Annotated in this window: 47 protein-coding genes (1 of these 47 cut by a window edge); 12 read left to right on the top strand and 35 right to left on the bottom strand. The window is 49.8% G+C overall.

Features of this window, described 5'->3' with window-relative positions:
* The 9 genes from LCH85_18465 to atpB form a co-directional block, all read right to left on the bottom strand.
* On the bottom strand, positions 1-262 hold the 5' end (the start) of the coding sequence (locus tag LCH85_18465; GenBank protein MCA0353985.1) for a rod shape-determining protein. Its footprint begins 740 nt before the window's first position; only the first 262 of its 1,002 coding nucleotides appear in the window; the start codon lies at positions 260-262; the stop codon falls past the left edge of the window.
* Between the two features lie 97 nt (positions 263-359).
* A complete protein-coding gene (locus LCH85_18460; protein MCA0353984.1) occupies positions 360-770 on the bottom strand; it encodes a F0F1 ATP synthase subunit epsilon in 411 nt (136 codons plus the stop codon).
* A gap of 92 nt (positions 771-862) precedes the next feature.
* The gene (gene atpD, locus LCH85_18455; protein MCA0353983.1) at positions 863-2,278 is read right to left on the bottom strand and encodes a F0F1 ATP synthase subunit beta; all 1,416 of its coding nucleotides are present in this window, start codon (positions 2,276-2,278) and stop codon (positions 863-865) included.
* 44 nt (positions 2,279-2,322) lie between these two features.
* A complete protein-coding gene (locus tag LCH85_18450; GenBank protein ID MCA0353982.1) occupies positions 2,323-3,210 on the bottom strand; it encodes a F0F1 ATP synthase subunit gamma in 888 nt (295 codons plus the stop codon).
* A gap of 82 nt (positions 3,211-3,292) precedes the next feature.
* Positions 3,293-4,846 carry a F0F1 ATP synthase subunit alpha gene (gene atpA, locus LCH85_18445; GenBank protein ID MCA0353981.1) on the bottom strand — a complete coding sequence of 518 codons (1,554 nt, stop codon included), beginning with the start codon at positions 4,844-4,846 and terminating at the stop codon, positions 3,293-3,295.
* 59 nt (positions 4,847-4,905) lie between these two features.
* Complete coding sequence (gene atpH / locus LCH85_18440) at positions 4,906-5,262, bottom strand: ATP synthase F1 subunit delta (protein MCA0353980.1); 357 nt, start codon at positions 5,260-5,262, stop codon at positions 4,906-4,908.
* Positions 5,262-5,756 carry a F0F1 ATP synthase subunit B gene (locus tag LCH85_18435; GenBank protein MCA0353979.1) on the bottom strand — a complete coding sequence of 165 codons (495 nt, stop codon included), beginning with the start codon at positions 5,754-5,756 and terminating at the stop codon, positions 5,262-5,264. The genes atpH and LCH85_18435 overlap by 1 nt, the downstream gene beginning before the upstream one ends.
* Before the next feature lie 79 nt (positions 5,757-5,835).
* Positions 5,836-6,069 carry an ATP synthase F0 subunit C gene (gene atpE, locus LCH85_18430; protein ID MCA0353978.1) on the bottom strand — a complete coding sequence of 78 codons (234 nt, stop codon included), beginning with the start codon at positions 6,067-6,069 and terminating at the stop codon, positions 5,836-5,838.
* A 72-nt stretch (positions 6,070-6,141) separates the two neighbouring features.
* Positions 6,142-7,398: a F0F1 ATP synthase subunit A gene (atpB, locus tag LCH85_18425; GenBank protein MCA0353977.1), complete on the bottom strand. Its 1,257-nt coding sequence runs from the start codon at positions 7,396-7,398 to the stop codon at positions 6,142-6,144.
* A 688-nt stretch (positions 7,399-8,086) separates the two neighbouring features.
* Here atpB and LCH85_18420 point away from each other — a divergent pair.
* Complete coding sequence (locus tag LCH85_18420; protein ID MCA0353976.1) at positions 8,087-9,877, top strand: alpha amylase C-terminal domain-containing protein; 1,791 nt, start codon at positions 8,087-8,089, stop codon at positions 9,875-9,877.
* A gap of 139 nt (positions 9,878-10,016) precedes the next feature.
* On the opposite strand, the gene LCH85_18415 is transcribed toward LCH85_18420, so the two are convergent.
* The 8 genes from LCH85_18415 to gltB form a co-directional block, all read right to left on the bottom strand.
* Positions 10,017-10,850 (bottom strand): site-specific DNA-methyltransferase, encoded by an 834-nt coding sequence (locus LCH85_18415; protein MCA0353975.1) that lies wholly within the window; start codon positions 10,848-10,850, stop codon positions 10,017-10,019.
* Entirely contained in the window at positions 10,843-11,049 is a 207-nt protein-coding gene (locus LCH85_18410) for a helix-turn-helix transcriptional regulator (GenBank protein ID MCA0353974.1), read from the bottom strand. Before LCH85_18410 ends, LCH85_18415 begins: the two co-directional genes overlap by 8 nt.
* Complete coding sequence (locus tag LCH85_18405) at positions 11,049-11,585, bottom strand: Uma2 family endonuclease (GenBank protein ID MCA0353973.1); 537 nt, start codon at positions 11,583-11,585, stop codon at positions 11,049-11,051. The genes LCH85_18410 and LCH85_18405 overlap by 1 nt, the downstream gene beginning before the upstream one ends.
* Positions 11,586-11,596: 11 nt before the next feature.
* Complete coding sequence (locus LCH85_18400) at positions 11,597-14,254, bottom strand: GAF domain-containing protein (protein MCA0353972.1); 2,658 nt, start codon at positions 14,252-14,254, stop codon at positions 11,597-11,599.
* A 126-nt stretch (positions 14,255-14,380) separates the two neighbouring features.
* Positions 14,381-15,595 carry an AI-2E family transporter gene (locus tag LCH85_18395; protein MCA0353971.1) on the bottom strand — a complete coding sequence of 405 codons (1,215 nt, stop codon included), beginning with the start codon at positions 15,593-15,595 and terminating at the stop codon, positions 14,381-14,383.
* Positions 15,596-15,604: 9 nt separating this feature from the next.
* Positions 15,605-17,533, bottom strand: coding sequence for a VanW family protein (locus tag LCH85_18390; protein ID MCA0353970.1), 1,929 nt, complete (start codon positions 17,531-17,533; stop codon positions 15,605-15,607).
* Between the two features lie 360 nt (positions 17,534-17,893).
* Positions 17,894-19,639, bottom strand: a complete 1,746-nt coding sequence (locus LCH85_18385) for a PAS domain-containing sensor histidine kinase (protein MCA0353969.1) — start codon at positions 19,637-19,639, stop codon at positions 17,894-17,896.
* Between the two features lie 217 nt (positions 19,640-19,856).
* On the bottom strand, positions 19,857-24,314 hold the full coding sequence (gltB, locus tag LCH85_18380; protein MCA0353968.1) for a glutamate synthase large subunit: 4,458 nt from the start codon (positions 24,312-24,314) through the stop codon (positions 19,857-19,859).
* A gap of 470 nt (positions 24,315-24,784) precedes the next feature.
* Between gltB and LCH85_18375 the strand changes: the two genes are divergently transcribed.
* Entirely contained in the window at positions 24,785-27,022 is a 2,238-nt protein-coding gene (locus LCH85_18375) for a bifunctional (p)ppGpp synthetase/guanosine-3',5'-bis(diphosphate) 3'-pyrophosphohydrolase (GenBank protein MCA0353967.1), read from the top strand.
* A 104-nt stretch (positions 27,023-27,126) separates the two neighbouring features.
* A complete protein-coding gene (locus tag LCH85_18370; GenBank protein MCA0353966.1) occupies positions 27,127-27,936 on the top strand; it encodes an HNH endonuclease in 810 nt (269 codons plus the stop codon).
* 229 nt (positions 27,937-28,165) lie between these two features.
* On the opposite strand, the gene LCH85_18365 is transcribed toward LCH85_18370, so the two are convergent.
* Positions 28,166-29,614 (bottom strand): hypothetical protein, encoded by a 1,449-nt coding sequence (locus LCH85_18365; protein ID MCA0353965.1) that lies wholly within the window; start codon positions 29,612-29,614, stop codon positions 28,166-28,168.
* Between the two features lie 179 nt (positions 29,615-29,793).
* Between LCH85_18365 and LCH85_18360 the strand changes: the two genes are divergently transcribed.
* Entirely contained in the window at positions 29,794-31,050 is a 1,257-nt protein-coding gene (locus tag LCH85_18360) for a carboxypeptidase regulatory-like domain-containing protein (protein ID MCA0353964.1), read from the top strand.
* A gap of 227 nt (positions 31,051-31,277) precedes the next feature.
* On the opposite strand, the gene LCH85_18355 is transcribed toward LCH85_18360, so the two are convergent.
* The 9 genes from LCH85_18355 to LCH85_18315 form a co-directional block, all read right to left on the bottom strand.
* Positions 31,278-32,531 carry a glycosyltransferase family 4 protein gene (locus tag LCH85_18355; GenBank protein MCA0353963.1) on the bottom strand — a complete coding sequence of 418 codons (1,254 nt, stop codon included), beginning with the start codon at positions 32,529-32,531 and terminating at the stop codon, positions 31,278-31,280.
* A gap of 133 nt (positions 32,532-32,664) precedes the next feature.
* Positions 32,665-33,603: a ribose-phosphate pyrophosphokinase gene (locus tag LCH85_18350; protein ID MCA0353962.1), complete on the bottom strand. Its 939-nt coding sequence runs from the start codon at positions 33,601-33,603 to the stop codon at positions 32,665-32,667.
* Positions 33,604-33,648: 45 nt separating this feature from the next.
* Positions 33,649-35,028, bottom strand: a complete 1,380-nt coding sequence (gene glmU / locus LCH85_18345) for a bifunctional UDP-N-acetylglucosamine diphosphorylase/glucosamine-1-phosphate N-acetyltransferase GlmU (protein MCA0353961.1) — start codon at positions 35,026-35,028, stop codon at positions 33,649-33,651.
* 118 nt (positions 35,029-35,146) lie between these two features.
* Complete coding sequence (locus LCH85_18340; protein ID MCA0353960.1) at positions 35,147-35,461, bottom strand: hypothetical protein; 315 nt, start codon at positions 35,459-35,461, stop codon at positions 35,147-35,149.
* 84 nt (positions 35,462-35,545) lie between these two features.
* On the bottom strand, positions 35,546-35,989 hold the full coding sequence (locus tag LCH85_18335) for a hypothetical protein (protein MCA0353959.1): 444 nt from the start codon (positions 35,987-35,989) through the stop codon (positions 35,546-35,548).
* Between the two features lie 57 nt (positions 35,990-36,046).
* Positions 36,047-36,352: a hypothetical protein gene (locus tag LCH85_18330; protein ID MCA0353958.1), complete on the bottom strand. Its 306-nt coding sequence runs from the start codon at positions 36,350-36,352 to the stop codon at positions 36,047-36,049.
* Between the two features lie 10 nt (positions 36,353-36,362).
* A complete protein-coding gene (locus LCH85_18325) occupies positions 36,363-36,920 on the bottom strand; it encodes a hypothetical protein (protein MCA0353957.1) in 558 nt (185 codons plus the stop codon).
* 305 nt (positions 36,921-37,225) lie between these two features.
* On the bottom strand, positions 37,226-38,167 hold the full coding sequence (locus tag LCH85_18320; GenBank protein ID MCA0353956.1) for a HEAT repeat domain-containing protein: 942 nt from the start codon (positions 38,165-38,167) through the stop codon (positions 37,226-37,228).
* A 103-nt stretch (positions 38,168-38,270) separates the two neighbouring features.
* Positions 38,271-38,972, bottom strand: a complete 702-nt coding sequence (locus LCH85_18315; GenBank protein ID MCA0353955.1) for a hypothetical protein — start codon at positions 38,970-38,972, stop codon at positions 38,271-38,273.
* Positions 38,973-39,573: 601 nt separating this feature from the next.
* On the opposite strand from LCH85_18315, the gene LCH85_18310 reads away from it, so the two are divergent.
* From LCH85_18310 to LCH85_18300, 3 genes are all read left to right on the top strand, one after another.
* A complete protein-coding gene (locus LCH85_18310) occupies positions 39,574-40,590 on the top strand; it encodes a GTP-binding protein (protein MCA0353954.1) in 1,017 nt (338 codons plus the stop codon).
* 85 nt (positions 40,591-40,675) lie between these two features.
* Entirely contained in the window at positions 40,676-41,038 is a 363-nt protein-coding gene (locus LCH85_18305; GenBank protein MCA0353953.1) for a DUF4260 domain-containing protein, read from the top strand.
* 10 nt (positions 41,039-41,048) lie between these two features.
* Positions 41,049-41,624 (top strand): WHG domain-containing protein, encoded by a 576-nt coding sequence (locus LCH85_18300; protein MCA0353952.1) that lies wholly within the window; start codon positions 41,049-41,051, stop codon positions 41,622-41,624.
* Here the strand turns inward: LCH85_18300 and LCH85_18295 are convergent.
* Complete coding sequence (locus LCH85_18295) at positions 41,621-42,058, bottom strand: hypothetical protein (protein MCA0353951.1); 438 nt, start codon at positions 42,056-42,058, stop codon at positions 41,621-41,623. The genes LCH85_18300 and LCH85_18295 overlap by 4 nt on opposite strands.
* A 137-nt stretch (positions 42,059-42,195) precedes the next feature.
* Between LCH85_18295 and asd the strand changes: the two genes are divergently transcribed.
* Positions 42,196-43,251 carry an aspartate-semialdehyde dehydrogenase gene (gene asd / locus LCH85_18290; protein ID MCA0353950.1) on the top strand — a complete coding sequence of 352 codons (1,056 nt, stop codon included), beginning with the start codon at positions 42,196-42,198 and terminating at the stop codon, positions 43,249-43,251.
* A gap of 50 nt (positions 43,252-43,301) precedes the next feature.
* On the opposite strand, the gene LCH85_18285 is transcribed toward asd, so the two are convergent.
* Together LCH85_18285 and LCH85_18280 are read right to left on the bottom strand one after the other, a co-directional pair.
* Entirely contained in the window at positions 43,302-43,502 is a 201-nt protein-coding gene (locus LCH85_18285; protein ID MCA0353949.1) for a hypothetical protein, read from the bottom strand.
* Positions 43,503-43,815: 313 nt separating this feature from the next.
* Positions 43,816-44,598 carry a hypothetical protein gene (locus tag LCH85_18280; GenBank protein MCA0353948.1) on the bottom strand — a complete coding sequence of 261 codons (783 nt, stop codon included), beginning with the start codon at positions 44,596-44,598 and terminating at the stop codon, positions 43,816-43,818.
* Between the two features lie 312 nt (positions 44,599-44,910).
* On the opposite strand from LCH85_18280, the gene recA reads away from it, so the two are divergent.
* A complete protein-coding gene (gene recA, locus LCH85_18275; protein MCA0353947.1) occupies positions 44,911-45,987 on the top strand; it encodes a recombinase RecA in 1,077 nt (358 codons plus the stop codon).
* 69 nt (positions 45,988-46,056) lie between these two features.
* Positions 46,057-46,743 (top strand): RecX family transcriptional regulator, encoded by a 687-nt coding sequence (locus LCH85_18270; protein MCA0353946.1) that lies wholly within the window; start codon positions 46,057-46,059, stop codon positions 46,741-46,743.
* On the opposite strand, the gene LCH85_18265 is transcribed toward LCH85_18270, so the two are convergent.
* The 4 genes from LCH85_18265 to LCH85_18250 all read right to left on the bottom strand — a co-directional run bounded on the left by LCH85_18265 (position 46,740) and on the right by LCH85_18250 (position 53,678).
* On the bottom strand, positions 46,740-47,882 hold the full coding sequence (locus LCH85_18265; protein MCA0353945.1) for an STAS domain-containing protein: 1,143 nt from the start codon (positions 47,880-47,882) through the stop codon (positions 46,740-46,742). The genes LCH85_18270 and LCH85_18265 overlap by 4 nt on opposite strands.
* Positions 47,883-47,901: 19 nt before the next feature.
* Positions 47,902-49,020, bottom strand: coding sequence for an STAS domain-containing protein (locus LCH85_18260; GenBank protein MCA0353944.1), 1,119 nt, complete (start codon positions 49,018-49,020; stop codon positions 47,902-47,904).
* A 107-nt stretch (positions 49,021-49,127) separates the two neighbouring features.
* Positions 49,128-49,925, bottom strand: coding sequence for a caspase family protein (locus tag LCH85_18255; protein ID MCA0353943.1), 798 nt, complete (start codon positions 49,923-49,925; stop codon positions 49,128-49,130).
* Positions 49,926-49,937: 12 nt separating this feature from the next.
* On the bottom strand, positions 49,938-53,678 hold the full coding sequence (locus LCH85_18250) for a CHAT domain-containing protein (protein MCA0353942.1): 3,741 nt from the start codon (positions 53,676-53,678) through the stop codon (positions 49,938-49,940).
* Positions 53,679-53,794: 116 nt separating this feature from the next.
* On the opposite strand from LCH85_18250, the gene LCH85_18245 reads away from it, so the two are divergent.
* Together LCH85_18245 and LCH85_18240 are read left to right on the top strand one after the other, a co-directional pair.
* On the top strand, positions 53,795-54,631 hold the full coding sequence (locus LCH85_18245) for a hypothetical protein (protein MCA0353941.1): 837 nt from the start codon (positions 53,795-53,797) through the stop codon (positions 54,629-54,631).
* A gap of 42 nt (positions 54,632-54,673) precedes the next feature.
* Entirely contained in the window at positions 54,674-54,940 is a 267-nt protein-coding gene (locus LCH85_18240; GenBank protein ID MCA0353940.1) for a hypothetical protein, read from the top strand.
* Positions 54,941-54,945: 5 nt separating this feature from the next.
* Here the strand turns inward: LCH85_18240 and LCH85_18235 are convergent, their stop codons facing one another.
* Entirely contained in the window at positions 54,946-57,432 is a 2,487-nt protein-coding gene (locus tag LCH85_18235) for a VWA domain-containing protein (GenBank protein ID MCA0353939.1), read from the bottom strand.
* Between the last annotated feature and the right edge of the window lie 239 nt (positions 57,433-57,671).

Here is a 57,671-nt window from a genome sequence, read left to right as displayed (position 1 = left end):
CACGGGTTTTATCAATAAAATGCTCCAACATCGCCTTGGTGGTTTCATAATCGGCGATCACCCCGTTGAGCATTGGGCGAATCACCTCAACGCTTTCGGGTTCACGGCCAAGCATCGCCAGGGCATCAGTGCCAACTGCGCGAATCTTATTGGTTTTGCGCGAGAGCGCCACCACCGACGGCTCGGACAAGACAATTCCTTTGCCCTTGATGTAGACAAGCACATTCGCCGTGCCTAGGTCAATCCCAATTTTTCGTGCCATACCTTAGTTATTCCAAACGTACAAAGAACACCAACCGATCATCACAGGTTTAAAGGCCATGGATAATAGCTGATGTTCTTTATACTCATGCTACCTACTATTGACGGTTGCGGCGCAATTTCGCAACTTGCAAACGAACCGTAGCGCGGCGCAAGGCAATCTCGGCCCGAGCAAGATCCTCGGTGCTTTGACGATCGCGCATGGCTTGTTCGGCTTGCAAGCGAGCTTGTTCGGCGCGGGTTTCATCGATTTCATCAGCGCGTTCAGCGGTATCAGCCAAAATCGTCACGCGATTTGGCAAGACTTCCATGAAGCCACCGCTGATAGCGTAGGGCATGCTAACACCATTTTTCACATAGTGCAATTCGCCTGGTTGCAACACCGTCAGCAATGGCTCGTGGCGAGGCAAAATCCCCACCCGACCCTCGACTGAAGGCGCACTGACCATATCGACTTCTTCGGAAAGAACCACGCGCTCAGCGGTGACGATTTCCAATTGGATTGGCATATACATCCTCACAGCGATTATAGACAATGCGCCGGAATGGGGCGGGTTTATGCCCGTTCCAGCCGGCGCAGGGTCAGATAATCATTGATCGATTATTGCTTTGATGCATCGTAAGCGGCTACCACATCGTCGATGCCACCCTTCATAAAGAAGAAGCTTTCGGGAATGTGGTCGAACTCGCCTGCTAAGACGCGGGCAAAGCTCTTGACGGTATCGCCAACCGCGACATACTTGCCTGGAATGTTGGTAAACACTTCAGCCACGCCGAATGGTTGTGAGAAGAAGCGTTCGAGCTTGCGGGCGCGTGAAACTGTCAATTTGTCGTCGTCTGACAATTCTTCGACACCCAAGATTGCAATAATATCTTGCAAGTCTTTGTAGCGTTGCAACATCCGTTGAACTTCGGTCGCGACGCGGTAGTGTTCTTCGCCCACAATGTTGGGGTCGAGAATCCGGCTAGTTGAAGCCAGTGGGTCCACCGCAGGATAGATACCTTTTTCTGAGATCGAGCGTTCCAGCGAAATCGTTGCATCCAAGTGAGCAAAGGTTGTTGCTGGGGCTGGGTCGGTGTAGTCGTCAGCAGGCACGTAGACGGCTTGCAACGAGGTAATCGAGCCAGTCTTGGTTGAGGTGATGCGTTCTTGCAATTCACCCATCTCGGTACCCAAGGTTGGTTGGTAACCCACCTGTGAAGGCATCCGGCCCAAGAGCGCCGACACTTCCGAACCTGCTTGGGTAAAGCGGAAGATGTTATCGACGAACAAGAGTACGTCGCGGCCTTCTTCGCGGAAGTATTCAGCCATGGTCAAAGCTGAAAGCGCCACCCGCAAGCGTGCTCCTGGTGGTTCGTTCATCTGACCGAACACCATCACCGTTTTATCGAACACGGTTTGGTCGGTGCCAGGAATCTTTGAATCCTTCATTTCGTGGATCAAGTCATTACCTTCGCGTGAGCGCTCGCCTACGCCTGCGAACACCGAATAACCGGATTGTTCTTTAGCGATATTCGAGATCAACTCTTGGATAATAACGGTCTTGCCCACACCAGCGCCACCGAATACCCCAGTTTTACCACCCTTGGTAAAGGGCGCGATCAAGTCGATAACCTTGATGCCGGTTTCGAACAACTCGGCGCGGTTTGACTGTTCTTCAAAGGTTGGGGCTGGGCGGTGAATTGGCATGGTTTTGGTAGTACCAACCGCGCCTTCACCGTCGATTGGCCGACCTTGAACGTCGAACACCCGACCCAAGGTTTCGGGGCCGACTGGCACGCTGATTGGTGCGCCAGTGTCGATTACATCCATCCCACGGACAAGGCCGTCGGTGGTGGACATAGCGACCGCGCGAACCACGCTATCACCCAACTGCTGTTGGACTTCGCAGATCAGCGATGAGCGGCCTTCGCCCAAGGGAATTTCCAACGCGTTATAAATTTGTGGCAGGCCATCGGCAGGAAATTCTGCGTCGATAACCACGCCAGTAATTTGTAAAATTTTTCCAGTTGCCATGGAATTCTCCAAATGGTCAACAATCACTAGCAAATACTAGCTGATTATTGGTTGAGCGCTGTTGCACCAGCGGCGATTTCGCTAATCTCAGTGGTGATAGCTGCTTGACGGGCCTTGTTATAGGTCAAGGTCAGGTCGCGCACCAACTCTTTGGCATTGTCATTGGCATTGCGCATAGCCATCATCCGAGCCGAATGTTCACTTGCAATGGATTCAAGGATGGCTTGGTAAAGCTGCACTTCAATAAAGCGTGGCAATAATTGGTCAAGCACATCTTCTTGGCTTGGTTCGTATGAGTAATCGACTTTGGTTGCGCCAGCGTTGCCTGGGGCTTCAACTGGCAAGAAACGGCGCAATTTTGGCCGTTGCACCAAAGTGTTTACGAACTCGGCGCAAAGCAAGTAGACTTCATCGTAGTTGTAGTTGCCGCTTGCATCGGGGCTATAGCCATTGATGGCGGTCGTGGCTGCGGGCAAAACATCCACCAGTGGTGGCGCATCGCCCAAGCCAATAATTTCAGAATCGAGTTTTTGACCAACCCGCAAAATGAAATCGCGACCTTTTTTGCCGATAGCAATGACTGAAACACTACGACCTTGGCTTTTTTGATCTGTGATAAAGCGAGCCGCTGCACGCGTCAAGTTTGAATTAAGCGCACCGCACAGCCCACGGTCGGGCGTGATCAAAATCAACGCAACACGAGTTACTGTGGGATGCGGCTGCAACAACGGGTGTTTCGTGCCGCCACCCATCGACCGCAATGTCAACTCGCCCATTACATCGTAAAGGCGGTCGGCATAGGGACGGGTTGCAAGCACGTTTCGTTGAGCGCGACGCATCTTCGAGGCCGACACTAGCTCCATCGCTTTGGTGATTTTGCCAGTGTTCTTAACACTCTTGATCCGCCGCCGAATTTCTCGTGCTGAAGCCATAAAATCCTCGTAAAGAAAGAGATTGAGGCAAGGGTGGGATCAAGGTTTAACTGACCCCTGACCCCCGGCCCCCAACCTCTATCTATTTATAACTCGCCGTTTGCTTGAATTCGGTCACGGCCTTGCGCAAGCTGGCGATGGTTGCTTCGCTCAAAACTTTATCGCTAGCGATCGTGCGGCCAACCTCAGCATAGCTGCTGTGGATAAACTGCCAGAAATCGCGCTTGAAGTCGTTGATGCGGGCAACTGGAACATCATCCAAGAAGCCGTTCCCAGCAACCCACAGAATAATCACTTGGTCTTCCAAAGCGATTGGTTGGTATTGGGGTTGCTTGAGCAATTCTGAAAGGCGTTGACCGCGTTCGATTTGGGCCTTGGTGCCTGCATCCAAATCGGAAGCAAACATCGCAAAGGCTGCCAATTCGCGGAACTGTGCCAATTCGAGCTTCATCTTACCAGCAACGGTCTTCATGGCTTTGGTTTGGGCCGATGAACCTACGCGGCTCACCGAGATACCCACGTTCAAAGCTGGGCGTTGGCCAGCATAGAACAAGTCCGATTCCAAGAAGATTTGACCGTCGGTGATCGAAATCACGTTGGTAGGAATGTAGGCCGAAACGTCGTTAGCTTGGGTTTCGATGATTGGCAAAGCCGTGATCGAACCGCCGCCATTGGCTTCGCTCAAACGGGCAGCGCGTTCCAACAAGCGTGAGTGCAAGTAGAACACGTCGCCAGGGTAGGCTTCGCGGCCTGGAGGGCGGCGCAGCAACAACGACACTTGGCGATAAGCCACAGCGTGTTTCGACAAATCGTCATAGATGATCAAGGCATCTTTGACCAAGTTGCCATCGACGGTTACGCCAGCTTCCATCACTTCTTCAGCGATGGCACAGCCTGAGTACGGTGCGATATATTGCAATGCTGCTGATTCTGACGCTGAAGCATTGACCACGATGGTGTAATCCATCGCGCCATTTTGCTCAAGCGTGGTAATGGTTTGAGCCACTTTCGAGCGCTTTTGGCCGATTGCGACATATACACAAACCATACCTTGACCGCGTTGGTTGATGATCGTATCGATCGCGATAGCGGTCTTACCAGTTTGGCGGTCGCCGATGATCAACTCACGTTGACCACGCCCGATTGGAATCAACGCGTCGATCGCCAAGATCCCAGTTTGGACTGGTTGGCTCACCGATTTACGCTCAATCACGCCCGGGGCGATCCGTTCGACTTCGCGGGTTTTGCTGGCGCTGATTGGGCCTTTACCATCGAGTGGGCGGCCCAGTGGGTCAACGACACGGCCAAGCAACTCTTGACCAACTGGCACTGAAATAATCTTGCCAGTTGAGCGTACTAAGTCGCCTTCTTCAATTTCGAGATAATCGCCCAAAATAACGGCAGCGACGTTATCTTTTTCCAAGTTCAGCGCGATGCCCATGACGGTTTCGCCTGACTTCGTTTGCTTGAATTCAAGCAACTCCGAAGCCATAACATCGCGCAGACCTTCGATCCGCGCCACGCCGTCGCCAACACTGGCAACCGTCCCGACGTTGACCGCAGTTGGGTCACCGCCGACAGGTTGCTGGATGCTGGCTTTAAGACGACTAAGAATATCTTCTGCTGTTACAGCCATTGTTTGCCTCTATGATCGAAGTATGAAGGATGAAGCGGCTGCTTCATCACTCCTCACAGTTATCCGGCCATCATATTGCGTTGGACTGCGTTGAGGCGTTGGCGGAGAGTTGAATCAAGCACCTTATCGCCGACACGCACCAACAAGCCGCCCAGAATTTCTGGATCGACTTTGTAGGCGATATCAAGCAATGCGCCATAACGAGCCTTGAGATCTTTTTCGATCTTAGTTCGTTGTTCAGCGCTAAGTTCAACGGCGCTTGTAACTTCTGCCGCGGTTGGGCCGCCCGAACGCGCCAACTGCACCAACTCATCCAGCACGGCGGCCAAGAGATCTTCTTGACCTTCGGCTTTGAGCGCTGTGACTAATGATTCATAGACAGCGCGGGCATAGCTTGCGGGTTCGAGGCTGCTCATTAGTTCAGCCTCCCAAGTTGGTCAATTGATTTATTGATCAACTCGTCATGACCTTTGGTTTGCAGTTCGCGGCCAAGCACATTGCTGGCGGTTTCGGTCACCAAAGAAGCCAATTGGCCTTGCAAGCCGCGCAACACTTGTTGGCGTTCTTGCTCGACTTTACCACGAGCTTCTTCTTCGATCTTGGCAGCGTTATTGCGAGCAACAACCAACAGCTCGGCTTCTTGGGTGCGAGCGCGTTCTTGGGCTTGGCTGATGATGGTTTGACCTTCGCGGCGAGCTTCTTGCAGCTTCGCTTCGTAGTCGGCATCAACCCGTGCCAATTGTTGCTTGACTTTTTCGGCGTTATCTAAGCTCTCGCGAATCCGCTCTGAGCGGGCTTGCAAGGCATTCAAAACTGGTTTGTAAAGAAATGTATTGAGCAAGAATGCCAACAAGCAGAAGTTGACAATTTGCGAGATAAGGAGCGGGAGATCAACCCCAAGCTTATCCATGTAAGTCCCCCTTGGGAGATGGCGCTGCGCAGCGGCGAAACGCCATCAACGAATGTCAGCGGTAGCGTTTGTGTGGTGCTTAGAGCACGCCGAACCCGATTAGCAGCGAGATAACCAAACCGAAGATTGCCAAACCTTCAGTCAAGGCGATACCAACGAACATGTTGGTACGAATCGAGCCTTCAGTTTCTGGGTTGCGGGCAATTGCTTGCAATGCACCAGCAACCAACAAACCTACGCCGATACCAGGGCCAATTGCTGCTAAACCGATTGCGAGAGCCGCAGCCAACAAACGTGCACCTGTATCCGTCATGAGCGTTATCCTCCAAAAGAACTTAATCTGTATCAAAGAACGTTTTTATGCGATCAAATGGCGATCAAGTGATTAGTGGGCGTGTTCTTCGTGGCCATGATCGCCGTGCGATTCAGCAGCCATATCGATAAACGCCATGGTCAGCATTGCAAACACGAAGGCTTGAACCAAGCCCACGAACAATTCCAAGCCATAGAATGGCAATGAAAGCAAGGCTGGGAACAGGAAGGCCATCACCAAGAGCACCACTTCGCCGGCAAAGATGTTGCCGAAAAGCCGGAAGGTAAACGAGATGATGCGAGCGAATTCTGAAACGAGTTCGATAATCCCCACGAAGAACTGAATTGGTCCTTGGTTGAAGATAAAGAACTTGCCCAAGTAGCCAAAGCCTTGCTTGCGGAAGCCCCAGAATTCGGTGACGACGAATGAGATCAAGGCCAAAGCCAAGGTCATATTCAAGTCAGCGCTACCTGGGCGCAAGAAGGGGTGGAACAAAGGCGTGATTTTGCCAGCGTGGTCGAGTTCGGCTGAGACTGCCTTGTATTGGGCAATTTGCTCAGGCGTTTCCAAGGTTGCTGGCAAGACGATGCCTTGAGCTGAAGCTTCAGCCCGCACCAAGGTATCAGCAGTTCCAGCACACTTGTTGGTGTAATCTGACCAAACTTTTTGAGCACCGATGACTTTTTCGCTTGGGCCAGCACCAGCTACTGGAGTATGGCCATGCATCACTTCTAATTCTGATTCAGCAAAACAAACCCCAAGTGAACCAACACCGGGGACCAAGCCGAACCAGTTTGAAGGCAAGACCAAGAAGAAGATGGTTGCAACCACGACAAAGAAGCGGGCTACATACTTCGGGCTAACCCCTTGCATGGTGTTGTATAGAACTTCAACACCATATTCCAAGGCATTTTGCAAGCCCTTGGGGTGCTTCAAGGCTTCGTCATTGCCGCTGCGCAATTTTGCAGTAGCCGCCAACGAGAGCACAACAAGCAAAATCATCACAACCCATGTTAACAACAAGGAGTTTGTGACGTTGTATGATCCTATGTGGAAAACTTCTTCAGCGCGAACCGACACCAGTGGCTTCCCCACAGGCAGGAATATGCGCAGTAGAATCCCCACAACGAGGACAATACCGACAGGAATCCATATGTTTCGTTTAGTGGACAAGGCGATCCCTCCGCGTTTATAGCCCAACCATGCGGCATTCTGTCGGTCATGCACAACGGTGGGCAACGAAATCTTTAGACGACTGTGGGATTTTGTGCTTTTTTGCACATTCTCAAGTATAAAGGATGCATATGCTCTTGTCAAACTTGTTAACATTAGTCAAGAATGGCCTGAATCCCTTTGCAACGGGCAGAAATCATTGCAATGCCATGGCTCCAAGCATGAATTTTTGATCAATTTGCCATGAATTTGGCTGGCTTTGTGCTGATTGTCACAAAAAGCTCTCAACAATCTTGCTGGGGGTTGGCAAGGATGGATTAGCACATTGATCCACGAAGAGCACGAAGAGCACGAAGGATGCGTGGCTATAGGCTATAGGCTTTGGGAAGCACGATCATGCAAATTCTAAAATATTCCGATAGCCAATAGCCATCCTGCTCTCTACGCCTCTACATTAACCCTGGCCCCTGAATCCTGACCCCTCATTCTTGCTATTTGTTACAAAGTATTAAAAAGCTAAAATTTCCTAAAGATTTTTGCTTGACAAGCCTAAACCGCTTGTGTATACTTCGTCCAACAAACGAACGAACCAAAAGTACCAGCCCAAATCGGGACAATTGCCTAACCGTACTTACAACGCTACCCAACATCACAACTCAGTACGACGGTATTTTTCTAGGGCTAAAACTTTGTTCGATCTATAAACAAATTGATAGTGGCTCGATGAATCATCGTTGATTCATTCCCCGTAGGTGCTGTGTCGTTTCAACAATCCTAGGCCTGAAGTTGGCACGGCAGATTTAACATATCGATCAACCGTTCACGCCCCAAAGGAGGGACGTTTATGTCACGGACCACTCGCGCAATGGCGCGGCTGACACTGTTCGTCTTGGTTGTGATCATCTTCTCGGTTGGCTTTTTTGGAACCGCTCCACGGGCAACGCAAGCCCAAACGACTCCACGCACGGTGTTTGTCCATCTGTTCGAATGGAAATGGACTGACATCGCCAAAGAATGCGAAAATTGGCTCGGACCCAAGGGTTTCTCGGCTGTCCAAGTCTCACCACCGCAAGAGCATATCCAAGGCTCGCAATGGTGGACGCGCTATCAACCAGTCAGCTATCAGATTCAGAGCCGCTCGGGCACTCGCGCCGAGTTTGCCAACATGGTTTCGCGCTGTAAAGCTGTTGGGGTCGATATTTATGTCGATGCCGTGATCAACCACATGACCGGCGTGGGCAGTGGCACGGGCGTAGCTGGCTCAAGCTACACTAGCTACAACTACCCTGGCAACTATCAAACCCAAGATTTCCACCACTGTGGCCGCAATGGCAACGACGATATCAGCAACTACCAAGATCGCTGGGAAGTTCAAAATTGTGAGTTGGTCAACCTCGCCGATCTTAAAACTGAATCAGATTATGTTCGGGGCAAATTAGCTGCCTATTTGAATGATCTGCGCAGTTTGGGCGTAGCTGGTTTCCGCATTGATGCAGCCAAGCATATGCCCGCCGCTGATATTGCCAACATCATGAGCCGCGCCAGCAATCCTTACATCTATCAAGAAGTGATTGACCAAGGCGGCGAGCCAATTACCTCGGGCGAATACACGGGCAACGGCGATGTGACTGAGTTCAAATACAGCACCAACATTGGCCGCATGTTCAAAACCGACAAGCTTGCCAACATGAGCAACTTCGGCACGCCATGGGGCTTTATCGCCAGCGATAGTGCGGTGGTTTTCACCGATAACCACGACAACCAACGCGGCCATGGCGGCGCTGGCAATGTCGTTACCTTCAAAGATGGTAAACTCTACGAACTTGCCAACGTCTTTGCCTTGGCATGGCCGTATGGTTATCCTCAAGTTATGTCGAGCTACAACTTCAGCAACGGCGACCAAGGCCCACCCAGCAGCAATGTCTACAATGGCAACACCGCCGATTGCGGTGGCAGCAACTGGGTTTGTGAACATCGCTGGCGCGGCATCGCCAATATGGTTGGCTTCCGCAACTACACTAGCACGGCCTTCAGCACCAGCAACTGGTGGTCGAATGGCAATAATCAAATTTCGTTCAGCCGTGGCAGCTTGGGCTTCGTAGCAATCAACCGCGAAGGCAGCAGTTTGAGCCGCACCTTTGCTACGGGCTTACCCGCCGGAACCTACTGCGATGTAATTCACGGCGATTTCAGCAATGGCTCGTGCTCTGGCCCAACCATCAGCGTCAATAGCAGTGGTCAAGCAACGATCACCGTTGCCGCAATGGATTCAGTGGCAATTCACGGTGGCGCAAAAATCAATGGCACCAACCCAACTCCAGTGCCAACCACCCCACCAAGCGGCAGCATCGCAGTAACCTTCAACGAAAATGCCACCACGGTTTGGGGCCAAAATATCTATGTGATTGGCAACGTCTCAGCACTTGGTAGCTGGAATACCGCCAATGCTGTGTTGCTCTCATCAGCAAGCTACCCAGTTTGGAGCAAGACGATCAACTTGCCAGCCAGCACGGCGATCGAATACAAATACATCAAGAAAGATGGTTCAGGCAATGTGACTTGGGAAAGCGGTAGTAACCGTACATTTACCACGCCAAGCAGCGGCACGGTCACCCGCAACGATACCTGGAAATAGCTGTTGAGTTCTTAACCACGAAGGACACGAAGAGCACGAATGTTAGGCTTGTTGGAAACCTGAGTTTTGTACAAGACATCAGAGAACCAATAACCCAAACCTTAGTGAAACTTCGTGTCCTTCGTGGTTAAATCGTACCCTAGGGTAGTTCGTAAAATTCTGGCTCGGCGAAGGCCAAACGTTGGCGCATCACCTCAATTGCTTGGGGATTTTGGTCGATCAAGGTGAAGTTGCGGCCATTCCGTGCAGCAGCCTCACCAAACGAGCCACTGCCAGCAAAAAAATCGAGTAGTTGATCGTTGGGGTTGGAGTGCACCCGCACAATCCGGTTAAGAATTGCTAGTGGTTTTTGGGTCGGATAGCCAGTTTTTTCCTTGCCGTTAGGGCTAACAATCGTGTTCCACCAAACATCAGTCGGCGTTTTGCCTCGGGCAGCCTTTTCGGGGCCAACTAAGCCAGGAGCCATATAGGGAATGCGATCAATATCATCATAATTAAAGGTGTAGTTTTCGGGATCTTTGGCATACCACAGGATGGTATCGTGCTTGGTTGACCATTTTTTGCGCGACCGAGCGCCATAATCGTAGGCCCAAATAATTTCGTTGATAAACGAATCGCGGCCAAAAATTTGGTCGAGCAGCACCTTGCAATAATGGACTTCGCGATAATCAATATGAAAAAAGAAGCTGCCTTGGGGCTTCAGCAAACGGTAAGCTTCAAGCAAACGCGGCTCAATAAATGCCAGAAAATCATCAAAGCTATCGCCATACGCTCGCTCGCCAATTTTAACGCTGCTATAACGATGACCACCAAAGCCAACCCGATCGCCCTGCTCGGAGCGAATCGTGCGCAATTGGGTGCGGCTTTGAATTTTGCCAGTATTGAAGGGCGGGTCAATATAAATTAAATCATAGCTGGCCGCTGGCAGGGTTGCCAAAACAGCCAAATTATCGCCAAAATAAAGTTTATTCATGGTGTGATGTTAATGCTTCCTCAATCGCTAAGCGTTCGGCTTCACTCAATGAACGCTTGCCTTCCAACCAAGCCCGTAAAATTGTCAGATCGCAGCCGCTTGCTGCTGCTAATTGAGCTAATGTCCAGCCACGTTGGGCCAACCATAATAACACCTCGCGGCGCTGGTCATTCAAAGGTTGTGGTTTGCGCCGCCGCACTAGCTTAACAACTCCCGAATCGGCACAATAAACTGCGGCAAGATTCGCGCATGCTCCAAACAATCGTTGATGCCTAAAATTCGTCGCGGCTGGGTTGGTTCAATCTGATGCACACTGCCCAAACGCGGGTAAATAATCCACATTAATTGCAGATTGGCAGCCAAATAATCATTAATTTTTTCTTCAACATCAATCGCCCGCTCATTGGGCGAGATAACTTCGACCGCCAAACTTGGTGCACCTTGCCAATATCCATCGCCGCCTTGCTGTTGTCCTAGCTGATTTGAATTAATAAAAAATACATCGGCAGCACGCAAGGTATTGGGGCCAAGAATAAAGCCTAATTCTGTGCCAACCAACCCCGGTTGAGGCTGGGTTTGATTCCATAAGCTGAGGCTAACCAGCAATTTGGTAACAATCAGGCTATGTTGTAGTTGAACTGGGCTCACAGGCTGCACAACTCCCTGAACTAACTCAGCATGCTGAAAATCGGCTTGCAAAAAATGTTCGAGATCAATCAACTGTTGGGTTGGCATTGCAAGCTCCTTTACACTCCTTCAAGCCATGAAGCGGGAGTCCAGTCGGAATCGCCGCCGACCGGCAGTTGTACATTAAAGGTTGTGCCGCGACCTTCTTCGCTATCAAACCAGATTTTGCCACCATGTAACTCAACCAGCGATTTGGTGATGTTCAAGCCCAAGCCCGTACCACCAGCCTGCTCCTTGAGCGGGTTTTCCGAACGGAAGAAGCGGGTAAAAATATGTTTTTGATCATCAGCAGCGATGCCCACGCCACTATCTTTGACCGCTAGGGTGACTGAATCGCCGCCATTACTGACCACAACATCAATTCTGCCGCCGTCGCGGGTATATTTGTAGGCATTCGAGATCAAATTGGTGACGATTTGGCGCATGCGTTCGGGGTCGGCAATCACTGGCGGCAAATCGTCGGGCACATCGAGCGCCAAGGAAATTTGCTTGCCACTCCATTGCTGATGAATCGCCATAACCGTCGATTGAATGACTTCATCGAGATTAATTGGCTTGCGTTGTAAGCGAACTTTGCCCGATTCGATGCGCGAAACATCGAGCAAATCATTGAGAATTGCATTCAAGCGTTCGATGTTGTTCTTGACCACGCTCAAAAATTGGCGTTGTTGCTCGGTCAAGGGGCCAAGCGTGTTTAACATCAGCAAATCAATGTAGCCGCTAATCGAGGTTAATGGGGTGCGCAATTCGTGCGAGGCCGTCGCCACAAACTCTGTTTTCATGCGATCGGCCAATTCTGCCGCTGTAATATCGTGATAGACCACCACACTGCCTAGCCATTCGCTTTGCGAAGTAAAGACTGGTGTACTTGAAGCGCGAATCATGCGCCCGCTTAGCTCAAATTGCTGATAGGTTTGCTTTTCGGTCAGGCGTGGCTCACTCTCCGGCGCACCAGGCAGACTCATCAAGGGCTTGCCCAACCATTCAGCAGCCTCGATATTCAGCAATTGCTCGGCAGCCGGATTAATCAAGCGAATGCGGCCAACCCGATCTCCCACCACCACGCCATCGCCAATCGAACGCACAATTGCCAAACTACGGCTAACTTCTTCTTCACGTTGCTCAAGGGCTTGGCTCAAACGGCGAGCTTGCTCGGTCGTGGCGCGATAGAGCTGCACATTGCTCAGCATCGTCATCACTTGATCGCCAATGACCTGCACAAATTGAATATGCTCTTGGGTAAAGTGATTGATGCGGCTGTTGATCAGCACAATCACCCCAGCGACTCGCCCATCTTGCTCCATCGGCACGGCCAGCGCTGAACGACCTTTTTTGTCGTAATCGGTGCGCACCATCCAACGGCTATCTTCGGCAGTATTGGGAATAATTACAGGCGCACGATGTTCAACGACCCAGCCTGCCAAGCCTTGACCACGCTCCAAGGAAATCGCCTCGGTGCGCGTGATATTGCGATCAAGGTTGGTACTGAAAGCCAAACGCCCATTTTTATGATCGATCAGCATAATCCCGCCGCGCTCGGCTTGGGTGGCTTGGGCAATCAACAACAGGGCTTGATCAAGCAATGGTTGTGGTTCGAGTGTGCCGCTGAGTGCCCGCACAATCTGATACATGCTTTCGGCGCGAGTGCGTGCCCGCATTGCATCTTCGGCGGTGCGACCCATTTCGGCGGTCGTGGCTTCGATTCGTTGGGCAAGCGTGTTTTGGAGCGCCGCGTTTTCAAGCACAGCGGCGGCTTGCGAAGCCAATAATTCGAGCAATGGCGCAGTTTCAGTCAAGCGTTTGCGGGCTTTGGGGTCATCATCGCCAACCGTCAGCAAACCACAAATCTCGCCAGTCGCAGTGCGGACTGGCACCAGCATATAGTGTTCGCCCGCAATATCACGGAAGGGCAGCGAATCGGCGAGATAGGCATTATCGCCAATGCGCCGATCATCGCGCAGCAGCACCGTAATTTCATCCCAAGGAATTGAGAGCATTTCGGTTGCTCCAAGCGTGCGGCCACTGCCACCAATCGCCACGGCCATACGCAGCACTCGCGCCCGCCAATCGACGGTCGAGGCGCTGGCAAAAATAAACGGGCCACAAGCTTTGGCAGCGCTGGCTAATTCTTCGAGAGTTTCTTCAGGGCTAAGCGAGCCACGCAAGCGCTCAGCAGCCCGAGTTGCCCGACGAATCGGCGCTTCGGGCAGCATGGCGGGATAATCAAAACGTGGTCGAGCCGCCAACCACACCGCAATTGCCACCAGCACAAAGCCCAAACTCCGTAAACCAACTTCAATCGCCACAGTTTCGACCGCGACAGCTGGAACCAAGACATTGCTGACCGCCCAGGCAATCACCATCAAGGCAATGGCACTGAAAGCCCAACGCGGCGGCAACATTTGTGGAATCGCAATCGCCGGAATCAAGAGCACCGACCAGAGCGCCGTATTATAGCCCTCGCTGAGAATCGCCACGCTCAAGGGCAAGGCCAAAATTCCCAGCGTGCGCAACTCGCGCCAATCGCCCTCAGGATTAAACAACCATGGCAAGGCCAGCGCCGCTACCCCCAAAATACTCGCAATCACCGTCAGGCGATCAGTCGGAATCGTGGTGGTAAAGGTGTAGCCGAAGAGCATGAGCGCAAAGCAAGCTAAGGCCCAAGCAAGAGGACGAATACGAGTTAGCCAAATGCGAAAAGACGAGTTGCGGCCCATGGATCGGTCTCCCCAAGTCCAAGATGGCGCTATTATACTACGATGAGTGGTGTTATGCAGTGGCCTTCGGCGATCAGTTTAAGCAACTGCCCCTTGGCGTTTGTACAAACCAAGGGGCAGCAACAATTAAGCTTTATTTTGCAACGCCAACATTGGTGGCATCGGCGTTTCAGGTTCTTCTTTATGTTCCCACGGCAACTCGCCAGCTCGCAAATAGCGAGGATCGTTGGGTTGGCGCAGCCGACCAGTGATATATTGGTAGCTATCGCGGGCCACCGCTGCCATTGGGGCGAAAATAATCACCCCAAGCAAGCCCGAAACCGTGCCAGCAATCACCAACAGCAGCATCAATACGGCTTCATGAATTTCCACAATTGCCCCGATAATCCGTGGCACAAGGAAATTATTTTCAATTTGCTGAATCACGATGTATAAACCAGCAATCACCAAGCCCATTGGCAACGAGGTGGTTAAGCCAACAATTACCGCCGGAATCGCCCCAATAATCGGCCCAATCACCGGAATTAATTCGGTGAAGCCAGCAACCAAGGCTAGCAGCAATTTGTAGGGGATCTCGCCAGGCATCACCAAATCAACAATCCACAAACCAATGTACGACATAATTGCGATAATCAAACCAAGCGTTAATTGGCCGCGAATATAAGCCGAAAACACCCGATCAAAAATCGAAAGCACGGTTAATACATCAGTTCGCACCGCTTTGGGAATCATGCGAATCACGGCTGCCTTGCCTTTACGTTCATCAAGCAGCACATAAAACAGCCAAAATGGAATAATCAAAAAGCCTGCGAGGAAGATAATTGTTTGAAAAATTACCCCTAAGCCATTTAAAATGCCATTTACGCCTGTTTCGACATAATTAGTAGCATTTTCTTTGATTGTAGTGATGCCTTTACTCACTTGCTTATCAATATCTTCTTGAATCTCGGCGGGCACTTCGCTCCGATACCAGGTTAGGCCTTCGTTAATTTTGGGTTCGAGGGTATTTTCATAAAAGCCCGGCAATGATTTACCAAACCCATACACTTGGTCGATTGCAGGCGGCACAATATACAGAACCGAGCCAGTCATAATCCCCAAACCAACCAAATAGACTACTAAAATCGCTGCCCAGCGCGGAATCCAGCGCTCTAACTTGTTAACCAGAGGCAAGAGCAAATAGGCAAACGCCAAGCCAACCACAAACGGCAAAAGTTGATTTCCCGTGCGCCAAAGCAACCACGCCACCAGCCAAATCGCAAATGCGGTGATTGTCCAACGGGCTAAATCGCGCCAAGATGGGATTGTTTTGATGATTGGTTCTGGTGCTTTTGGCTCCACAAAGCCTCCCTACTGCGTATAATAGCTATCCCAACGATCGCTGCGGCTTGTGCCATCGCGCTCGGTAATAGTACGAAAAATTTGGAAGAAATTCCAGCCATTGCCGCTTGCTTCCATCGTTACCGTGCGGCCTGTGTCGCTGCCATACAAGGTAAAAGTTTGGTTTTTCTTAACTAGATCGGTTTCGACATCAATCAAAATATAGCCATTGGTATCGTTACGAAATTTGAGATCTGGCCCGCCCAAGGCGATCGTCGCATCCATACCTGCGGGCGCATCAACTTCGTACCAAGCCAACCGCCAGCTATGGTTGTGGCGCTCCTCAATTGGTAAGCCCGCCCAAAATGCCGCGCGAAATAGCGTCGTTGAAACTTGGCAAATCCCGCCGCCAATGCTTGGCACAGCCACACCATTTTCAATCATCTCGCCAATTTGGTAGCCTTTTTCCAGCGAAATATCGCCGACCGTGCCACCAAACGATACTACTTCACCAGGAGCAATCAATAGACCATCAAATTCCTTGCCGCCAACTTCAACATTGCGATCACGATTGTAATCGGGGTAGGAGCTAAAATCCGATGCGCCAACCCCAATCACTTGATAAATCCCCAAGGCTTCAAGCTCACCAGCAGGTGGCGCAGTTTCATGCAACGAGAAATCCAAGGCTGCATTATTGGCATTGTTGAGGGCTTGACCAATTTGAGTTTGCAGTTGCGCCTGATCAAGCGTGTAGCCAATTTGGCCAAATTGCCATTCAGTTGCCCGATTGCCGTTGCGTACTAGCCGTGAGGCTTGGGCTGGCTGATCATAGTTTTGAGCCAATTCCTGCACAATTGCCTTGATTGCTGCATCATTATTGCCAAAATGTTGGCCTGCTTGGGGCAATGTATGCAAATCCAGCAAGCTCGTGCGATCAAAACGATGCTCGTTGCCCTTGATTGTGATGATCAATGGGGCGGCAGTTTGTTGATTGAGGGTTGGCAACATCGCGTTAAGTTCAGTGGCTTTTTGCTGGGGTTGCAACGCTTGCTGCACAACCACAACCTCATAATCACGCGGTGCAGCGGCCCAATCAATCTGATCCCAGGCTGCTTGGAAAGCGGCTTTAGTTTGATCACGATCAAGTTTGAGGCCAATCACATCGTTGCTGACCGCCCAAGCACCATCGGCATTGTACTGAAATTGCGCATCGACGGCAGGCCGATCGCTAGCTTCAGCCAAGGTTTGGATGGCCTGATCAAGTGAAGCTTGATTGAGCAATAAACCATCGGCCTTGATTGTCCCGACAATTCCCAAACTTTGATTGCTCAAACGCTGCGACCACGAATCTTCGCGGCCAATTTGCAACGCCCGTTCAGCAATCACACGTGGATCAAAGCTCGTCAAGGCATTAAATGGCACAATCGCGGTTTGATCGCCCAATTGCACTTTAAAATGGTGGTTGTTCCAGGCTTGCAAGGTTGGCAAAATCGCTTGGGCGGCTTCGTTGCTGGTCAAGCCACTCAGCGATTGACCAAAAGCCTGAATGCCAGGATAAACCCGATTAGCGTAGGCCGCTTGAAAACCACCAAACCCAAGCAAGGCAGCGAGGGCAGCGGCGCTCGACCAACGGGCAACTTTGCGCCAATAGCCTCGGCGTTGCGGTTTGGCTTTGCTGCGAACTGGCGCTGCAGGTTGCGCGACGACGCTCGGCAAGCGCGGAATGGTGGCACTCGGCAATGATCGTTGTGCCCAACGCAAACAATAGGCTTGACGTTGCCCGCTATGCAGTGCGCCCAACCAACGCCAAGCCTCGCCCAACATTGGGTCAAGCTTAACTGCGCGAGTCAATAAAGCAGCACTATCACGATACCGCCCATATTTGATTGCCAACAAACCAGCCCTAGCCCAAGCCAGCGCTTGAGGGTTCGGCGCAACTGCGGCCATACTACTCATCATAACTGCCCCCATTATGTTTAGATGCTCTTATCATAGGGCGTGGCAGATTCTAGCGTCAATCAAACCTTGCTCGTTAGCTGCTGATAAATTACTGATACGGCATATTTCAACCCATGCAGCCACCAAAGGTACTATTGAACCGCTGTTGCTCGTTGAATAAACGGATTGTGGTATGGGCATACCGAAAGCACAAACCTGAACCACATGGTTTAACCCAAACGGCTCTTAGGCTATTGTTGCTTAATCGACACCATAGAGGATGCTATGCTCACAGACGACAGTATCATCCGCTTGGTTTGGATTGTCAAGGAGCGGTTTACTACTGTCAAAAAATTCGCTAGCTTTTGGGCGTGTTGATGGTTACACGTTGGCATGTGACATTTGAGGTGAAGGCAAATTGGGTTTGGTGGGATGTTCGGGCATATGCAAGGTAAACGTTGAGCCAATCCCTAGGCGGCTATCAAGCTCGATCGTGCCGCCCAAAGCACGAGCCAGCCGCATGCTCACTGCCAAGCCCAAGCCAGTGCCTTCATATTGGCGGGTGGCCGAGGAATCGGCTTGGACAAATGGCTCAAAAATACGTTCAAATTGCTCATGGGCGATGCCAATGCCTGTATCGCGAATTGCAATTTCGAGCCAGCCGCCAGCAGCGTGTTGCAAGCGTTGCACCGAGATGCTAATTAAGCCTGCGTGGGTAAATTTAATTGCATTATCGAGCAGATGGTAAATAATCATGCGCAATTTATGATCATCGCTGATAATCGAACCCCAGTTTTGGCTGCCCAACAATTGCACAGTATTTTTGTTATCTTGGGCTTTGGCTTGCAATTGGTCGCTGATGCTGCCAATCGCGAGCGCCAAATCGATCGTTTCATACTCCAAACGCACAACTTCAGCATCGAGATCGGTAATCGTCAGAACGCCATCGATCAGGCTCAGCAAGCGGTCGCTAGCGCTACGGATGCGGGTCATATCCATGGCCAACTCAGGCATGCTGCGATCGATCAAATCTTCGTAGATCATCTCGCTATAGCCAACGATCGCGTTGAGTGGCGTGCGTAATTCGTGGCTGACAGTTGAGAGGAAGGTGCTTTTGGCGCGGTTGGCGGCCTCAGCATCATCTTTGGCCGTCAGCAATAAATTTTCAAAATGGCGCTGCTCAGTAATATCGCGCACCGCCGCGACCCGTACCACCCGATTGCTATAGGGCAAATTGGTGCCCAACACCAAGGCGATAAACGTGCTGCCATCTTTGCGTAGCGCGGTAACTTCATAGGGCGCACCATCTTTATATTTTTGCATTGCCCGTTGCAGCGACTGTGGCTCGACAAATTCACGTAACGAGTGGCCGAGAATTTCATCCCGATGATAGCCAAACATCTCGCCAAAGCGTTCGTTGGCATCCATCACCACGCCTTCATCCTGCAAGACCACCCCTTCGGATGTTGCTTCGGCCAAGGCTCGAAAACGCTCCTCGCTCATTTTAATTTGAATTAAGGCCTCTTGTAGCTCTTGTTTGTAGGTGCTTTCTTGCAAGCGCAATTTGATCAAGCCCTTGACCGTGCGCAAACGAATCCCTTGAATTGTGGCCGCCGCAATCGTGGCACTGACCACCATAAAAATAAAATGCATGGTCAGTGGCGAAGTTGGCAACGAAATGATCGCCGCAATCCACGCCAGCAAAATCGCCCCACTCGCTACGATGAACCAATTCCAAGAAAGCAGCAAACAGCCAGTGCCAATTAAAATAAAGGCAATATTTGTGCTTTGGTGAGTTTCGCCGCTAAGCCAAATATGCAAAATGCTATTGAAGCCGCCAACCACGATAAAGAGCGTGGCGAGCGGATGGGTCAGTTCGGGGGATGGTTGCCAGCTTTGCAAGCGCCACCACCAAAATCCAAAAAAAATGACACTACTGAGCGCTACGATGACCATTGGTAGTTTAATCGGGGCAGGCAAAACCAATGCATGGGCAATACTAAATAACAAATATAAAAAACCCAATCCTGTTACGGTTGGGCGAAGACCAAACGCCACCTCAGCATTGAGGGCTGTCTGAAGATTGGTTGATGCGGCTGAATCTGACGCTGCGGGTTGGTCGCTCATAGCTATTCTCTAAAATTGCTGAATGGGTGTTTAATCTGAATTGCCCATTAACAAGCAGCCTAAAGCTTGAACCTTACGAGCATCCTTACGCTTCACGGTATTCTTTATTAAATTTTTACTTCTTGGCTTAATCTACTACGCTAGAGCTTAATACGTTAAACAAGTAGCAGCGATCATCCTTGATCGCTGCTACTTGCTGTGTGTGGAGTGACTAGCGTTAAGCGGCGACTTTAGCCAGTTCTGGTTGGTTATTTTGAGCAGCCGCAGCATGGGCCGCCTTGGAAATAATGTGCCAGAAGGCTCCTTGTTGATCTTCCCAGTTGGCGAGAATATCGTTGGCCTGGACACTTCCCGTTAGTGCCGCGTGGCGTTCGATCAGTTCGCGCAAGTGGTCGGCAACCAGTGGTGATTCAACCCGTTCGGCGATCACCATATCGTCGTTGAGGCGGCCAAGGAAGGTTTCGTTGGGGTCGTAGACAAAGGCTTGACCACCACTCATACCTGCACCAAAGTTGTTGCCAGTGCTACCAAGCACCACAACCGTGCCACCTGTCATATATTCGCAACCATGCTCGCCGATGCCTTCAATGACAGCAACCGCGCCGCTATTGCGCACAGCAAAGCGTTCGCCAGCGCGGCCAGCAGCATACAAGCTACCACTGGTTGCGCCGTACAAGGCGGTGTTGCCAATAATCGTGGCTTCGTGGGCAAGGAACTGGGCGGTTGGCCGTGGTCTGACGACAATTTCGCCACCAGCCAAGCCTTTGCCAACATAATCGTTAGCATCGCCAACCAAGTTGAGTTGCATGCCGCGCGTCGCGAAGGCAGCAAAACTTTGGCCAGCACTGCCAGCAAAATTCATGCTGACGTGACCAGTATTTTTGAGCAGCGCCAATTCGCCTGCCAAGGTGATGCCAGTTGAGCGATCTTCGTTAGTGATTTCGGCGTTGATAATCACTTCTTGAGCAGCTTTGGCACTTGGTAAGGCGCTATCGACCAAAAATTGATTGAGCCGATCGATACCAACCAATTGCGGCATACCATTGAAGCGCCGTGGGCCAGCATTGGCCAAGCCCAACAATGGGCTAAGATCGAGCGCATCGTGGTCGGGGTTGTTGGTTTGGCGTTGGCGCAATAATTCGACGCGGCCAATAATTTCGTTCAAACTGCGAGCGCCAAGTTGGGCCAGCAATTCACGTACTTCTTGGGCGATAAACTGCATAAAGGCCATCACATGCTCAGGTTTGCCAGGGAATTTGGCGCGTAAATCGGCGCGTTGAGTAGCAATCCCAACTGGGCAGGTGTTATTGTGGCAGGCACGAGCCATCACACAGCCTTCGGCAATCAGCGCTGAGGTGCCAAAGGAATATTCATCTGCGCCAAGTAAAGCGGCCATTACTACGTCGCGGCCAGTGCGCAAGCCACCGTCGGCCCGCACGCGCACCCGATCGCGCAGTTGGTTGATCATCAGAGTTTGTTGAGTTTCAGCCAAGCCAATTTCCCACGGAATGCCGACGTTTTTGATTGATGACAAGGGTGAAGCGCCAGTACCGCCCGAATTACCACTAATCAACACCACATCAGCGCCACCTTTGACCACACCTGCGGCAATCGTGCCAACCCCCATTTCCGAGACAAGCTTGACCGAAACCGCAGCGGTGGGGTTGATCGTGCGCATGTCGTAAATCAACTGAGCTAAATCCTCAATTGAATAAATATCGTGGTGGGGTGGTGGCGAAATCAAGGTTACGCCTGGCGTGGTGTGGCGGGTGCGGGCAATGTCTTCGGTAACTTTATTACCTGGAATTTGGCCGCCTTCACCTGGCTTGGAGCCTTGGGCCATTTTGATTTGCAATTCGCGGGCATTCATCAGGTAGCTGGGCGTAACCCCGAAGCGGCCTGAGGCAATTTGCTTAATTGCGCTGACTTTTTCAGTGCCAAAGCGCTCTGGGTCTTCGCCACCTTCACCGCTATTGCTCATGCCGCCGAGCCGATTCATGGCGATTGCCAAGGTTTCGTGAGCTTCGGCGCTCAACGAGCCATAGGAAATTGCCGCTGTCGAGAAGCGTTTGACAATCGTTTCAATTGACTCAACCTCGTCGATTGCAATTGGCTCAGTTGCGACAAAATCCAGCAAATCGCGTGGGTCGGATGGTTGGCGTTGGTTCAGCAAATCGCTATATTCGCGATAGGTTGCATAGCCCGCTTCGAAATCTGCGCCATTATCGACTGCTGCCCGCACTGCTTTTTGCAAAGCGTGCACCACTGCTGGTTGGAAGGCGTGATATTCGCCATCTTTGCGGAATTTGTACAAGCCTGGGTGGCTGAGGGCTGGCTTTTCCAAACCAAACGCTTGGCCATGGCGTTGGTAGCTTTCGCGACTCAAACGTTGCCAATCGGCTCCGCCAAAGCGTGATGGCGTACCAGTCAGACAACGGGCAATCACGGCATCGCTTAAGCCAATCGCCTCGAAGATTTGTGCTCCACAGTAGCTATCGACGGTCGAAATCCCCATCTTCGACATCACTTTGAGTAAGCCTTTTTCCAACGAATGCACGTAGTTATCTTCGGCTTGGTCGGCAGTGATTGGGGTGCGTGAGCGTTCTTTGGCAATTTCGCGAATCGTGGCGATGGCAACGTAGGGGTTGACGGCTTCAGCGCCGTAGCCAACCAAAACAGCTACATGATGGACTTCGTGAGCTTCGCCCGTTTCGACAATCAACGAGCAAGTTGAACGGCGACCAGTGCGAATTAGATGATGGTGAACTGCGCCGAGCGCCAAGACAGTTGGGATGGCAATTCGTTGAGGCGCAACGTCGCGATCACTCAACACAAGAATGGTTGCCCCAGTATCCAAGGCGCGATCGGCGCTGCTACACAAGTCATCAAGCGCATGCTCGATCCATTGAACATCGTCGGTGACAGGGAAAGTGGTATCCAAGGTGGCGGTGCCAAAACTGCGATCAGTACAAGCTCGCAACGCTGCTAGCTCGATATTGCGCAAAATTGGGCTGGCCAAGGCAATTTGGTGCGCTTGATCAGGGCGTTCAAGCAAAATATTGTGGCGTGGCCCTAAGCGAATCGACAACGACATGACCAATTGTTCGCGCAAGGGATCAATTGGTGGGTTGGTAACTTCAGCAAAGCGTTGCTTGAGGTAGCCATACACTGGGCGAGCCAAGTTCGAGAATACCGCCATTGGGGTGTCATCGCCCATCGAGCCAATTGGTTCAGCGCCTTCGCGACCCATTGGCTTGAGCACCATCGCCAAGTTTTCGTCGGTATAGCCAAACGCTGCTTGCAAGCGCAATAAATCGTCGGGGTTGAGTTCGACGGCGGCTTCGTTGTAGGCATCAACCAACTCGGCCAAATCGACGCTCTTGTTTTGCAGCCATTGGCCGTAGGGTTGGCGGGCAGCAAACATGGCTTTGACAGCGGTATTATCCAACAATTGGCCTTTGATGAGATCAACAGCGATCATCTGGCCTGGGCCAAGCCGGCCCTTGCGAATAATGCGATCTTCATCGACTGGAGTTGCGCCGACCTCGCTGCCCACAACCACTAAACCATCATCGGTGACGATATAGCGGGCAGGGCGCAAGCCATTGCGATCCAAGGCTGAGCCAACAATTTTGCCATCGCAGAAGGTCATGGCGGCGGGGCCGTCCCATGCTTCCATCAAATTAGCGTGCCACTGGTAGAAATCGCGCACATCTTGGGGCAAATCAGCGATATGTTCCCACGCTTCGGGCATCATCATTAATAAGGAATGGCGCACATCGCGGCCAGCACGTACCAACAATTCCAGCACATTATCGAATTGGGCTGAATCGCTGCCCCGTTCGTCAACGATTGGCGCAAGTTCGCGCACATTGCCGAGCAGTGGGCTGGAGAGATGGGCTTCGCGTGCTCGCATCCAGTTCACATTGCCAGCCAAGGTGTTGATTTCGCCGTTGTGGCTGACCACGCGGAAGGGTTGGGCGCGGCTCCAAGTTGGCATCGTGTTGGTGGAATAACGTTGGTGGTAAACCGCAGCGCTGGCAATATAATCGCTATCGGCCAAATCGGGGTAGAACAGCGAGAGCCGACTTGGCAGCATCAAGCCTTTATAAACAATCGTGCGACAAGAGAGTGAAGGAATGTAGAGGTCGATGTTCTCGGCGAGGGCGGTACGTTCGGCGCGGCGGCGGGCGCGGTAGAGTTCGCGTTCAAAGCTATCGTCGTCCATCGTGGCGGGGCGATCAACCCAAACTTGCTCAATCTGTGGGCAAATATCACGGGCAATCGGGCCAAGTTGCTCACGATCAAGCGGTACTTCACGCCAACCAAGCGGTCGTAAGCCTCGCCAGACGAGGGCATCGTCGATCAATTCGCGGGCACGTTCGGTATTGTTAGTTGGCAAAAAGATCATGCCAACTGCGATGCGTTGCGGGTTAGCCAAAATGCGGCGAGCAGCTAATTCACGAGCCATAAATGCGCGTGGAATGGTGGTTAAGAGGCCAGCGCCATCACCTGTCAGACCGTCGGCGGCAATCCCACCGCGATGGGTCAGACTACCAAGCGCCGCGAGAGCCAAGCTCACTGTTGCATGGGTTGGTTTTCCATCAATTCGAGCGACAAAGCCAATGCCACATGCATCGTGTTCAAAGCGTGGGTCATACAACAGGCGGTTCATGCGAGGTCTCCTTTCGCGCAGGGAGTTGGCAAATACGCGACGGCGTTAGCAACGCTGCCCTATACCATGGCGCATTTTCAGGTAGCACAAAGAAACGTTGGGTAAACCACCAGCGTCATCGCTGCGGGAGAGCCTTCATTGGTGCATTCTGCATCATCGCAGGAGGGGAAACCTAGTTCGTCTGGTTGACGAGTTGAGTTTGTTTAGTTGGGCAAAAGTTGGCGAACGTGTATGTGTTAGACCAAGAGGTGTGTTAAATCAGAGTTAAAGCTATTCTATGTTAATTTGTGCAATGTGTCAATTGGCGTTTGGGTAATCTGCATAACACAGCGCGTCATTGTGGCATACGATTTGCTTGACATGTGTATAGCGGCGTGTTAATCTGTTCGCTACAATCAGCAGAAAATGGATCGCGACACAACAGCGCAATGACGCTAGAAACGAGGGTCATTATGGACCTCGCACCCCATATGCCTAGTTCTTATAATGATGATGCTACCCATAGCGAGAGCCCAAAACACACCGTGCCAACTCCCGCTAGTCCACCGCCAGTTCATGAAAGCGAAGCGCTGATCAGCCGCATGCGTACCTACTGGCCGCTTGATGAATTTCAATTAATCGAGCGAGCCTGGGATGTAGCCAAGGTCGCCCATGCTCCCCAAATTCGTAAATCGGGGGAGCCTTATTTTCTGCATCCGGTGCAAGTGGCCCATATTTTGGTCGATATGAAGCTCGACCCCGAATCGGTCGCCGCCGCACTGTTGCACGATGTAGTTGAAGATACGCCGATTACTTTGGAGCAAATTCGCGCCGATTTTGGCCGCGAAGTCGCCCATATCGTCGATGGCGTGACCAAACTGAGCAAGCTGGAAGCCAAAAGCATCGAAGAAGCCCAAGCGATCACCTATCGCAAGATGTTTATTGCGATGGCCGATGACCCGCGCGTGGTGCTGATCAAGCTGGCCGACCGCTTGCACAATATGCGCACGCTTGGCGCAATGCGCCCCGATAAACAACAACGCATCGCCCGCGAAACCCTCGAAGTTTATGCACCACTCGCCCATCGCCTTGGGATTTGGCAGTTCAAGTGGGAGCTAGAAGACCTTTCGTTTCGCTATATCAACCCCGACAAGTATAGCGAAATTGGCCGTCAGCTCAACTTGCGCCGCGAAACCCGTGAGCGGATCGTGCAACGGGTCATTGCCCGCCTCAAGCAGATTCTCGACCGCGATAATATTAAAGCTGAAGTAACAGGCCGCCCGAAACACATCTATTCAATTGCCCGCAAAATGGAGCGCAAGAGCGTAAGCCTTGATCAAATTTATGATCAATTGGCAGTGCGGGTTATGGTCAATAGCGTTGATGAATGTTATCGTGTGTTGGGTTTAGTGCACTCAACTTGGATTCCAATTATGAGCGAATTCGACGATTATATTGCTGTTCCCAAGGAGAGCATGTATCGTTCGCTGCATACAACTGTGGTGATTCCAGGTGAGCAGCCATGTGAAGTGCAAATTCGCACCTACGAGATGCACGAAGTTTCTGAATATGGGATTGCCGCCCATTGGCGCTATAAAGAAGGCTTTGGCAACAAACACGATCAATCGTTTGAAACCAAATTAGCTTGGCTGCGCTCAGCAATCAACGGCCAGCGCGACCTTGATCCGACCGAGTTTTTCGAGACGGTCAAGGAAGATGTGCTGCGCGATCAGGTATTTGTGCTCACTCCCAAGGGCAAAATCATCGATCTGCCCAAAGGCTCGACCCCGATCGATTTTGCCTATCGGATTCACTCCGAGGTTGGCAATCGCTGTATTGGGGCGCGGGTCAACAACAAACCAGTGCCGCTGTATTATCAACTGCAACATGGCGAAATTGTTGATGTTGTGACCAGCAAAGTGCCGCGCGGCCCCTCGCGCGACTGGCTGGAATATGTTAAATCGAATGGTGCACGCACCCATATCAAGCGCTGGTTCCGTCGCCAAGAAAACGATGTCAATATTTCGGCGGGCCGCGAATTAATTGATAAAGAACTCAAACGTTTGGGTGTACGCCCAACCATGGAAGAGTTGATTCGCGCCAATGCCATGAAAAATAGCGAGGATTTTCTGGCAGCGATTGGCAATGGCGATCTTTCGCCACGCCAAGCAATTCAGCGTGTCATCAGCGATAAAGGTGCTGAGGAAGAGCCATTGGCGGCAATTCCCACAATCGCACCGCCTTCCAAGCCAGTCAAACCAGGCACAATTATCGTGCGCGGCGAAACCGATGTTTATACTCGCATCGCCCACTGCTGCAATCCGGTTTATCCTGAGGCCGTGATTGGCTATACCACTCGTGGCCATGGCATCACTGTTCACCGCATGGATTGCCATAACGTTTTACATGAACGCAACCGCGAACGTTTGATCGATGTTGATTGGGGTGGGACAACCGAAAAACAATCCTATCCTGTACCAATTCGCATCGAAGCATGGGATCGGGTCGGGCTTTGGCGTGATGTGACCAATGCAATCGCTGATGGCAATATCAACATTCAAGCCGTACAGCAATTGGATAATAAACATCATGGCCGCGCCACCTTGCTTGCCACCATCCGCATTGAGAGCATCGATCAACTTAGTCGCATTTTGGATAAACTCAATCGCGTCAAGGATGTCATCGAGGCTCGCCGCGAAAATACGGTCGCTGGCACAATGATTGGCTAGCCGAAGAGCATAGAGCATAGAACATAGAGCATAGATTATGCTTGGTTCTATGCTCTATTTAGTTTAAGTAATATCCTCAGTCCTGATTGTAGGAGTTGTTTTATATGACTATTCCTCAAAGAGTTGATCAAGCAACTATTTATGTTTATCCCAAAGATGACCTAGCACTTAGGAATGATGGATATCAGAAAATATTAGTTAATTATGTTTACACTAAAGAAATAAATAATTATATTCGAATCATATTTAAAGAAAAAGGGTATAAAAAAGAAAGATATCTATTTAAGGATGATACAATAGTGATTGTACAAGGATGGAATACCCCAGATTTGCCAGATAATAGAAAAATTGTGCAAAATGATGAAATTATGATTGTATCTACAATGCGACATGAGGTGTATTCTCACCAATGGATTGAAGAATTTAATTCGATTATTGACCCTTGGATACAATCAAATCCTGAACGCCTTATCCTAGATCTACGAAAACAACCTATACAAAATGTATCTACTGTCGAAGAAGATTGGTCAACTGCAATCCAAGGAAATTTGTTTGACTTACCAGCAACACAAGCTCATCAACCAATAGCAAGTCCAGAGATTTTCATTGAGGGGGCAGAATATCAATCATTAGTAACTCGTTATGAGCGAAATCCCGAAGCCCGTCAACGTTGTATTGAGCACTATGGGTCAACTTGTGTTATTTGCAATTTTGATTTTGCCAAAGCCTATGGCGAATTAGCAAAAGGTTTTATCCATATCCATCATCTTAAGCCGCTGGCTAGTATTGGCGAAAACTACGAAATTGATCCCATTGATGATTTGCGCCCTGTATGCCCGAATTGTCATGCTGTTATTCATATGCGCAAAGAGCCATATACGATGGATGAAGTTCGTAACATGCTTCAACATTAATCTGAATATTAGTCATAGCCCAATATCATGATTGAATAGTAGAGATTTTTGTATTCTCAATAATTAAGCATATTATTGCTTGATCTATTACACGTCTATAATCCTCAAATTGAACTTTAGGGGGTGCAGGGGGATGAAAACACCCTGCGTTTCCCTCCAGCGGAGGGACGGAAGGGAGGAGAAACACGATAAAATCGAAAATCCATACCCCCTCATTCAATCACAATCCTTACCCAACTATTGCTTGCAATAATTTCAACTGTTGCTCCCACAATTGAGCCGCGATCAAATCTGAGGCGCGGCGTTGCCACTTATAAAAGGTATCTTCATCAATATCAGCCAACCAACTTAACACACTCGCATCAATTAATGGATCACTAAGGCCGCGCCGCAGCCAATCGATCGCAGTTTTGCGGTTGATTTCGCGCACATAGGGTAGATACAGCACATTGTACCAACGCCAAGCATCGCCACTGCCCAAGGCTTGGCTGGCATCAGGTCGCAGTTGCTCGATTGCTTGCAACAGCAGTTCGCGGGCAATCGCACTGCGATTCAGCCGATTATCTTCTAGGGCTTTACTTTGCACAATATTGCTGACTAAAGCGCTACTCAGTAAGGGATTTTGGGCTAATTGAACTGGATTTTTCAAGCCACTGATCGCCCGTCGCACTGCATCGTTCCAAGCTTTATCGGGCTTCGCATCAACAATTACTGGAGCTGGGGTTGGGGTTGGAGTTGAGGCCAAGGCAAGCGCAAATTCGCGCGATTGGCTACGCGCCTCTTGTTCAGCTCGCGAAAAGAACAAGCGATCAAGCCAGCGTCGCCCACGATCTAACCCAGTGTGGCTGATAATCACACACGCCAAAAGCAAGGCCAATTGGCTGGGTCGCAGCAGATCTAAAATATTTACGCTAATTAAGTAGATTAAGGCGAGGATGCTAATTTCGCAAAAGCTATAAATCAAATCGCGCAGCACATTCTGGCCTTGCAGCAATAAGCCAAATCGCACCAACCCAAAACCTGTAATCAACAAGCCAGCAAAAATCGGCATATACCCATAGAAAAGTGGCCATGTGCCCGTGCTGATCAAGCGGGCCAACAAACTGCTTGTGCCAATTAAGAACCCTAAAGCTCCCAATACCAAACTGGCCAAACTGCGCCGTGCCATGGCGGTTTCGGCGATGCGCCAACTTGCCACCAAATGCCAGATCGCCACGCTGACACAGCCCATCACATAGGCACTATAGATTGGGTAGGCTGGGCCTGTACCAATAATTTGGCTACCACTGGCAAGCAGCACTGGATCGGCATAATTCAACAACCAATTGCTGAAACTACCCAAGCCAATTAAGATTAATCCAATAACGCCGACCAACCAACGTTCAGGTTTGGTGATCGTGGCAATACTCGGTTGCAAGGTTTGGTGAATCAGGCTACATACGATCAGCCAAGCAGTAATTGGCAGTACCGAACTCCACCAAAACCCGCGTTCTAAACTGACCAGTTGCTCAAGATTCAGCCCTTCGCCGCCCAGCACACCTGAGCCAAAAAAGCCCATCAAGCCGAATAGGCTGATAATGCTGGCCCAAAATAGCCATGAGCGTTGGGGCGTGCGGGTGGCGATAAACAACGCTAACCAGAGTGCTCCGCCAAACCCAAATAAATGTGCCTCGACCATCGACTTTTCTCCCTTGGCCTAGCTAGATTTCTTGCGCCGAATAGTGCTATTATGCGTTACTTTTGGCGCTTGCCAAGCCGCATGCAGCACTTAACAGCCTAGTTGTACAGTAATTGCCAGCATCCAAACTGGTTGAGCCAGCAAAATTAAGCCATACTCAATTGCAAAAGGAGCACGTTATGCAATGGTTCAAGCGTTCTTGGCGCAAAATTCTAGGAATTATGGTTGGCCTTTTGGCAATTGGTTTGGTGTGGTTGCTCACCACTGATAACGTAACAATCTGGCCAATTCGCAATACCCTACGTTATCAATTCGATCAATGGCGAGCCGACGGCCAAATGTCCAGTCAGCCAACCGCCGATCGCAGCCTTGTTGGGTGCATTACCAATGCGCAGCAGCAACCAATCGTTGGGGCAATTGTGGCTGTCAGCGAGCGTAACGGCAGCTTACATCGGGCGAGCAGCGATCGTCAAGGCTGTTATCGGCTTGGCAATTTGCCAGCTAACCAATATCGCTTATTGGTGACTGCGCCGAGTTATCGCGATTATCTGATTGATGTTGATGTGCAGCAGGCCCAAACTGAGCAGCATGCACAACTTTTGCCGGCAATTGCCCCAAGTTATGCCCCGGTCGAAAAACTCGTGATTGGACAAACCAGCGTGGTTAGCCGAACTACGCCCTACCCTACCCAAGCCTTGCGCCAACAGGTGCAAGTTTGGAGCAATAACGGCGAGCAGCAATTAACCCTGCTCTATCGACCAATTACGGCAACTCAGCCGTTGCCGTTGATGTTGGCGGTCTACCCTGGCCCTGCCGACGAATGGGAGAGTGTGAGCATTCCCTTGGCCGAGCGCGGCTATAGCGTGTTAGCGGTTGGCCCAGCCTACAGCCTCGACCTCGAAACTGATATTGCCGATCTCAAGCGCTTGCTGGTATTGGCTCGTGGTGGCTCGTTCGTGGGAGTTGATGGCAGCCGGATTGCGATTATGGCAGGCAGTTATAGCAGCCTCCACGTTTTGCGCCTGCTGCAAGACGATGTTGGTTTTACTGGCGTAGTGTTGTTGGGGCCAATTAGCGATTTGTTTGCCATGCGCGAGAGCTTTGTGGCCGGAACATTTATGCCGCCGTTTGGGCTTGATCAAGCCTTGATCGCCTTGGGTTATCCCGACGAGGAGATTCAGCGCTATGCCAGCTATTCGGCTCAACTACACCCTCGCGCCGATTTGCCGCCGATTTTGTTGATGCACAGTCGGAATGATGAAGTTGTGCCCGCCAGTCAATCAGAATTTTTGGCTGAGCAATGGCGGGGCTTGGGCATTGAGGTTGAAAGTTATTTTTTCGATGGCATGTCACATTATCTGCGGGCGGTCGAGCCTTCGCCAGAGCTTGATGAGCTGTATCGCATAACCTTAGATTTTTTGGCACGGGTTAATTAGTTTGAAGGATGAGGGATGAGGGATGAGGGATGAAGAACTTAGGGCATGGAGATCGGTTGTTAGGGATTGGGGATCGGAAATTTAACGCAGAGGCGCAGAGAGATTAGGGCTATAGGCGTTGGGCTATAGGAAAATAATCTGGGTCAATCTGTGCCAATCTGTGGCTAAAAACCCTAACCTTCGTGCGCTTCGCGTTCTTCGTGGATCAATTATAGTTGTAGGATATGTTATGAGCCTTGTTCGCGTTGCAAGCTCGTCGGAAATTCAGGTAGCGGATTGCCTGCCCGTTTAGCCAATACTCGCTCATAAATTGCTTCGATCTGGCGGGCAGCTAGCTCCCAAGAGTGTTCGTTGACCGCACGAGTGCGTACAGTTTGCGCCAAATTATGCCGTCGCTCGGGGTTATCGATCAAACCTAGAATTTCGTCGGCTAGCGATTGGGCATCGCCAAACTTGGCATAAACCCCAGCGTCGCCCAAAATTTCATGGCTGACTGGCGTATCAAACGTGATCACAGGCAAACCAACCGCCATATAATTGGGAATTTTGCCAGCGCCTTCAGTTGCCGACATTTTGGGAGCAACCGCCACATCGCCTAAGGCCAAGTAGGCATGGGCATCTTTGTATAAAATGCGACCTGGCATGGTCACGATATCAGCAACGCCCAGCGATTCGGCCAATGCCAAATACGAGCGCACATCAGGATAGCCCATAATCAAGAAATGCACGTCATCGCGCTGCTGGCGAATAATCTGGGCGGCTTCGAGCAACACGTTTGTGCCCTGATAGGCTGCCAACAAACCCAAATAGGCCACAATTTTGCGGCCTGACGGAATTCCCAACTCGCTGCGAATGCGTTCACGCTCAGCATGCCATTCAGCCGAGCCATCGAAGGGTCTGAAGCGATCGGTGTTAACGCTATCTGGCACAGTGTAAAGCCGTTCCGCTGGAAACTTCCAATCATCGCGGAGCATATTGGCGGCGTTGAAGGAGCTGGTTAAAACAGCATCGGCGGTGCGATTAATTTTATTTTCGAGCCAATGGAATGGTTTATAAAACATGCCATCGCGTTTAAGAAAGCCGTGATCAAGCATCTCGGCAGTGAGGCTGCCTTGATAATCGAACACCAGCGGAACCTTGAACATGCGCGAAAGCACACTACCAATCAAAGCCGATTCGTGAATATGAGCATGGATCAAATCGGGCTTGATTTCCATGGCAACCCGTAAAGCTCGCCACGAAAGTGCCACATCCAAATACATTTTATGATGCGAAGCCCCGACCATCGTGCGCTTAACCCATGGAACGTCCCATGAGCGGCGAATTTCAAAGCCTGGCATATTATCGCCATTATGATAGGTTGCAATAACAATGCGATGACCCAATTTTTGCAGGGCGCGAGTTTCTTCCCAAATCCGCACGTGTGCGCCGTAATCTGCAAAAAACGAGGTTGAGGCAATGCTCAGGATGGTGTAAGCCATTCACGAAACTCCTTTAAGGTCAGGGCTATTCTAACGCATCTCATCAGGAGGGCAAGTTTTGCTCCGCCAAACAAAAAAGCGCTGCTAGAAACAAAGCTAGCAGCGCTTGATTTAAGTTATCTGTAAGTTGAGTTTAGCTGAATAATGCGCTCAAGGAAAGATCTTTGTGAATCCGAATAATGGCTTCGGCAAACAACGATGCTACCGAAATTTGGGCAATCCGCGCGGCGCTGGCTTCGGCAGGCAAGGGAATCGTGTCGGTAACCAGCACTTCTTCCATCACCGAATCGCCCAGCAATTCGACCGCATTGCCAGCAAAAATGCCGTGAGTAGCACAGGCCACCACGCTAATTGCGCCGCGTTCTTTGAGGGTTTTGGCAGCTTCGGCCAAGGTTCCCCCAGTTGAAATCATGTCGTCGAAGATTACCGCGTGCTTGCCAGCAACGTCGCCGACCATTTCGACCACTTCAGAAACATCGGGTGCTGGGCGTTGCTTGGCGATAATTGCCAAACTTGCGCCGATGCGTTCGCGGAATTTATTAGCGCGACCCACACCGCCAGCATCGGGCGAAACCACCACCACATTTTTCATGTTGCGGCTACGAAAGTGGTCGGCGATCAATGGCCCAGCTTGCAAGTGATCAACGGGAATATCGAAAAAGCCCTCGATTGCTGGCGCATGCAAATCCATGGTCAGCACCCGATCAGCTCCGGCGGTCGCGATCAAGTTGGCGACCAATTTAGCTGAGATCGGCTCACGCCCAGTAGTTTTCTTCTCTTGCTTGGCATAGCCATAGTAAGGAATCACCGCTGTTACCCGTTGAGCCGAAGCTCGGCGTAGGGCATCGATCATCAACAACAACTCCATGAGATGATGATCAACTGGCGTAGTTAAGGATTGCACGATAAATACATCGGAGCCACGCACGTTTTCTTCAAGCTGCACGCGAGTTTCGCCATTCTTGAAAACGCCGACAATAGCCCGACCTAAATTCAAATTCAGATGCGATGCGATACTGCGAGCTAACGGGATGTTGGCATTACCCGTAAAAATCTGCAATCGCCCGTCCATTCGATGCCCCCCAAGTTAGTAATTGGTCAATGAAAAATCCGTTGCCTACTCGTTCTCACTCTGCTCAAGCTTGCGGTGGCGAATGACGCGGGCTGGCATACCCACGGCCACGCCGCCATCAGGTATATCTTTGGTCACAACTGAACCGGCTCCGGTAATTGCGTTTTCGCCAATTTTAACTGGCGCACGCAACAGCGAATCGGAGCCAATAAAGGCATTCGCGCCAATCTCGGTGCGATGCTTTTTGCCGTCAGCAGTAAAATTGCAGGTAATCGTGCCAGCACCAATATTAACATTCTCGCCGATTGTGGCATCGCCAACATAGGAAAAATGGCCCATTTTTGTGCCAGCGCCTAGGGTTGCGTTTTTCACCTCACCGAAGTTGCCCATATGCACATGTTCCATCAGGTGTGCACCGCGACGCAGATGCCCATATGGCCCGATGTTGGCTCCCAAATCCATTTGGGCTTGCTCAACGACTGAATAGCTAATTTTGCAATGGTCACCAATCTGCGAAGCTTCAATTAAGCTGTTGGGGCCGATCAAACAATTTGTCCCAATGGTGGTGCGGCCTTTGATAATTGTGCCAGGCAATAGGGTCGTATCCATACCAACTTGCACATCGTGATCAACAAAGGTCGTAGCAGGATCAACCACGGTCACTCCGGCCAACATCAAGGCACGAATTTTCCGCGCATTCAAAATTGCCCCAACTTGGGCCAACTGAATTCGATCATTCACCCCCAAGGCTTCATCGGGGTCGCGTAACTGAATAGCAGCTACTGCGCCAAGGCCATGCTCGTGCAGCGCAATCTCAACCAAATCAGTCAAATAATATTCGCCATTCAAGCTATTGGGCTGTACCTGCTCGAGGGCATTCCAGAGCCAAGCGCCATCGTAGAGCGCCACACCTTGATTCACTTCAGTAATTCGGCGTTGTTCGGGAGTGGCGTTGCGTTCTTCAACAATCGCTTGGACTGCGCCTGTTGCGTCGCGCACAATCCGACCATAGCCAGTTGGCGGATCGGCTTGAAAGCTGACGATCGCGGCTTTGGCATTGGTGGTGCGGCGCACTGCCAATAATTCGAGCAGCGATTCATGGCGCATCAATGGATCAGCGCCATACAACACCAGCACTTCATCGACCTTGCCTTCGAGTTCGGCGCGAGCTTGCGCCACCGCATGGCCCGTGCCAAGTCGCTCGTGTTGCACCACATAACGATAGCGATGGCCAAACGCGGCACTAATTGGGGCTAAAGTATCTTCGCTTACGACCAATACAATCTGCTGTGCGCCAACCGCATCGGCCAGACGGGTCACATGCTCAACTAATGGCAATCCGGCAACAGGATGTAAAACTTTCGGTAAGCTCGAACGCATGCGCGTCCCTTGACCAGCAGCCAACACAACCACACCGAGTGTCATAGTTCAACGCTCCCCATTGCAAGCTAAATATCGTAAATCTATCCAAGGGCTATCTTAGCAGAAAATTGCGGCGACGCGGGCGCTCCTGCGAGGGAACTTTCGGGGGATGGGTTGAGCTTTAATAGCGATTAAACAACATACTCGCCAACACTCCTGCGGCGAGCCAATGCAAAACATACAACGTTACCGTGACCGAATGAAGGCCTAGAGCAACAATTAGCCCAACCAAGCCGAGACTTATGGTATAGCTCAGCCACACCATCCATGGCTGCCAAACAATCGCCGTAAACCAGCGAATCAGGCCAACCACCAACCAAAAGCCCAACAATAACCCCAGCCAAAACGAATCAAGCAGAGCGTACAACAAGAGGGGCACTAGCCCATACAATAGGCCGCTAGCGATGTATTCGTGTTTGAGCCGAAACTGCCGCATGCTCAACCTTTCGATAAGTGTTCAGCAACAGTTCGTCATTGATCGCTTTATGGATGAAGCTGATTTTGCCAAAACTACGCATAATTATGCATCCTGTCGAATTAAAAAGATGCTATCAGCATCGTGGCTGATAATCAGCAAATCACGTTTGTGTTGAATAATTTCTTCAGGAAACATCATATCGTGCTGCCAAATTATTTGATTAGCCCGATTATCGTGAATAATGCTCGTGCTAAGCTTGCGATATTGCTGCGCCAACGGTGTAAATAACGTTTCGGCATCGTTGGCAAGCATAATCACCAAATCATAATCAACAAACATCTCAAACCAAATGCCATCAGCTTGGGCAAAGGCTTGATTATGGTAGCAAAACACGATTAAATGCTGCTCTTTGACCATTTGATCAAGCAATTCAGCGGTATCGCGAACTGAAAGCCAATTTGTTGCTGATTCAGCTAACTCGCCATCAAGCTGATATTCGGTAACCTGCCAATTGAGCCTTTGCAACCGCCACGGTTCAACTGGCATATTTCGCCCTAGAATCCAATCGAAGAATTTCATAAACATCCATTGTTCCTTTCCTAACTATACATTAGGTATAATTTTGATACCTGCTGCGCTAAAAGCATCGAGCCAAGCTTGGAATTGTTTGGAAACAAAGAAGAAACCAAGTAGCGCGTCATTGGGATGCTGGCGATAATTAATTTCAAAGCCTTGTTTGCCAAACCAAATAAAGCGTTTGCGTAACTTAATATAGCTAATTTGTTCCAATGGTAGCTCAAGCATCACGATTGGTGCTAAAAAATTGCGATGTTTAACCAGTAAACGCTGCTGATTAAAATCGATCGATAATCCGCTATACATCAGATTGAATCGTTGATATTCTTGCATGATATTCACCTCATTCTTTCGATTCATCTTCTAGCTTGACTTGTAAGCTCATTAATCGAAATGCATCACTGCTTTGAAGATATTGTGATTTTTCGCTGATGCTAAATGATACTAATTTATCATTTACAGCTATTGCACCGCTTCTCGAAAATGATTCTGTATCCATTTTATTATGGCTACGAATATGCAATAGTAATTCAGCAACATTATTTATTTGATTTAATATTGCTGATTCATTTTTATTATTAACTTTATCGATAAGCATAAAGATATCGCCATTTTCAAGATTTACCGCCAGAAATTCGATTTTAAGCGGATCGTTGGCAATTTTCCCCAAGCTTTCGAGCGTACCGCTATAGGTATTGGTAAAATTAGCATTGGCGCTAGGGATCGTAGGATCAAGCACCATAAATTCTGGCGGCAGCACAACCGTTAATTTGCCTTGTTTAAATGTTTGCCAACCTGCTGGTGGGGTTACTGGAGCAACAGGCTGAATTGACCAAACATACACCCCAATCAATGCCATTATGCAAAGTAATCCAACGATAATCCAACGTGTAGTACGCATCTCCCACTCTCTTCCTCAATTAAATAAGAAACCTAATGTAATTAATGATGAAACAGATAAGCGCAATAGAAATAATAATAATATTGACTATTGGATTAAATTTCTTTTGAAAAAGTAAAAATAACCCTGTTAATAAAAAACCTATGGTACCAAAAATTTCAATCCAGCGTGTATCGCCCGTAAGCATCTTATAGCTTTGCATAATTCCTACAGAGATCGACGACAATCCAGCGACGAGATTGAGTATATTGACATATTTCTGGTTCATAACCACTCCATTCAATTCAATTTGAAACTCGTTTATGCTACGCTAAAGTGCTGGCAGGGTTGCCAACCAACAAGCTTTGTAGGCGGTTAAGCGCTTTGCGGGCGGCGGTTGCCACCAAGGCACGGGTGTGCGTTTGCGCCTGATCATTTAATAATGCAACCAATGCCGGAATCGCCCGTGGATCGTGGAACATGCCGAGCGCTAAGGCGGCCCAATAGCGCAGATTGGGATCGGGATCATTTAAAAAAGCTAAGGTTGGCTCAAATGTTTGGTCGCCAAATAAGGCCAGTGCATGGACAACTTGGCTGGGCTTGATCGCAGTTTCACGGCGAATGTAGGCCCAAAGTGACTCGAAGGCACTAAAATCGCCCAACTGACAGAGCGCTAAACCAGCCTTTTCGCGCACTTCGGCTGTTGAATCTTGCAGCGCTGAGATCAAAGTTTGGTTGGTAGTAGAGTCGAATATGAGTTGGCTCAGTGCTTCAATACAGGTTGTGCGGACAATCGGCGCTTCGCCCTGATCGGCTAGAATTTGCAAGAGCCACGGGCGAGCTTGTTCGGCTTTGAGCATACCCAAGGCTGTTGCCGCGCATAGCCGTGAACGAGGCTGATTGATCAACTGGCTTAAACACCAGTCGATTGCCTGCGGATCGCCAATTTCGCCAAGGCTGATTAAACCGTGGTCAAGTAGCATCTGGTCGGGCGATTGTTGAACTAGCGCTAATAGAGCTTGAGTTGCTGGTTGCAGTAGGCTGGGCGAGTTGCGCCGTGCACCCCACAAGCCAATCGAACGAATCGCGTTAATTTGCACCACTTGATCCGCATCATTTAATAAGTCAATCAAGATCGCCAGTGCTAAGGGCTTGTTGGAGCAACGCAAATCGTAAGCGATGGTTTGGCGTTGCTCAGCCTCAGGATGCTGTGCCAGTGCCTGCATTTCGGCGAAACTGTAGGTTTCAGTAGGTTCAATTGGCTGCATATTTGTAAATCTCTCAGCGGTAAAATAGGTGATCTAAGCCTAGCAAAAAGCCTCGGCTGCTGGCTCCTACCAGAGCCCGAGGCTAACCAAGTGGTGATCTAAATTAGTTGTTGTTAATGGTAGCAAGATTTGGCATATGAAGTTTGGTATTTATTAATGAAGGTTCATAGGCAATCAAGCAAAATGGGTAAACTTGCGGCGCTGGCGTATCATCATTGATCCCATTGTAGATCGAGATCTGTGGAATCAAATATTCGGCGGCGGCAAGGCTTTTGAGTAACCCAAATTGATTTGGCCGACAATCCACAGGCGCGTCACTTCGAATCAATTGTTGATGCTCTGATTCGCAGACCCATGAGTGAATATTGTTATAATCGAACCAGCCTAGCTCAACCCCAAGCCACAGACCTTGTTGAATTGGCAGTTGCTTGGGTTGCTGAAGCATGGTTAAAAATCCTTCTGGTTGCTCACTTGGCCGTTTTGCAGTTTGTTCAGCCATAAATTGCTCGTGATACGCTGCTGCCAAGCCAATTCTAACAATCTGCAATTCTGTGCGCGGGTTTGGTAATTTGTAGGCAAATTCTTGGGCTAATTCGAGCGTAGTAAATAGATTGGGCAGCAATAATCCAGCTTGGTTTTTTGTATACCAATCAGCTAAATCTTTCGCCAGCAAATCACTCGGCTCAGCGCTGAAATAACGCCACCAGTGCTCAGGCAGTGCGTTGAAACTACAGTCGCGTAATGCATACATCGTTTCTGGGAAAAGTTGCGGATCAAGGTCTGATGGACGCTGAATCCGGGTCATAAGCAGATAACCACAATCGTACCAAATCATGTTGTAAACCTTCCTCAATCTATGAACCCTAGTTTGAAGCATCGGCATGAAGCGTTGCAGGAATTTCATTTGGTTTGGATCAAAAATAATGCTCCCCAGACGCTAGCTACCGAGAAATTATCGGATATAAACACGGTTTTACACTACAACCAAGGCCTGAATTAACCATGGAACCAAAGAACCAAGCAATCACTATTGATGTGTTAGACATAGAAAATGTGCCCAGCAAACAAAACCACCATGAGATCTGCTGACACTCATGGTGGTTCCTAGAAATTTGCAAACTGGGCATCGGTCAATTCATGGCGAGCCATACCCACATCCTATCGGAGCGTCTACCATAGAATTATCAGACAGAGCCTAGTATTTTATGAAGAAGCGAGGAAGAAGTATATCATAGCATCTGGTTCACCTCACCAGACTTCTTTTATTGATTGGATTAGCAGTTGTGCAAAATAACTGGTCGTTAAAAGGTGGTATATCAATAATTACTCAATTGGAAACCATTACTTGATCTGCATTGCAGTTTTCAACCCTGCTAAAATTCGATTAGGCCAATAAGGAGTGTGTGATGAGTGACGCAACTGCTATTCCAATGACGATTTTGACCGGATTTTTGGGCGCAGGCAAAACTACCCTGCTCAATCGGCTGCTTAGTGCCCAGCATGGCCTCAAAATCGCGGTGCTGGTTAACGATTTTGGCGAGATTAATATTGACTCGCAATTGGTAGTTGGGGTTGAAAACGACGCTGTAATTAATTTGGCGAATGGCTGTATTTGCTGCACCATTCGCGAGGATTTGCTCACTACCACCCTCGAATTGCTTGAGCGCGATGATCGACCTGAATATATCATTGTCGAAGCTAGCGGCGTTTCCGACCCGGTTTCGGTGGCATTAACCTTCCGTTTGCCAGCCCTCCGCTCGTTGATCAACCTCGATTCGATTGTGGCGGTCGTTGATGCTGAGCATATTCACCAACAACGCGAGCAATTGATCCAAGTCGTCGATCAAATTGCTGCTGCTGATATTGTGGTTATCAATAAAATCGATTTGGTTGATGCTGAGCAACAGCAACGGGTGATTGCCTGGATTCAAACGATTGTGCCACGGGCGCGAATTTTGAGCGCTGAATATGGCGAGGTTCCGGTTGATTTGCTGTTGGGAGTCGGCCAATATCGCATCGATGTGCAGGCTGAAGCGCATCCCACCCAGCATCAACACAACGAAGAATGGCAAACCTGGAATTACCAAACTGATCAGCCTTTTACCATGAGTAGCCTGCAACACGCCTTCCAACAATTGCCAACTACGATTTTTCGTGCCAAAGGGATTATGTATCTAGCCGAAGCGCCTGAACGGCGGGCAATTGTTCAATTGGCGGGCAAACGTGCTAGTTTGCGGCTTAGTGAGCCATGGGGCGCAACCACTCCGTACAGCCAAATTGTGGTGATTGGCCGCAGCAATAGCTTTGATCCAGCTGAATTGACCCAACATTTTAATGCTTGTTTGGCAGATGCCACGCAAGAACCACGCGAAGAAATTCTGACTGTGGCTGAATGGCGGCGTAAATATCAAGCCCAATCATAAAACTAATAGATTTAGTCTTGACAAATACCTCGAAAACTAATAGCATTATCTTTATAAACTAATTGAATTAGTCTTGAGGTGAATCATGGCAAATAGTAGCTTGGTTAAACGCTTATTACATGCCGAAGGCTTGGGTTTATTGCTGATTGCAGTGCTGGGTTATGCTTGGCAAGGATTTAGTTGGTGGCAATTTGCCTTGGCCTTATTTGCGCCGGATCTGGTGATGCTTGGCTATTTGTGGGGGCCAAAAGTCGGCAGCATTTGCTATAATTTTGGCCATATTACGCTTTGGCCGCTGAGCTTTTTGGCGCTGGGAGTGTTGAACAATTGGCAGTTAGGCCTGCAAGTTGGCCTGATTTGGTTAGCGCATATTGGGCTTGATCGTATGCTTGGCTATGGGCTAAAATACCCAACTCAATTCAAAGATACCCATTTGGGGCGAGTCTAGAGGAGCAGCAATGGCCTACCCAGCCCAAACCGATTATCCAACAATTATTCGCACGGCCCAACGTTTGATTGAACGCGATGGAGTTGAGCAATTGGCCTTAGCCAGCCTTGCCAACGAACTGGGCATCAAAGCTCCGTCGTTATATCGCTATGTAGCCAATAAAAATGCCTTGCTCAAAGGCGTGGTAACAGTCACAATTCAACAATTGTTTGCGGCGTATGATCAAGCTTTGGCTAACAGCCCGAACGATGCGCAAAGCCAGTTGTTGGCAATTAGCCATGGGCATCGCCAATTTGCCCATGCACAGCCCAAAAATTATGCTTTAGCCCTGACCGCTGCTAGCCCCGAACAACGGGCTGATCCTGCGCTGTTGGTCGAAATGGTATTGCCAATCCAGGCAATCATGGCCCAAATTAGCGGTCAAGAGCATTCACTGGCAGCTTTGCGCGGCTTGTTGGGTCTGATTCATGGCTTTGTGCTGCTCGAACTCAATCAACAACTCCAGCGTGGCGGCGATTTAAGCAGCGCCTTCGATTTGGCAGTGCGCAGCTATTTGGCTGGCCTAACCACCTTGGCAGCGGCTTAAAGCATCGTCAATAAAAGTACCAGCAGCATAATCAAGCCAAACAAAATAATAAATATATGGGCATTACTATAAAAAGCATTGGCTGTCGCAGATCCAGCGAGCTTGCTATGATCCGACAGATTCCTCCGAGTGCGATTGCGCTCCAGATCCTGCTCAGTTAGTTGAATGTCACTGGCGGTTACACGGCGGCGCTTCAAATACGCCCCGATTTCATCCATTGAAACCTGCTCTGAAAGCTGTTGAGCAACATCGGCCAAGGCTTCTGGCTCACGTTCTGGAGCCAAATTGCGCTCAGGCGTTGGCTGGTGGCGCATTTTGTTTTGAGGAATACCTCCTTGGCACACTTCATTTCTGAGCGAACGCAGCTCACTGCGTAAGGCCTGAACTTCTTTTTCTAAGCTGGTAATTCGATTATGAAAATACAAATCAGACATTTTAAAACCCCCTAATCTATTAACATCAAACCTAGGTACGTTGCAGGGTCGTGTGGAGTTGCTATAATGCCCGCAGCAACGACGCTGATGAGCAATGGTGCTAATTCACATACATTCCCACTGCGGAGGCTTTTGGTATGAAGAAGATTCCTGTTGGTGTGCTAGGCGCAACAGGGATGGTTGGACAACGCTTTTTGAGTTTGTTGATCGATCACCCCTATTTTGAAGTAACGGTAGTTGCCGCTTCGGAGCGTTCGGCTGGTAAGACCTTGGCCGAAGCTGGCCGCTGGATGATCGGCGGCGAAATGCCTAGCCAATTTGCCAAGATGACCGTCCAGCCAGTTGATCAGGTTGGCGATGTTGGCTTAGTATTCAGTGCCTTGCCCAGTGATGCTGCTGGCCCGACCGAAATTGCTTGGGCCAAATCAGGCGCGTTGGTTTTTTCGAATGCTGGCGCACATCGCCGCGATCCACTTGTGCCGCTGTTAGTGCCCGAAGTCAACCCTGACCATGTTAATTTGTTGGAATTGCAACGCCAACAGTATGGCTGGAGTGGCGGCATTTTGACCAACCCCAACTGCACAACCACCCATGCAGTTTTGCCAATGCGAGCTTTGCACGATGCTTTTGGCATTACCAAAGTATTGCTGGTCAGTATGCAAGCCCTCTCTGGCGCAGGCTATCCAGGTGTGCCAAGCCTCGATATTATTGATAATGTTGTGCCGTTGATCAAAGGTGAAGAAGAAAAAGTTGAGTGGGAGCCACGCAAGCTTTTGGGCACGCTTGGCGCTCAGGGCGTGGAAGAAGCTCAAATCACGATTAGCGCTCATTGTAATCGGGTGGCGGTTATCGATGGGCATACCGAATGTTTATCATTGGCATTCGAGCGCCCGCCCGTCGATGAAGCTGAATTGATCGCGGTCTTGCGTGAGTTTAAGGCTGAGCCGCAAGCGCTCAATTTGCCCAGTGCGCCAACCCACCCAATTTTGGTAACTGAATTGGCCGATGGCCCGCAGCCACGCCGTGATCGCGATGCCGAACGTGGCATGGCTACGACCGTTGGGCGCGTTCGCCGTTGCCCAATTCTTGATTACAAATTAGTGTTGTTGGGGCACAACACCTTGCGCGGAGCCGCTGGGGGTTCGTTGCTCAACGCCGAATTAATGGTTGCCAAAGGCTTGATCAAGGCCTAAAAAGCGCTGCGCACAGAACCAATGGTGAGGAATTCTGTGCGCAGTTATTGTTAAATAGTATTGATCACCACGATGATCAGCCCAATAACCATAAATACTCCACCGACTGAACGAAACGTTTGGTGTAACCGTTGGGTAAACACCGCATCTGTGCCACGGCGGGTATCGCTATAAAACCATTGCTCGCGAAATTGGCGCGAAACCAATAAAATGCCACCAAAGAGAATTAATAACACTGCAAAGAGAACCATCAACACACCCCTCATAAAACTGGATATCTAGCTGTATCGTATCACATCAAGCTTAATTAATCATTGACTGATTTAGGCTATAAATCTAAGAATTTGATTAATATTCTATAGCTCATTAGTCATCAAGCTGATAGTACCACATCCTCACACAAGCCTCGATACTAGTAATACTGCAAACTAGCACTATTTGTTCCAATGGCTTAAAACAAAAAAAGCCCCCCGTAGGCGAGCTTTGGTATTGAATCTGATCATTGTGAGCAACACTAAAACGAAGCTTTATGAGCTTGGCGTTCTTCGTGATTGAATAATAGGGCTAGCGTCGTCGCCACCAACGTTGCTTTTGCGGCTGGATGAAATACGGTTCAGCCAGCGGAATTTGGGCATCAGACAGCAATAAATGGGGCAATTCTTCGACCATCCGCCGCGCACGCTGTTCGCCAATCAGTTGGCTTGCAACTTGAAAGGCCTCGCGCATCGCGGGCGCACGCGCACCAGTAGGCGCATGAGCATCGCTAGCAATAATTTGAGCCAAATTATGATAGACCATTTGAGTTGTAATATCTTGCAAGCGCTGGCCGTGCCAACCAACCAAGCTGGCGGCAGTAATTTGCACAACTACGCCACGCTCAATTAATGGAATCAACAGATTAGGATTATCTTGGAAGACACGGGTACGTTCGGGGTGAGCCAGAATGACCCGATGACCTGCTAGTTGTAAATCAAAAATCGAACGCTGCAAATGTTCAATCACAATATGCGCGGGAGTTTCTAATAAAACGGCGCGACTCGTGCCATAGCCCAAGAGATCACCTTGACGCAACCGCTCGGTCAAATCGCTGGCAACCACCATTTCAGTGCCTAAAACGACTTGCAAGCCTAATTTGGCACGCTGCAAATATTCGCGCAGTTGCACCACCAAATCGCGCAAGCGTGATGGCAGATAGATCCGCGATTGCGAGGAACCAGGCCCGTGTGGAGTAGCGGCAACACAGGTCACACCTTCGGCGACTAAGGCACGGGCAATTGCTAACGAACCACTCCAATCGGCAGGGCCATCATCAATACCAGGCAGAATATGACAGTGTAAATCGTACATAGGGTGCGCCTTGTTTTAGTTTCAAACAGACCAAGCAAGTATACCACTATGCCATCGCCCCATAGGAGTGATTTAGGGGGGACGATACGGAGTAGTAATTAACAAAATTAAGTTAATCTCTATAGGTGATGGATTATACCGCTATAGGCTTAAAAGTCAAAGGATTATGTTTGGTTAAAGCAAAAGTACTAGCCAAACTAGGAAAAAAAGCCTTGTACTTGACGAACAAGTGTGCTATACTGGCTTGCAGTGGCGACGTGCAAGTCTGCCGCACTTTTTCGTAAGCAAGAGTATCTACAAGGAGTCCGAGTAATGGCAATTTCACCCGAAAAAGAAAAGGCTCTAGCCGCCGCCCTCAGTCAGATTGATCGCCAATTTGGTAAAGGCGCAATTATGCGTATGAGCGATCAACGCTTATCGATCGAAGCAATTCCAACTGGCTCAATTGCGCTCGATTTGGCGCTTGGGGTTGGCGGGATTCCACGGGGTCGGGTGATTGAAATTTATGGTCCAGAAAGCTCAGGGAAAACCACCCTTACCCAACATATTGTGGCCGAAACCCAAAAAATGGGTGGGGTTGCCGCTTTTATCGATGCTGAACATGCTTTTGATCCGGTTTATGCCGCCAATTGTGGTGTTAATGTTGAAGACTTGTTGGTCTCACAACCTGACACTGGCGAGCAAGCGCTCGAAATTTGCGAAACGTTGGTGCGCTCAGGCGCAATCGATGTGATTGTGGTTGACTCGGTAGCTGCGCTTGTACCACGCGCCGAAATTGAAGGCGACATGGGCGATTCACACGTTGGTTTGCAAGCCCGTTTGATGTCGCAAGCCTTGCGCAAGCTCTCAGGTGCTGTCTCCAAATCACGCACAGCTTTGATTTTTATCAACCAATTGCGCATGAAAATCGGCGTGATGTTTGGTAATCCTGAAACCACCACAGGTGGCAATGCGCTCAAATTCTATGCCTCGGTGCGTTTAGATATTCGCAAAGTTGAAAGTATCAAGCAAGGTCAAGATGTGACTGGCGCTCGCGCACGGGTCAAAGTTGTTAAAAATAAAGTTGCACCACCTTTCCGCCAAGCTGAATTCGATATTATGTATAACGAAGGCATCTCGCGCGAAGGCAATATTGTTGACGTTGGCGTGACCATGGAAATTCTGCGCAAGAGCGGGGCTTGGTTCTACCTTGGCGATGATCGCTTGGGTCAAGGTCGCGAAAATGCCAAACAATTCCTCAAGGATAATCCAGCTTTAGCCGATGAAATCGAAAAGATGATTCGGGCTGCTTCACCGGGTGCGCCTACCGCCAAGGTCATTGTTGGGGCGGCGGCTGCCAACGGTGCTGCGCCTGCCGATGATGGCGATGGGATTTTCGACGACGAATAGGCAGCGTTATCAATTGATTACTGAGGGCGTAGCACACCAATGCTACGCCTTTTTGTTTGAGGAATTGCCATGCCAACTGGAACCATCACCATGCTCGAAATTCAACAGCGCGACCGCGAACGGGTCAATTTGTACATTGATTCGGTGTTTGCCTTGGGTATCAGCTTGCGCACGCTGGAACAGCAAGGTTTATACAAAGGCAAGGTATTGAGTGAGGCCGATTGGCAAGCTATCGCCAAGGCTGAAGAGATCGATAAAGCCTATAATGCGGCTTTGGTTTTTCTGGCAGCGCGGCCACGCTCTAGCCAAGAAATTCGCACCCGCCTACGCCAACGTGAATTTCCCGATGAACATATCGATTTTGCGCTTGAAAAACTGGCTCAGCTTGGTTTGGTTAATGATGAAGCCTTTGCGCGGTTTTGGGTCGAGAATCGCCAGCAACATCGGCCTAAGGGAGCCAGAGCGATTCAAGCAGAGCTGAGCCAAAAAGGGGTCAAACGCGAATTAATTAGCGAAGTGTTGCATGAATTAACCGACCAAGATGAGGAACAAGCACGAGCTTTCAGTGTGGCGCGTACTGCTTTGCGGCGCTACGCCAACGAGCCAACCAAAATGGCGTTTAGCCGTAAAATGGCGGGCTTACTGCAACGACGCGGCTTTGGCTTCGACACAATCAAACCTGTGCTTGATCAACTTTGGCAAGAGTTGCAATCAAATAGCGAAGCTGATGAAACCGAAGGGGACGACATTGATTAAGCTGCTCGCCGTATATGGGTTTGGAGCAGTGATTGGATGGCTTTTTCGAGCGTCAGATAATTTTTTACCAAATTTGCCTGCATATCAAGCGAAACTAAGGCTGTGGCAACTTCAGGGCGCAAGCCAACCAAAATGGTTTTGGTGCCAAGCAGTTGAGCGGCCTTGGCAATTTGAATAATCGTTTCAGCTACAACTCGATCGATCAACGAAACACCCGTAATATCCAAAATGATCGTATGGGCACTTGACCGTTCAATTGCTGCAAAAATATCGTGGCGTAACGCTTGAGCATGCTCAGCAGTCATTTCGCCAATCAAGGGCGCGATCAACACACGTGGCAAAACTGGAATAACTGGAATATTTAATTGAGCCACAATCGTTTGACTCGTTTGTAATTCGCTGAGGGCTTGTTGCAGAACTTTTTCACGTTGGGCTAAATCATTCAGCGCTTGTTGTAAGCGTTGGTTGCGCTCGGTAACTTTTTGCTCTAATAAATGCTTTAATTGTTGTGATTCATCTTCACGTTGCAATAAATTGTAAATCTCCATGTGCAAGCTACTACCAAACCGCTCAACCAATAAGGCTTGACTTACAATTGCAATCGTCATCGTCACAAAAATAACCCAAAAATTTTCGATCATATCGATTGGTTGTAAAATACCAGCCGATTCGAGTGCACCAATTGAAGCCACAATTACAATTGAGGTAATTGCATTCAACATTAAAACTTTACGGTTATTTAGTAACGCACTCATAATTAAAGGAATCGTAAAAAAGACAAAACCATAGGTGCTATTTTCACGTAAAATCCCAACGACCGCATAGCCGATTAATAACATCAATTGAATGCTGGCACTCACAATCATTGCTGCTCGTTGCAAATGATTGCGGCGTAGCTGCTGGAGCGCAATCGCCGCGCCGATGCCCATAGTTGAATAAGCTCCCATCGCCATCAATAGTTGTTTGAAGGTATCGGGGGTTGCCGGAAAAACCACAAAAATAACCGCTGAACTGAGCACTCCCACAAGCGCGATTCCAAATAAACCCAGCACAATCGCTTGGAACGCACGGGATTGGCGACGTTCAATCAGATTGGTTTGCGGTAATTGATCAAGCCATAAACGCCAGCGACTCAGCATAGCCTGCTCCTCTGCGGTGCTAGTTCAATTCAAGTCGTTGATTAATCAGCGATAAGACTGCTTGTTCAAGATTGGCAAAGGTCTGAATCGCTGGAAAATTGATGTGAAGTGCGATCAGCGTTTCGGCAACTTCGGGCCGTAAACCGACCAAAATAGTGCGAACCTCAAGAAACCGCACAGTTCCAGCGATATGTAGCAAAGCCTTGCCGATAAAGGTGTCGATGGTGGTTACGCCCGTTACATCAAGAATGATCGTATGAGCTTTGTTGTACTCAATCGCGTTGAAAATATTCTCGGCAAACGCTTCAGCCCGCTCGCCCGAAACCTCGCCAACCAAGGGAATAACCAAAATTCGCGGCAAAATTGGCAAGACTGGCGTGCTAAGCTGGGTAAAAATCTGTTTGCTATGTTGCAGAGTCGTTAAGGTGTGTTGTAAATCAAGTTCGCGTTGTTCAAGCTCGGCTAGCGCTTGGCTCAGGCTAGTGGTTCGTTCGTTGACGGTGGTTTCAAGCGAATCGCGTAATTGATTCAGTTTGGCATCGCGCTCTAAAGCTTCGTGTAAGGTGTGGCGTAGGTTGCTACCAAAACGATCAACAATCACCGCCTGAAGAATTGTGAGCAAGGTAAATGTACCAACGATTGCTTGGAGATTAATTGGCAACAACAATTTACCTGCTAAGCCACGCGATTCAGCCAATCCAATTAGCAGAAAAATCGTCAGCGATAGGCTGGTCATGGCTAAAACGACTCGCCGATTGCTCAACAAACCAGCCAACACAATTGGCATCGAAAATGAAACCAGCGTAAAACCAACCGCTTGGGTATATACGCCAATTGCCCAAAATGAAATCAGCAATTGAATCAAAAAGTTGCTGAGTAAAATTAAAATTGCTTGTTGCAATGCATTAAAGCGGATTCGCCATAGCACTAATAACGAACTCAAGCCCATCACGCCATAGCACACAGCCGCCAACAGCATTTGGTTCGAGGAGCCGCTAGTGATCGGTGCGGTAATAACTCCAATCGCCGAAACTAGGATTAGCGTGAGTACCATATGCTGTAGCAACATTGCTTGGCGACGTTCGACCACATGTTGTTGGGGCAAACGTTGAAGCCAGGCTTGCAAGCGCATAACCATAGAGGGGATTCCTTAGCTATCTAGATTCGCTTTATTATCCCCCCTTTGTCAATTATTTGCCTTGTTGTTCGTCCTGTTTTGATTCCCCCGCAGAGGGGATATTCGGGTTAGGCTGATCGTAGCGCAAGCGGCGCACTCAAGCCATTGCTAATCTTCGGGGTTTGCTGAATGCCCGCCAAATCACTAGCGTCAAGCACGGCATTGTAGGTTGCCTCAAATAGGCTTTGAATATCAGTAGTTTGGCCAGCGGCGATTTGCTCAACCAACTTGGCCGTGAACAACGAGTTTGGCTCGCCAGGCAGAATGTAGGATTGTTCGCTATCTTGGCAGCCAGCCAAAAGCACTTGATTGGCCGGAATTGGATCGCCACCAGTGCCAGCCGGAATTGTGGCATTGCCAATAATTTGCTTAACCAAGCCTGCGGGTAATTCTTTGGCGATCAAGCCTGCCGGAGCCATCGCACCTGTACCACTATGGCAAGCGTCGAGCACCACCAACAACGGAGCTTTTTCACGGATTGGAGTCAGCCAAACTCGTAATTCATCATCGCGCACAAAACTGCCTACCCCTTGCTCCATACCGCATTCATATGGACACAAAAACTCCTCTTTGCCATCGCTTTCATCGCCATTATCGTCATCGAAGCTGGCTCCATGGCCTGAATAATAGACAATCGCTAGATCATCAGCGGCGACTTCGCCTGCCAACCATTCCAACGTCGCCTGAATATTGGCTTTGGTCGCTTGATCATCAAACAAAACTCGCTCAAGCAAGGGCTGGGTGCTCAAGGGTCGTAGCGCATTTAAAAAAACTTGGGCATCATCACGACAAGTTGGCAACGGTGGAATCGCCGGATTGGCATAGACACTGACTCCAATCGCCACGACCAACAAACGCTTTGGCATAGATTGCTCCTTCTAACGCTTTCCAATTGGAATAAAAGCGGCCCAATAAAATGGATGGACTAAATGTGGTTTATCGGGCTGGGCCAGCATTTTTTGCTTAGCTTTGGTCAAGATTTCGGCTTTATCAGCGGTTGGTTGTTGGCTCAGCAACTCGAAATAAGCCTCAACTAAATCCATGGTTGCCAACACATCAACCGACCATAAGCTAGCAATAATTGTCGGACTACCGCGAAACATCAAGGCGCGGGTCAAGCCATTGATGCCCTCGCCACGCGAGATTAGGCCCAAACCACCTTGGCATGCTGCCAAAAAAATCAATTCGGTATGAGGCATGCGTAATTCAAAAAGGTCATGAATGCCCAAAAATCCATCTTGCCCGCTCTGATCGCTGCTGCCATCAGGCGCGGCCAAATTAAACACCAAGCCCGAAAATTGCGGATATTTATCGTTGAACACGCCATGGCCCGCAAAAATAATGTAGCGCATGGCCTGCTCAGCCAAAATGCGCTTGAAATTGGCTTCGTTGGATTGAAATTCAGCTTGATAGGGCGTGTGATCTGGCTGCCAAGCAGTTAATTGAAGGGTAGTTCCATGCGCATCTAAATCGCCCAATACCTTACTGAGCACACTGGTTTGGCTCAAATCGTTGTAGCTAATCATCAATTCTTGGGCATAGATATGGCCTGGGTAGACGCTTGGCACATTGGTTTGATAATTGATGTTGTAAACGCCCAGCGCTAGATTTGCCGCTTGAGTTGCTGCTTGTCGCTGAAGTTGCAGCCAAAGGCTAATCGATTGAGCAGTAGAGATCGTGGCGTGATTCAGCCAATAAAATGGCACGAGATCACGGCAAATTTGCTCAGGCGTAGCTTGATCAGGCGCTTTTTGGCGATAGGTCGCTGGATCAAGCGGCTGCTGGTTGGCATCAACTGGGTCATCGAAAAACAGCAAATCAAACGGCAAATAATACAAAATCCCATCTGGAATGATGATTAATTGTTTGCCACGCAACTGCTCTTTTAGCCCTGCCGCCCAAAGCGGCCCTAACAAACACTCAACAACATGGCGATTAGCTCGCACAAATTCTTGCCAACGCGCTGCCCCACGCTGGGCATACCAAATTAAGCGGGCCACGGCATATTCAATTTTGGCGCGGCAGGCTAGCTCAAATGCTTGCAACTGCTGACCATCGGTATACAGCAAATAGCTCCATTCGCTGCCAATCGTAAAGCTCAAAATCACCGTGTTGGGACGTTCGCTCAAGGCTGCTTGCAAGCTTGGCCACGTTACCAGTTGCGGCTGAAGTTCTTGATTTTGGCTTTCCAAGGCTTGAGCGATATTGCTCTGAAGCGCTTGCCACTCGGCGAAGGCTGCTCGTTGATCATTCAATAATTTAACTAAATCATCGCCAGCAGGCTGCTGCATGGCTAAACGAATTGCCATGCTTCGCGCGGCCAACGCGGCGGCCAAGGCTCGCCGTTGCTGCTTTAACTCAGGGCTGAGTTCGCGCTCACGATCAATTTGGCTGGCCTCAAGCAATTGTTCAAAGCCATGGGCACGCAAACTTTCACTCAATTGCAATACGCTCGTGTGGTCGCTGGAATGCTTGAAATGAAAATGCATCGCGCATTCGAACACCTGAAATTTATCTTGCAGCGCGGCCATTTGCCAATCGCTTTGCTGCACATTATTGCGCAACACTTGGACTAATTCGCAGGCATTGGCATAGGCTGGTTGGGCTTTGGCTAGATCGTTGAGTGCTTCGTAGGCTCGTGCCATGGTCAACCAAACCCGCCAGCCAGCATCGGGAATCAACACGCCACGCATTTGGGCTTGTTTCAGGGCCGCTTGGGGCTTGAGATCGCTCAGATTCAGCGCTTTCAAGCAGTTTTGGGCAGAATTCAAGGCTTCGGCTGGCTGCTTCAGCAATAATTGAACTTCGCTGATATTGGCAAACAACACCGCTTGCAGCACCCGATCTGCCGTGGTTTGGTTGAGCAGTGCCAAGGCTTGTTGCAACAATGCCAAGGCTTGTTGATAAAGCTGAGCTGGCTCACCTAAATCCTGCAAACTTGCCGCTAACTCGCTGGAAAACCAACTAGCCTCAAGCAGCAAATTAGCCTGGAGCCAAGCAATATTGGCTTGATTGGCGATGATCAAGCTGCGATATTGAGCCAAATTTGGCTCTTGCTCAGCCAAGGTTAATGCTTCGGCATAAGCTTGTTGGGCTTGAACAAGCGCTTGGCGATGCTTGGTATATTTCAGCCCTAGAAAGTGTTCGGGTGGTTTATCGCCGCGCAATAACACTTGCTCGGTTTTGTCGTAGCTCACATAGCCGCGATGATCAAGCAAATTATTGCGGACAAAGGCGATATTGCCCCGATTGATCGCTGCCAAACATTGGCCTTCACGATCATCAGCGGCCAGCAAATTGGTAAGTTTGACATAGCACTGCTCAGCCGCCGCGTAATCGCCCAACATCACCAAACTATTGCCCTGCCATTGGGCCAATAAGCCACCAAAAGCCTGATTTTGGCTGGTTTGGTTGGCAAAAGTTGGCTCGCTGATTAATTGCTGACTGGCTGCAAGGGTTGTGGCAAAACAGTGTTGGGCTAATTCAGGTTGGCCTGCTAAAAAAGCCAATTCGCCTCGCAAGGCCTCGGTCAATAAACCCAATGGCGCAGTTGTGCTAGGAATTTCGGCGAGCAAGGCTTGGGCTTGCACTACATTAAATAATTGATGTTCAGTCCAGGCCAGCCACCATTGCAGTACCATCCGATGGCGTGCCCCAAGCTGCTCATCGACCAAAACCCCCGCCAACAAAGCCTGCCAATGAGTTTTTAGTTGCTGCAAAAGTGAATTTTTGGGCGTAGCAAAGCGCAAAATATTCGGCATTGGCAAATTAACTGCTGGCAACGGCACGCCACGTTGCGGAGCTGGCGCAGGCGCTTCTTCACCTTTACCATCGTCGGGCCCAACTTCGGCTGGAGTTAGCGCCATAATTGCTTGCTGCAAGGCTTGGAGCAACGCTTGATCATCTGTATTATGTAGTTGATAGGCTAGCAAAACTGCCTCAAGCATCGCCCGCAAATCATCGATCAAAGCAGGTTTTAGCTGATCGTCGAGCCAAGGCACAAGCTGTTCGGCAGCCTTGGGATGTGCCTGTTGAGCACGCTTGAAACTCGCCATAATCCCAACATAATCGGCTAAATCGCGCTGAAGCAAAATCAAACTAATCACTGCTTCAAGTTCATTTAGTTTGGCCAAACCTTGGATAATTGGCTGCCACAGCGCGGCAATATCGCCAAACAGCGCATAGGCATGCAACTCGCAAGCATACAATTCAGCCTCATCGGCAATGCAAATCGTCCAGCTGGCTGAGCGCGGATCACTGCTCACGCTGCTACAAAACGAGCGCAAAGCATCGATTTGTTTGGCGCTCAGGGTTGGTTGGTCGGCCTGCCAGCTGCTGGGGAGTTGTAAAGGTAAGTTGGTTTGCTGTTGATGCAAGTCGCAATAGCGTTGGGGATTGCCATGCCACAGTGCCAGTTGCTTGGCGCTGGCAGTTATTCGTTGGCTAAAACCTTGATCGGGCCAACAATTGGCTTTGGCTTGTTGCTCCAAACCCTCGAATACTGCGGGAATCCAATCGTAGAGCACCAATTGCAAGGCTTGGTGCAATGTTGCCCCTTGTTGATATTGGGGATTTAAGCGTTGTTTGGCCAGCCATTGAGTCAACCAAGCTGTGGTCATCATTGCCTCCAAGCGCACTAACAGCAGCAGCGTCGCAAATGCCCAACATTCGCGCGGTCATGCCAATTTTCGCCAATCTGTGGCTCTAAGTGATTAACGTTCCAAGGAGTGATTTTATGCAACAGTTTTGGCAACGTTGGCAGCAATTGAGCGGTTGGCAGCGCTGGCTTGGGCGAATTATCGTGCTAAGCTGCCTAGTAATCGCTTGGCAAGCCTGGCAACATCGTCCTGATGGCAATATTCACCTATTCGTACCAGCGATTGCTGGCAATAGTGTTTTGGTGCAAACGCCCAACGCCAAGCAGATTATCATCGATGCAAGCACTGATCCAGTGGCGATTATGGCCATTATGGGTCAACGCTTGCCATTTTGGCAACGCCAGATTGATCTATTAGTCTTGACCAGTAACGAGCCACAACAATTAAGTGGAGCCTTGGCATTAGCCCGTAGTTATCAGATTAATTTGGTGCTAGCCCCTGCTTTCGAGCCAAATCCTGTTGCTGCTGAGCTAGCCCAAGCCTTGACCAAACAACGGAGCAGGGTGGTATTGATCGAATCAGGCCAAAAAATAACAGTAGATCAGGTGCAACTGACGATTCTCGCTGCACCCAGCGCCCGATCGCAAGCGATTATTCAGCTCCAGTTTGGAGCATGGCACAGCCTGATCGGCCTCAACCCAAGCGATCACGTTGCCAGACAATTGGCGGTAGCAGCAAATCAATGCCAAGTTTTGATTTGGCCATGGTCGCGCGGCGATGATCGTTTGCTGGCCAGCCGCTGTGGTGCACAAGCCCTAATTTACAGTCAAGGCCAAACGGAACAACAAGATCCGCGCAGCTATTTTGCGCGGGGCAGTCAAGAGCGGCGCTTGCTCCACGAAAAACTCGATGGCTCGGTGCATATTCGCAGCGATGGCCAACAGATGTGGTTGCAAACCCACGCCCAACCCTAACCATGCTAAAATATGCCACATCCCCACACCAAGGAGGCCAGTATGCGCAAAAAAGTTGCTCGTGCCTTATTTAATGATCAACCTGTTGAACAATCAACTCCGCCAAAATTAATTAGCTTTGGCAGCAATCGCAGCGATCAATGCACGTTATATGATGCTCCTGCCAAATTTGAACAATGCTTGGGCTGCGAGTATCGGCGTGGCAGCAAAGGGCTAGGCATTCTCTGTGGTCATCGTTTTGGACTTGATCCAACCTATATCAACGGCATACTGACCCAAATCCAAGATGATGAGATTCGTCCGCTTTAGCCTTATCAGCGAATAACTCCACGGCGGATGGCAATTTCAACCAACCATAAACCTAAGGCAAGCGCAATCAGCCACGGCCACCATTGGCTATTGCTGGTTTGGTTGGCAACTTGCAGGCTTGGAGCAATTTGCTCTAAACTGCCGATTTGGCCTTGCCCCAGCCCGACCAATTGCTCCAACAGTGCGGGGTTTGCCGAAACCGCCCATTCACGATTGTAGGGATGAATCACGCCAGCTTGGGTTTCGAGCCGATTTGGGCCTTGCTCCAACGCTGCCAAAATATGGTATGCGCCAGTTTGGGGGGCATCAGCCAGCGCCTGATAACGACCTGGCGCAATTTGGGGGGCACGCAAGATTTGTTCACTGCCATCGGGAGCCAGCACTCGCAAGCCTACATCAGCCAAATCGTAGAGTTCGCCCGTTTCAGCTTGAGCATCGAGGGTGATAATTGCTTGATTCTGTTGCAATTCGCTGCTGATTCGTAGGTCGCCACGGGCTGGGTTGGGGTAGGTTGCGGCGATAATTTGTGCGAGGGTATTGCCCCAGTTAGGCCAAGGTCGCCATGTGGCAGTCCAACGTTCGCCGCTATCCGAGGTAAAAGCAGTAGCGCGGCCAAGCCCATATTGCCAAGTTGCCAGCAAAATATCACCTTCGGTGGTGGTCAATAATTGCTCAGCCTCAGGCTTGGGTGTCACTGCTACATAACCACCAAACGGCGGAATTTCGCTGAGGTTCAGGCCACGAATAGCGGGGTGCGGGGTGGCGAGGTTGGCCTGAAATTGACCTTCAGTTAATGGATTTTCGCGGGCAATTTCGGCTTCTTGCAAGGTCAATCGCGGCAAATCATCGGGTCTAGAGGCGAAATGATAGCGTCCAGCACCCAATTTGGCCAACGATTCGAGCAGCACGGTATCAGCATCGCCGCCGATCGCAATCGTTGAAAGCGTGATGCCTTGGGCGCGTAGCGGCGCAATCAGCGATTCGTAGGAGCTTTCGCCGCCAGAACGACCATCAGTCAACAGCACAGCATGCCGCACTTTGCCTGTTTGTTGGGCCAACCCACCCATACCAACTTCCAACGCAGCATAAATATTAGTACCACCACCAGCACTTAAGCTAGCAATGCTATTTTGAATTTCGCTTAGTTGCACACCTTGGCCAACTTTGGTAAAGGTTACAGTCCAATCGTTGGTATCATCGAAGGCCAGCACGCCAATCGTATCATCGGCTCCCAACGAATCGGTTGCGGCAATTGCGGCGGCTTTGGCAAGGCTAAATTTATCTTTGCCCGTCTCGCCCAACATACTTGCCGAGCGATCCAGAATTAACAGCAAAGTGACGGTTGGGCGCTCACGGCGAGGCGGCGGCTCCATCGAAACAGGCAATAATTCTTCGAGCGGCGTGCCAGCATAACTGCCTAAGTTATAACTATTGGTTCCACCTAATACAACCACACCATGGCCAAGGCTGCGCACAAATTCACGCAAGGCCAATTGTTGATCAAGGCTTAAATCGTTGGCAGAAATATCTTGAAGCACAATTGAATCGTAGACCCTGAGTTGGCTGAGGCTGGTTGGCAAGGCTGCAGGGCGTAAGGCTTCTGTCACTAAATTGGCAGCTTCTAAAGCATCGCGCAAGTTGGCCGAGCTATCTGGCGAGCGTTCGATGATCAATACTCGCGGCGGTGGCCCAACCACCGTCCAAGCATCAAGTTGATTATTGGCAGGTTGCTGATCGTTAGTCGCAAGCAACATTGCCTGAAAACGATGAAAGCCGCGAGCACCAGCGGTCGATTGAAATGAAACCAGATTACGGCCTTGGGTTACGTTGATGGTTTGGCCCGCCAAGCCCACGCCGTCGCTGCTTAATTCGAGGCGCACTTGACCATCAACACTCGAATAGAGCACCACATCGGCACTAAATCGCTCGCCTTCGCGCAAAGCTGGCGGCACAATCAGCGATTCCACCCGAATATCGGTTTCGGGGTAGCTGATTGGCACACCATGCAAACGAATTGAGCGTTGCGCAAATGTGCTGACCTGATTTTGCCCATTGGTGGTCGTGCTAGCGCCATCGCTGAGCAGAATAATATCGCCACCTTGCGGCAATAAACCACTCGCAAATTGCAACGCTCCCGCCAAATCGCTGCCATTGGGATCAATTGCTGGGCGCTGGTCGGTTTGGCTCACCCGCACATCGGCCCCAAAGGCCAACAAGCGCACTGGACGTTGCTCGATTTGTTGTTGGTAGAAGTTCACGGCCTCATTCCAAGCAGCATCACGCAACTCGCTAGGCAAATTGGCCGATTGATCAACCAGCAAAATCAAGGGCTTGGATTGTTGATTGGCTTGGTTGCGAGGCAAGGCCAGTGCTAGCAAAATACAAGCTAAGCTCGCCAAGCGCAGCCCAACTACCCGCCAATCGAGGGTTGTTTTGCGGGCAATCCACCAGCCACTCAATCCTATAATGAGGAATAATCCCAAAAATATCATGCAATCGCCATCGCGGGGTAATCTCAACAAATCATCATTTGAAGCATACCATAAATAGAGGGATGAATTATGAGGGATGAATTATGAAGGCCACTTGATTAGAGCAATCATCCCTGTGTGACTCTGTATTAAAAATTTCATCCTTCATCCTTCATCCCTCAGCCCTCAGTTAACAAAGTTCATTCAAAAGTCGCGGATCATGGCGGGCAAACTCTGTTATAATGAACACGTCTGTTCGA

Source organism: Chloroflexota bacterium (assembly GCA_020161265.1).
In the GTDB taxonomy this organism is placed as follows: domain Bacteria; phylum Chloroflexota; class Chloroflexia; order Chloroflexales; family Herpetosiphonaceae; genus Herpetosiphon.
The sequence above is the reverse complement of the archived record's forward strand: the minus strand, read 5'-3'. Positions and strand labels throughout refer to the sequence as shown.

Coding starts and splice junctions, on each gene's coding strand:
- LCH85_18270 (MCA0353946.1), top strand. CDS start 46,057: ATGCCAACTGGAACCATCACCATGCTCGAAATTCAACAGCGCGACCGC.
- LCH85_18385 (MCA0353969.1), bottom strand. CDS start 19,639: ATGAGCGACCAACCCGCAGCGTCAGATTCAGCCGCATCAACCAATCTT.
- LCH85_18400 (MCA0353972.1), bottom strand. CDS start 14,254: ATGGGCCGCAACTCGTCTTTTCGCATTTGGCTAACTCGTATTCGTCCT.
- asd (MCA0353950.1), top strand. CDS start 42,196: ATGAAGAAGATTCCTGTTGGTGTGCTAGGCGCAACAGGGATGGTTGGA.
- recA (MCA0353947.1), top strand. CDS start 44,911: ATGGCAATTTCACCCGAAAAAGAAAAGGCTCTAGCCGCCGCCCTCAGT.
- LCH85_18415 (MCA0353975.1), bottom strand. CDS start 10,850: ATGAATAAACTTTATTTTGGCGATAATTTGGCTGTTTTGGCAACCCTG.
- LCH85_18305 (MCA0353953.1), top strand. CDS start 40,676: ATGGCAAATAGTAGCTTGGTTAAACGCTTATTACATGCCGAAGGCTTG.
- atpB (MCA0353977.1), bottom strand. CDS start 7,398: ATGTTAACAAGTTTGACAAGAGCATATGCATCCTTTATACTTGAGAAT.
- LCH85_18330 (MCA0353958.1), bottom strand. CDS start 36,352: ATGCAAGAATATCAACGATTCAATCTGATGTATAGCGGATTATCGATC.
- LCH85_18370 (MCA0353966.1), top strand. CDS start 27,127: ATGACTATTCCTCAAAGAGTTGATCAAGCAACTATTTATGTTTATCCC.
- LCH85_18255 (MCA0353943.1), bottom strand. CDS start 49,925: ATGCCAAAGCGTTTGTTGGTCGTGGCGATTGGAGTCAGTGTCTATGCC.
- LCH85_18365 (MCA0353965.1), bottom strand. CDS start 29,614: ATGGTCGAGGCACATTTATTTGGGTTTGGCGGAGCACTCTGGTTAGCG.
- gltB (MCA0353968.1), bottom strand. CDS start 24,314: ATGAACCGCCTGTTGTATGACCCACGCTTTGAACACGATGCATGTGGC.
- LCH85_18360 (MCA0353964.1), top strand. CDS start 29,794: ATGCAATGGTTCAAGCGTTCTTGGCGCAAAATTCTAGGAATTATGGTT.
- glmU (MCA0353961.1), bottom strand. CDS start 35,028: ATGACACTCGGTGTGGTTGTGTTGGCTGCTGGTCAAGGGACGCGCATG.
- LCH85_18460 (MCA0353984.1), bottom strand. CDS start 770: ATGCCAATCCAATTGGAAATCGTCACCGCTGAGCGCGTGGTTCTTTCC.
- LCH85_18265 (MCA0353945.1), bottom strand. CDS start 47,882: ATGCTGAGTCGCTGGCGTTTATGGCTTGATCAATTACCGCAAACCAAT.
- LCH85_18335 (MCA0353959.1), bottom strand. CDS start 35,989: ATGCCAGTTGAACCGTGGCGGTTGCAAAGGCTCAATTGGCAGGTTACC.
- LCH85_18405 (MCA0353973.1), bottom strand. CDS start 11,585: ATGCCAACCCAACAGTTGATTGATCTCGAACATTTTTTGCAAGCCGAT.
- LCH85_18300 (MCA0353952.1), top strand. CDS start 41,049: ATGGCCTACCCAGCCCAAACCGATTATCCAACAATTATTCGCACGGCC.
- LCH85_18250 (MCA0353942.1), bottom strand. CDS start 53,678: ATGACCACAGCTTGGTTGACTCAATGGCTGGCCAAACAACGCTTAAAT.
- LCH85_18325 (MCA0353957.1), bottom strand. CDS start 36,920: ATGCGTACTACACGTTGGATTATCGTTGGATTACTTTGCATAATGGCA.
- LCH85_18295 (MCA0353951.1), bottom strand. CDS start 42,058: ATGTCTGATTTGTATTTTCATAATCGAATTACCAGCTTAGAAAAAGAA.
- LCH85_18310 (MCA0353954.1), top strand. CDS start 39,574: ATGAGTGACGCAACTGCTATTCCAATGACGATTTTGACCGGATTTTTG.
- LCH85_18285 (MCA0353949.1), bottom strand. CDS start 43,502: ATGGTTCTCTTTGCAGTGTTATTAATTCTCTTTGGTGGCATTTTATTG.
- LCH85_18450 (MCA0353982.1), bottom strand. CDS start 3,210: ATGGCTTCAGCACGAGAAATTCGGCGGCGGATCAAGAGTGTTAAGAAC.
- LCH85_18435 (MCA0353979.1), bottom strand. CDS start 5,756: ATGGATAAGCTTGGGGTTGATCTCCCGCTCCTTATCTCGCAAATTGTC.
- LCH85_18280 (MCA0353948.1), bottom strand. CDS start 44,598: ATGTACGATTTACACTGTCATATTCTGCCTGGTATTGATGATGGCCCT.
- LCH85_18420 (MCA0353976.1), top strand. CDS start 8,087: ATGTCACGGACCACTCGCGCAATGGCGCGGCTGACACTGTTCGTCTTG.
- LCH85_18240 (MCA0353940.1), top strand. CDS start 54,674: ATGCGCAAAAAAGTTGCTCGTGCCTTATTTAATGATCAACCTGTTGAA.
- LCH85_18390 (MCA0353970.1), bottom strand. CDS start 17,533: ATGATGAGTAGTATGGCCGCAGTTGCGCCGAACCCTCAAGCGCTGGCT.
- LCH85_18260 (MCA0353944.1), bottom strand. CDS start 49,020: ATGGTTATGCGCTTGCAAGCCTGGCTTCAACGTTTGCCCCAACAACAT.
- LCH85_18320 (MCA0353956.1), bottom strand. CDS start 38,167: ATGCAGCCAATTGAACCTACTGAAACCTACAGTTTCGCCGAAATGCAG.
- LCH85_18245 (MCA0353941.1), top strand. CDS start 53,795: ATGCAACAGTTTTGGCAACGTTGGCAGCAATTGAGCGGTTGGCAGCGC.
- atpA (MCA0353981.1), bottom strand. CDS start 4,846: ATGGCTGTAACAGCAGAAGATATTCTTAGTCGTCTTAAAGCCAGCATC.
- LCH85_18350 (MCA0353962.1), bottom strand. CDS start 33,603: ATGGACGGGCGATTGCAGATTTTTACGGGTAATGCCAACATCCCGTTA.
- LCH85_18375 (MCA0353967.1), top strand. CDS start 24,785: ATGCCTAGTTCTTATAATGATGATGCTACCCATAGCGAGAGCCCAAAA.
- atpE (MCA0353978.1), bottom strand. CDS start 6,069: ATGACGGATACAGGTGCACGTTTGTTGGCTGCGGCTCTCGCAATCGGT.
- LCH85_18235 (MCA0353939.1), bottom strand. CDS start 57,432: ATGATATTTTTGGGATTATTCCTCATTATAGGATTGAGTGGCTGGTGG.
- LCH85_18340 (MCA0353960.1), bottom strand. CDS start 35,461: ATGCGGCAGTTTCGGCTCAAACACGAATACATCGCTAGCGGCCTATTG.
- atpH (MCA0353980.1), bottom strand. CDS start 5,262: ATGAGCAGCCTCGAACCCGCAAGCTATGCCCGCGCTGTCTATGAATCA.
- LCH85_18315 (MCA0353955.1), bottom strand. CDS start 38,972: ATGACCCGGATTCAGCGTCCATCAGACCTTGATCCGCAACTTTTCCCA.
- atpD (MCA0353983.1), bottom strand. CDS start 2,278: ATGGCAACTGGAAAAATTTTACAAATTACTGGCGTGGTTATCGACGCA.
- LCH85_18355 (MCA0353963.1), bottom strand. CDS start 32,531: ATGGCTTACACCATCCTGAGCATTGCCTCAACCTCGTTTTTTGCAGAT.